The sequence below is a fragment of the Streptomyces gobitricini genome, assembly GCF_039532985.1.
In the GTDB taxonomy this organism is placed as follows: Bacteria; Actinomycetota; Actinomycetes; order Streptomycetales; family Streptomycetaceae; genus Streptomyces; species Streptomyces gobitricini.
Genome location: NZ_BAAASR010000013.1, coordinates 105,396 through 162,379 on the forward strand (window position 1 = coordinate 105,396; position 56,984 = coordinate 162,379).

At 74.2% G+C, this 56,984-nt stretch carries 47 protein-coding genes and 1 pseudogene (1 of these 48 only partly in view); 16 read left to right on the forward strand and 32 right to left on the reverse strand.

The annotated features are described in order from the left end of the window. Window positions 1-1,991 (forward strand): iron ABC transporter permease (locus ABD347_RS10190; protein ID WP_344359279.1); only part of this gene is annotated, 1,991 nt, incomplete at its 5' end. A gap of 10 nt (window positions 1,992-2,001) precedes the next feature. Here the strand turns inward: ABD347_RS10190 and ABD347_RS10195 are convergent. Next, complete coding sequence (locus ABD347_RS10195) at window positions 2,002-3,531, reverse strand: MFS transporter (protein WP_344359281.1); 1,530 nt, start codon at window positions 3,529-3,531, stop codon at window positions 2,002-2,004. Between the two features lie 190 nt (window positions 3,532-3,721). Between ABD347_RS10195 and ABD347_RS10200 the strand changes: the two genes are divergently transcribed. From ABD347_RS10200 to ABD347_RS10225, 6 genes are all read left to right on the forward strand, one after another. Further along, a complete protein-coding gene (locus ABD347_RS10200) occupies window positions 3,722-5,533 on the forward strand; it encodes an IucA/IucC family protein (RefSeq protein ID WP_344359283.1) in 1,812 nt (603 codons plus the stop codon). An 11-nt stretch (window positions 5,534-5,544) separates the two neighbouring features. After that, window positions 5,545-7,083, forward strand: a complete 1,539-nt coding sequence (locus ABD347_RS10205) for a pyridoxal phosphate-dependent decarboxylase family protein (RefSeq protein WP_344359284.1) — start codon at window positions 5,545-5,547, stop codon at window positions 7,081-7,083. After that, the gene (locus ABD347_RS10210; protein WP_344359287.1) at window positions 7,080-8,867 is read left to right on the forward strand and encodes an IucA/IucC family protein; all 1,788 of its coding nucleotides are present in this window, start codon (window positions 7,080-7,082) and stop codon (window positions 8,865-8,867) included. Before ABD347_RS10205 ends, ABD347_RS10210 begins: the two co-directional genes overlap by 4 nt. Beyond that, window positions 8,864-9,448 carry a GNAT family N-acetyltransferase gene (locus tag ABD347_RS10215; RefSeq protein WP_344359289.1) on the forward strand — a complete coding sequence of 195 codons (585 nt, stop codon included), beginning with the start codon at window positions 8,864-8,866 and terminating at the stop codon, window positions 9,446-9,448. Before ABD347_RS10210 ends, ABD347_RS10215 begins: the two co-directional genes overlap by 4 nt. Further along, a complete protein-coding gene (locus tag ABD347_RS10220) occupies window positions 9,445-10,770 on the forward strand; it encodes a lysine N(6)-hydroxylase/L-ornithine N(5)-oxygenase family protein (RefSeq protein WP_344359292.1) in 1,326 nt (441 codons plus the stop codon). The genes ABD347_RS10215 and ABD347_RS10220 overlap by 4 nt, the downstream gene beginning before the upstream one ends. A 509-nt stretch (window positions 10,771-11,279) precedes the next feature. Beyond that, a complete protein-coding gene (locus ABD347_RS10225; RefSeq protein WP_344359294.1) occupies window positions 11,280-11,930 on the forward strand; it encodes a phosphoribosyltransferase in 651 nt (216 codons plus the stop codon). Between the two features lie 6 nt (window positions 11,931-11,936). On the opposite strand, the gene ctaD is transcribed toward ABD347_RS10225, so the two are convergent. Beyond that, a complete protein-coding gene (gene ctaD, locus ABD347_RS10230; protein ID WP_344359296.1) occupies window positions 11,937-13,679 on the reverse strand; it encodes an aa3-type cytochrome oxidase subunit I in 1,743 nt (580 codons plus the stop codon). Between the two features lie 292 nt (window positions 13,680-13,971). After that, complete coding sequence (locus ABD347_RS10235) at window positions 13,972-15,162, reverse strand: 4-hydroxybenzoate 3-monooxygenase (RefSeq protein WP_344359299.1); 1,191 nt, start codon at window positions 15,160-15,162, stop codon at window positions 13,972-13,974. Window positions 15,163-15,276: 114 nt separating this feature from the next. Here ABD347_RS10235 and ABD347_RS10240 point away from each other — a divergent pair, with 114 nt between their 5' ends. Further along, window positions 15,277-16,929, forward strand: a complete 1,653-nt coding sequence (locus ABD347_RS10240; RefSeq protein ID WP_344359301.1) for an IclR family transcriptional regulator domain-containing protein — start codon at window positions 15,277-15,279, stop codon at window positions 16,927-16,929. 59 nt (window positions 16,930-16,988) lie between these two features. Here ABD347_RS10240 and ABD347_RS10245 read toward each other — a convergent pair whose 3' ends face one another. The 13 genes from ABD347_RS10245 to ABD347_RS10305 all read right to left on the reverse strand — a co-directional run bounded on the left by ABD347_RS10245 (window position 16,989) and on the right by ABD347_RS10305 (window position 31,784). Beyond that, window positions 16,989-17,924 (reverse strand): glutaminase, encoded by a 936-nt coding sequence (locus tag ABD347_RS10245; protein WP_344359304.1) that lies wholly within the window; start codon window positions 17,922-17,924, stop codon window positions 16,989-16,991. 18 nt (window positions 17,925-17,942) lie between these two features. After that, window positions 17,943-20,081, reverse strand: a complete 2,139-nt coding sequence (locus tag ABD347_RS10250) for a xanthine dehydrogenase family protein molybdopterin-binding subunit (RefSeq protein ID WP_344359306.1) — start codon at window positions 20,079-20,081, stop codon at window positions 17,943-17,945. A gap of 15 nt (window positions 20,082-20,096) precedes the next feature. Continuing rightward, window positions 20,097-21,089 carry an FAD binding domain-containing protein gene (locus tag ABD347_RS10255; protein ID WP_344359308.1) on the reverse strand — a complete coding sequence of 331 codons (993 nt, stop codon included), beginning with the start codon at window positions 21,087-21,089 and terminating at the stop codon, window positions 20,097-20,099. Then, window positions 21,086-21,676 carry a 2Fe-2S iron-sulfur cluster-binding protein gene (locus ABD347_RS10260; protein WP_344359311.1) on the reverse strand — a complete coding sequence of 197 codons (591 nt, stop codon included), beginning with the start codon at window positions 21,674-21,676 and terminating at the stop codon, window positions 21,086-21,088. Before ABD347_RS10260 ends, ABD347_RS10255 begins: the two co-directional genes overlap by 4 nt. Then, on the reverse strand, window positions 21,676-22,155 hold the full coding sequence (locus tag ABD347_RS10265) for a DUF5709 domain-containing protein (protein WP_344359313.1): 480 nt from the start codon (window positions 22,153-22,155) through the stop codon (window positions 21,676-21,678). The genes ABD347_RS10260 and ABD347_RS10265 overlap by 1 nt, the downstream gene beginning before the upstream one ends. A 117-nt stretch (window positions 22,156-22,272) precedes the next feature. After that, window positions 22,273-22,434 carry a hypothetical protein gene (locus tag ABD347_RS10270; protein WP_344359315.1) on the reverse strand — a complete coding sequence of 54 codons (162 nt, stop codon included), beginning with the start codon at window positions 22,432-22,434 and terminating at the stop codon, window positions 22,273-22,275. A 26-nt stretch (window positions 22,435-22,460) separates the two neighbouring features. Then, window positions 22,461-23,276, reverse strand: coding sequence for a phosphodiesterase (locus tag ABD347_RS10275; RefSeq protein WP_344359317.1), 816 nt, complete (start codon window positions 23,274-23,276; stop codon window positions 22,461-22,463). A 281-nt stretch (window positions 23,277-23,557) separates the two neighbouring features. Then, the gene (locus ABD347_RS10280) at window positions 23,558-24,655 is read right to left on the reverse strand and encodes a glutamate--cysteine ligase 2 (protein ID WP_344359318.1); all 1,098 of its coding nucleotides are present in this window, start codon (window positions 24,653-24,655) and stop codon (window positions 23,558-23,560) included. Between the two features lie 353 nt (window positions 24,656-25,008). Next, a complete protein-coding gene (locus ABD347_RS10285; RefSeq protein WP_344359320.1) occupies window positions 25,009-26,148 on the reverse strand; it encodes an XdhC family protein in 1,140 nt (379 codons plus the stop codon). A gap of 38 nt (window positions 26,149-26,186) precedes the next feature. Next, a complete protein-coding gene (locus tag ABD347_RS10290) occupies window positions 26,187-27,629 on the reverse strand; it encodes an NCS2 family permease (protein WP_344359322.1) in 1,443 nt (480 codons plus the stop codon). A 236-nt stretch (window positions 27,630-27,865) separates the two neighbouring features. Next, window positions 27,866-30,274 carry a xanthine dehydrogenase family protein molybdopterin-binding subunit gene (locus tag ABD347_RS10295; protein ID WP_344359324.1) on the reverse strand — a complete coding sequence of 803 codons (2,409 nt, stop codon included), beginning with the start codon at window positions 30,272-30,274 and terminating at the stop codon, window positions 27,866-27,868. Between the two features lie 2 nt (window positions 30,275-30,276). Beyond that, complete coding sequence (locus ABD347_RS10300; protein WP_344359327.1) at window positions 30,277-30,891, reverse strand: (2Fe-2S)-binding protein; 615 nt, start codon at window positions 30,889-30,891, stop codon at window positions 30,277-30,279. A gap of 2 nt (window positions 30,892-30,893) precedes the next feature. Continuing rightward, window positions 30,894-31,784, reverse strand: a complete 891-nt coding sequence (locus ABD347_RS10305; RefSeq protein ID WP_344359329.1) for an FAD binding domain-containing protein — start codon at window positions 31,782-31,784, stop codon at window positions 30,894-30,896. A 356-nt stretch (window positions 31,785-32,140) separates the two neighbouring features. On the opposite strand from ABD347_RS10305, the gene ABD347_RS10310 reads away from it, so the two are divergent. Further along, window positions 32,141-33,862, forward strand: a complete 1,722-nt coding sequence (locus ABD347_RS10310) for a PucR family transcriptional regulator (RefSeq protein WP_344359332.1) — start codon at window positions 32,141-32,143, stop codon at window positions 33,860-33,862. Between the two features lie 39 nt (window positions 33,863-33,901). Continuing rightward, a complete protein-coding gene (locus ABD347_RS10315; protein ID WP_344359335.1) occupies window positions 33,902-34,741 on the forward strand; it encodes a pentapeptide repeat-containing protein in 840 nt (279 codons plus the stop codon). Between the two features lie 295 nt (window positions 34,742-35,036). On the opposite strand, the gene ABD347_RS10320 is transcribed toward ABD347_RS10315, so the two are convergent. The 4 genes and pseudogenes from ABD347_RS10320 to ABD347_RS10335 all read right to left on the reverse strand — a co-directional run bounded on the left by ABD347_RS10320 (window position 35,037) and on the right by ABD347_RS10335 (window position 37,723). Then, window positions 35,037-35,480, reverse strand: coding sequence for a lasso peptide biosynthesis B2 protein (locus ABD347_RS10320; RefSeq protein ID WP_344359338.1), 444 nt, complete (start codon window positions 35,478-35,480; stop codon window positions 35,037-35,039). Next, window positions 35,477-35,731: a lasso peptide biosynthesis PqqD family chaperone gene (locus ABD347_RS10325; protein WP_344359341.1), complete on the reverse strand. Its 255-nt coding sequence runs from the start codon at window positions 35,729-35,731 to the stop codon at window positions 35,477-35,479. Before ABD347_RS10325 ends, ABD347_RS10320 begins: the two co-directional genes overlap by 4 nt. A 35-nt stretch (window positions 35,732-35,766) precedes the next feature. Beyond that, window positions 35,767-37,587: pseudogene (locus ABD347_RS10330) on the reverse strand (lasso peptide isopeptide bond-forming cyclase); the annotation flags it as partial. Between the two features lie 25 nt (window positions 37,588-37,612). After that, complete coding sequence (locus ABD347_RS10335) at window positions 37,613-37,723, reverse strand: keywimysin-related RiPP (protein ID WP_344359344.1); 111 nt, start codon at window positions 37,721-37,723, stop codon at window positions 37,613-37,615. A 594-nt stretch (window positions 37,724-38,317) separates the two neighbouring features. On the opposite strand from ABD347_RS10335, the gene ABD347_RS10340 reads away from it, so the two are divergent. Continuing rightward, a complete protein-coding gene (locus ABD347_RS10340) occupies window positions 38,318-39,094 on the forward strand; it encodes a hypothetical protein (RefSeq protein ID WP_344359347.1) in 777 nt (258 codons plus the stop codon). 228 nt (window positions 39,095-39,322) lie between these two features. On the opposite strand, the gene ABD347_RS10345 is transcribed toward ABD347_RS10340, so the two are convergent. Continuing rightward, window positions 39,323-40,474, reverse strand: a complete 1,152-nt coding sequence (locus ABD347_RS10345; RefSeq protein ID WP_344359349.1) for a WD40 repeat domain-containing protein — start codon at window positions 40,472-40,474, stop codon at window positions 39,323-39,325. A 2-nt stretch (window positions 40,475-40,476) separates the two neighbouring features. Continuing rightward, window positions 40,477-41,220 carry a GntR family transcriptional regulator gene (locus tag ABD347_RS10350; protein ID WP_344359352.1) on the reverse strand — a complete coding sequence of 248 codons (744 nt, stop codon included), beginning with the start codon at window positions 41,218-41,220 and terminating at the stop codon, window positions 40,477-40,479. Window positions 41,221-41,372: 152 nt separating this feature from the next. Here ABD347_RS10350 and ABD347_RS10355 point away from each other — a divergent pair, with 152 nt between their 5' ends. Together ABD347_RS10355 and ABD347_RS10360 are read left to right on the forward strand one after the other, a co-directional pair. Beyond that, the gene (locus ABD347_RS10355; RefSeq protein ID WP_344359355.1) at window positions 41,373-42,224 is read left to right on the forward strand and encodes a (2Fe-2S)-binding protein; all 852 of its coding nucleotides are present in this window, start codon (window positions 41,373-41,375) and stop codon (window positions 42,222-42,224) included. A gap of 208 nt (window positions 42,225-42,432) precedes the next feature. Then, on the forward strand, window positions 42,433-43,533 hold the full coding sequence (locus ABD347_RS10360; RefSeq protein WP_344359358.1) for a DUF2637 domain-containing protein: 1,101 nt from the start codon (window positions 42,433-42,435) through the stop codon (window positions 43,531-43,533). A 44-nt stretch (window positions 43,534-43,577) separates the two neighbouring features. Here ABD347_RS10360 and ABD347_RS10365 read toward each other — a convergent pair whose 3' ends face one another. The 3 genes from ABD347_RS10365 to ABD347_RS10375 form a co-directional block, all read right to left on the reverse strand. After that, window positions 43,578-44,048, reverse strand: coding sequence for an ATP-binding protein (locus tag ABD347_RS10365; RefSeq protein ID WP_425575617.1), 471 nt, complete (start codon window positions 44,046-44,048; stop codon window positions 43,578-43,580). A 670-nt stretch (window positions 44,049-44,718) separates the two neighbouring features. Beyond that, window positions 44,719-46,461, reverse strand: coding sequence for a pyruvate dehydrogenase (locus tag ABD347_RS10370; protein WP_344359360.1), 1,743 nt, complete (start codon window positions 46,459-46,461; stop codon window positions 44,719-44,721). 27 nt (window positions 46,462-46,488) lie between these two features. After that, a complete protein-coding gene (locus ABD347_RS10375; protein ID WP_344359363.1) occupies window positions 46,489-47,724 on the reverse strand; it encodes a protein phosphatase 2C domain-containing protein in 1,236 nt (411 codons plus the stop codon). Between the two features lie 298 nt (window positions 47,725-48,022). On the opposite strand from ABD347_RS10375, the gene ABD347_RS10380 reads away from it, so the two are divergent. Beyond that, window positions 48,023-48,985: a helix-turn-helix domain-containing protein gene (locus ABD347_RS10380; RefSeq protein WP_344359365.1), complete on the forward strand. Its 963-nt coding sequence runs from the start codon at window positions 48,023-48,025 to the stop codon at window positions 48,983-48,985. 36 nt (window positions 48,986-49,021) lie between these two features. After that, a complete protein-coding gene (locus ABD347_RS10385) occupies window positions 49,022-49,504 on the forward strand; it encodes a DUF456 domain-containing protein (protein ID WP_344359368.1) in 483 nt (160 codons plus the stop codon). A 747-nt stretch (window positions 49,505-50,251) separates the two neighbouring features. On the opposite strand, the gene rsgA is transcribed toward ABD347_RS10385, so the two are convergent. The 6 genes from rsgA to ABD347_RS10415 form a co-directional block, all read right to left on the reverse strand. Continuing rightward, window positions 50,252-51,370: a ribosome small subunit-dependent GTPase A gene (rsgA, locus tag ABD347_RS10390; protein WP_344359370.1), complete on the reverse strand. Its 1,119-nt coding sequence runs from the start codon at window positions 51,368-51,370 to the stop codon at window positions 50,252-50,254. A 232-nt stretch (window positions 51,371-51,602) separates the two neighbouring features. Next, window positions 51,603-52,838, reverse strand: a complete 1,236-nt coding sequence (locus ABD347_RS10395; protein WP_344359372.1) for a cation:proton antiporter — start codon at window positions 52,836-52,838, stop codon at window positions 51,603-51,605. Between the two features lies 1 nt (window position 52,839). After that, window positions 52,840-53,310 carry a cation:proton antiporter regulatory subunit gene (locus ABD347_RS10400; protein ID WP_344359375.1) on the reverse strand — a complete coding sequence of 157 codons (471 nt, stop codon included), beginning with the start codon at window positions 53,308-53,310 and terminating at the stop codon, window positions 52,840-52,842. A gap of 65 nt (window positions 53,311-53,375) precedes the next feature. Beyond that, complete coding sequence (locus ABD347_RS10405; protein WP_344359378.1) at window positions 53,376-53,942, reverse strand: DM13 domain-containing protein; 567 nt, start codon at window positions 53,940-53,942, stop codon at window positions 53,376-53,378. An 86-nt stretch (window positions 53,943-54,028) separates the two neighbouring features. Further along, window positions 54,029-55,144: a sensor histidine kinase gene (locus ABD347_RS10410; RefSeq protein ID WP_344359380.1), complete on the reverse strand. Its 1,116-nt coding sequence runs from the start codon at window positions 55,142-55,144 to the stop codon at window positions 54,029-54,031. Beyond that, window positions 55,137-55,841, reverse strand: a complete 705-nt coding sequence (locus tag ABD347_RS10415) for a response regulator (RefSeq protein WP_344359382.1) — start codon at window positions 55,839-55,841, stop codon at window positions 55,137-55,139. The genes ABD347_RS10410 and ABD347_RS10415 overlap by 8 nt, the downstream gene beginning before the upstream one ends. Before the next feature lie 108 nt (window positions 55,842-55,949). On the opposite strand from ABD347_RS10415, the gene ABD347_RS10420 reads away from it, so the two are divergent. Further along, the gene (locus ABD347_RS10420) at window positions 55,950-56,357 is read left to right on the forward strand and encodes a VOC family protein (protein WP_344359383.1); all 408 of its coding nucleotides are present in this window, start codon (window positions 55,950-55,952) and stop codon (window positions 56,355-56,357) included. Here ABD347_RS10420 and ABD347_RS10425 read toward each other — a convergent pair. Then, window positions 56,288-56,984: the 3' portion of a helix-turn-helix domain-containing protein gene (locus ABD347_RS10425; RefSeq protein WP_344359384.1), read on the reverse strand. It continues 38 nt past the right edge of the window; 697 of the gene's 735 nt are visible here — the last part of the coding sequence; its start codon lies beyond the right edge, outside the window — the gene reads right to left on this strand; it ends in the stop codon at window positions 56,288-56,290. The genes ABD347_RS10420 and ABD347_RS10425 overlap by 70 nt on opposite strands.

The window sequence follows — 56,984 nt, forward strand, 5'->3', positions numbered from 1 at the left end:
TGTCCCTCGCCCTGTGCCTGGTCGGCGTGGTCCACCTCGGTCTCGGCGTGTCCGGGGTGGGCGTCGGTGACATCCTGGACCTGCTCCTCGGCCACGGCGACGCCCGCACCGAGGACGTGCTGCTCGGCAGCCGTCTGCCGCGCACACTGACCGGACTGGTCGTCGGCGTCGCGCTCGGCGTCTCGGGCGTGCTCGTCCAGGGCGCCACCCGCAACCCCCTCGCGGCGCCCGACACACTGGGGGTGAACGCCGGGGCCTACTTCGCCGTGGTGCTCGTGGCCTTCACCGGGGTCAGCCTCGGCCCGGTCCCGGCCGGAGGCGCGGCGTTCCTCGGCGGCCTCGTCGCGGTCTCCGTGGTGTACCTGCTCAGCCGCAGCGGTGTGATGACGCCCGGGCGGGTGCTGCTCGCCGGTGCGACCGTGGCCCTGGCGGGCACGTCGGCGGCCGAGTTCCTCCAGATGCTCGACGTGCAGGCGACCCGGGGACTGTTCTTCTGGGGCAACGGCACCCTGATGCAGACCTCGCTGGAACGGCCCCTGATCCTCGGCGCGGTCGTCGCCGCCGGCGCGCTGCTCGCTCCGTTCCTGGCCCGCCCGCTGGACCTGCTGGCGCTCGGGGACGAGACGGCCGAGGCCATGGGCGTACGGGTGGAACGCGTCCGCCCCGCGGCCTTCCTCGTCGCCGTGCTGCTGTCCGCCGCGGCCGTCTCGCTCGCCGGGCCGATCGGCTTCGTGGGGCTGATCGCGCCGGTCATCGCACGGCAGTTGGGGATCCGCAAGCACGCGCTGCTGATCCCGACGGCGGCGGTGCTGGCGTCCGCGCTGGTCCTCGGCGCCGACGCGGCCGCCCAGCTGATCGTGACGCCGTCCGCCACGCAGCCCGCGGAGATCCCGGTCGGTGTGGTGACGGCGCTGATCGGCGGCCCGGTGTTCATGGCGCTGGCCCGCCGGGTGAGCACCGGTGACGCCGACACGGGCGCCGCGGTGGTGGTGTCCGACCAGCGGCGTGCCCCCGCCTACGCGGTCGCGCTCGGTGGCGGGCTGGTGGCGCTGGCCGTCGCGGTCGCCGTCTCGCTGCGCGTGGGGGACGTGGAGATCTCCTGGAGCCAGCTCGGCGCGGCGCTGTTCGGTTCCGCGGAGCAGATCACCGAAGCGGTGGTGGACTACCGGCTGCCCCGCGTCCTGGTGGCAGCGCTGGCCGGGGCGTGCCTGGCGGTGGCCGGGGCGGCGGTCCAGTCGGTCGTCCGCAACCCGCTGGCCGAACCGGGGCTCGTGGGGGTGACCGGTGGGGCGTCGCTCGGCGCGATCGCGGTCATCGTCGCGGCCCCGTCGGCGCCGATGGTGGCCCTGCCGGCCGCGGCGGGGGCCGGCGGTGTCCTGATGCTCGCCCTCGTGGTGCTGGTCGCGCGGGGGAGCGGGAAGGACGGGCGGAGCGGGCTGGATCCGACGCGGGTGGTGCTGGTGGGCCTGGGGGCCGCGGCCACGTCGATGGCCCTGGTCAACATCATGGTGGTCAGCGTGCAGATGAACATCTCGTCGGCCCTGGGCTGGCTGGCGGGCAGCACGTACGCCCGGGACTTCTCGGCCCTGGGCTGGCTCGCCCTGCCCGCGCTGGTCGCGGTGGTCCTGGTGATCGCGGCACGGCCGGTGAACCTGCTCTCGCTCGGCGACGAACTGCCGCGCGCCCTCGGGCTGGAGCTCGGCCGCGCCCGGCTGCTGGTCCTCGGCGCCGGCGCGGTGCTGGCGGCGGGTACGGCGGCGGCGGTGGGCGCGGTCGGCTTCGTCGGTCTGGTCGCTCCGCACCTGGCCCGGCGGATCGTCGGCAACAACACGGCCCGGATGGTGCCGATGGCCGCCGTCCTGGGGGCGGTACTGGTGGTGTCCTCGGACGCGCTGGGCCGGTGGCTGCTGGCCCCGACCGAGATCCCGGTCGGCATCGTCACGGCTCTGGTCGGGGCCCCGTACCTGGTGTGGCTGCTGCGGCGGCTGTGACCGGCGGGCCTCAGGAGGCCTGGGCGATACGGGACCGGGGGCGCTTCGCCGTGCCCCCGGTGGCCTCCGCCTCGGGCCGGAGCGTCCGCGCGGCCAGCACGCCGAGCAGGCAGACGAGCGCGGAGGCCAGGCACACGGCGGTGAAGGCGCCGGAGAACGCCGTGCGGGCGAGTGGCTGGAGCGCGGGGTCGAGCAGTTCGAGCCGGCCGGTCTCGACGGCCTCGCGCACCGGGCCGGTGACGCCGGGGCCCGTGCCGAGCCCGTCGCTCAGCCGGGCGGAGAAGATGGCGCCGAAGACGGCGACGCCGGTCGCCGTGCCGAGCGGGTAGCAGGCGTTGGTCAGTCCGGAGGCCATCCCCGCCCGGTCGGCGGGCGCTGCGCCGACCGCGATGCCCATGAGCGGCGGGAAGATGACGGCCCCTCCGATGCCGAGGAGTACCAGCGCGACGACGGTGACGGCCCGGCCGCCCTCGCCGGGGCCGGTGCCGGCCCCGGCGAGGCCCAGCCCGGCCAGCCCCAGGGCCTGGGCCGCGAACCCGCCGGCGACCAGCAGGTCGGGCGGGAACACCCGTTGCAGCCGGGCGACGAAGAGCCCGGCCAGCAGCAGGCTGCCGGTGAGCGGCAGGAGGTGCAGCCCGACTTCGAGCGGGGAGTACGCGTGGGTGCTCTGGAGCCACAGCGTGACGAAGGCGAGCACGCCGAGGCTGGTCAGCCGGGCCAGGAAGCCCAGCACCGCGGCACCGGAGAAGGCCCGGATCCGCAGCAGGGTCATGTCGAGCAGGCCACCGCCGCGGCGCTGGCTGGCCACGAGCGCGGTGGCGAGGAGGACGCCGACGGCCGCCGAGACCAGTACCCGCGGTGCCGCCCAGCCGGACTCGGGGCCCGCGACCAGGGGGTAGTGCAGCGCCAGGAGCGCTCCGACGCCGAGCGCGGCGCCCGTCAGGTCCATCCGGCGCCGGGCGTCCCGTGGCGCCATCGACTCGGGCATGCGGGTGAGCGCGCCGGCCACGACCAGGATGCCGATGGGTACGTTGACCAGGAAGATCCAGCGCCAGCCGAGGACCTGGACGAACAGGCCCCCGATGATGGGGCCGAGCGCGCCGGCCGCGGAGGCGATGGCGGCGAAGGCTGCTATCGCGGCCTGGCGGCGCGCGCCTTCGTACACGGCGGCCATGAGCGCCAGGGTCGGGGCGAACACCATGGCGCCGCCCAGTCCCTGGGCGGCGCGGGCGGCGATGAGGGTGCCGGCGTCGGGTGCCAGACCGCAGGCGGCCGACGCGAGGGTGAACAGCGCCATGCCGGCGGTGAACACGGCGCGGCGTCCGACGCGGTCGGAGAGGGCGCCGGCCGTGAGGAGTAACGCGCCGAACGCCAGCGAGTAGGCCGACACGGTCCACTGCACCCTGGTGAGCCCCGCATCGACATCCCGGGCGATGTCGGACAGGGCGACGTTCACCACGGTCACGTCCAGGGTCATCATCACGCCACCGGCGCTGACCAGGGCGAAGGTCCAGCGCGGGGTACGACGGCGGGAAGGCACCGCTGTTCACCTCCATGAGATGGGGGCTTCGGCCAATCCCGGACGTGGAGCTGATGGTGCGTCGGATGCCAACTGTGGCTCCATGGCCGAAAGTTGACCTTGCCCATTAGGTAAGCCTAACCTAATCTAACTCCGCTTGGACGTCCAGGCGTTCGAGCGCAATGATCCGGACAGACATCGGAGCCGCCTGATGCCCACCCCCGCCGACCATCCCGTGCCCGCGCTGCCCGACGTCGCCCCCGCGGCATGGCGGGAGGCCAATCGACGGCTTCTCGCCAAGGCGATGGGCGAGTGGTGTTTCGAGGACATGCTCAAGGCGGTCGAAACCGGCGACGGCGGTTACCGCATCGACCTCGACAGCGGCACCACGTACGCGTTCACGGCCGCACCCGGCGCGTTCGGCTGGCTGCGGGTCGACCCCGCGTCGATCACCCGCACCGCCACCAGCATGCTCGGCAACTCCATCGCGCAACCGGCCTGGGACGCGCAGGAGTTCCTGATCGAGGCCGCGTCGACGATCGGCAGCGACCCGTCGACCATCGCCACCTACCTCACCGAACTGTCCGCCACCCTGGCCGTCGACGCCGCCCGCATCACCCACGGCGGCGAGTCCGTGGCCGACATGCGCGCCCTGGACCACACCGAGCTCGAGTGCCGCATGACCGGCCACAACCTCCTCGTCGCCAACAAGGGACGCATCGGTTTCTCCGCCACCGACGTACGCCGGTACGCTCCCGAGTCCGCGCAGCCACTGAAGCTCCGCTGGGTGGCCGTCCACCGCGGGCTCGCCGAGTTCCGCGGCACCTCGGAGCTGTCCGAGAACGACATCGTCGACCGGGAGCTGGACGGCGAGACGCGGGCCCGGTTCACCACCGTCCTCCAGGACGCCGGTGTCGACCCGCGGGGCTACGTGTGGATGCCCGTGCACCCCTGGCAGTGGGACCACGCCGTGCAGATCCTGCACGCCGCCGACGTGGCGCAGCGCCGTGTCATCCCGCTGGGCGAGAGCCCGGACGCGTACCTGCCCGGACAGTCCATCCGGACCATGGCCAACGTCACCACGCCCGAGCGGTACGACGTCAAACTCCCCCTCAAGATCCTCAACACCCTGGTCTGGCGCGGCATCCCGCCGCACTGCACCATGGGCGCGCCCGTCGTCACCCAGTGGCTGCGCGGCCTGGTGGAGCGCGACGCGTTCCTCACCGAGGAGTGCCGCACCGTGTTCCTCGGCGAGGTCGCCTCGGTGACCGTCCGGCACCCCTATCTCACCAGACTCGACGACGCCCCCTACCAGCACCTGGAGACACTCGGCTGCATCTGGCGCGAATCCGTGTCGGCGCGCAAGGACCCCGCCGAGCGGGTGCGCACCTTCGCCTCTCTGCTGCACGTCGACAACGCGGGCGACGCGTTCGTCGCCGAACTCGTCCGCGCCTCGGGCCTCGACCCGCAGGAGTGGCTGCGGCGCCTCTTCGACACCCTCCTCGTGCCGATCATGCACGTGCTGTACCGGTACGGCGTCACCTTCAACCCGCACGGGCAGAACACACTGATCGGCTACGACGAGAACGACATACCGAACCGCCTGTACCTGAAGGACTTCGTGGACGACGTGTGCGTGTCGTTCACCGACGTGCCCGAGCGCGGCCCCGAGCCGGACGGGCACGACCACGTGCTGCCCCGCAAACACCCGTCGATCATCAAGCAGCACGTCGTCGACCAGGTCTTCGTCGGCCACTTCCGCTATCTGGCACCGCTCTGCGCCGAACAACTCGGCGTACCGGAGCGGACGTTCTGGCGCCTGGTCCGGCAGACGATCCTCGACTTCCAGCGCCGGTTCCCCGAACTGTCCGAACGGTTCGCCGAGTACGACCTGCTCACCCCGGAGATCCCCCGCTACGGCCTCAACCGCGACCGGATCGTGGTCACCCGGTACACCGACCGCGCGCTGCGCCACGCGCTGTACCCGAACGGCACGCACCCCAACCCGCTGGCCGAGCACTGAGGAGACCGGGCGTGACACCGCTGACCGGGACACGACCCCCGCTGTCCCCCTTCCCGCCGGCCCTGCTCGCCGGGTCCCACGACGGGCTCGCCGAAGTCCTCGCCACCCTCTCCGAGGCGGTCGACACCGCGTCCGCCGCGCGCCGGCCGGACGGCCCCCTCCCGGCGGGCACCCCCGCCGATGTCCTCGCCGCCGCCTCCCGGGCACTGGGCCCCGCCGAGCTGTCCACCGAGGGGCTCGGCCCCAAGGCCGCGCTCCAGCTGCTGACGACCCTCCTGATCGAGGGCGGCATCGACCTGTCGCACCCTCGGGCGGCCGCCCACCTCCAGCCGCCCTCGCTGGCCGTCGCCGTCGCCGCCGACGCCCTGGCGAGCACCCAGAACGCCTCCCTGGACACCTACGACTCCGGGGCCTCCGCCCTCGCCGTGGAGCGCTGGCTCATCGGCGTGCTGATCCACCTGGCCGGTCTCGGGGAGCGGGCCGACGGCGTCCTGACGCCCGGAGGGTCCCTGTCCAACCTGATGGGCCTGCTGCTGGCCCGGGACGCCGCCGCGCTGCGGCGGGGCGTCGACGCCCGCGAGCACGGGGTGGCGGCGCTGCCCGGCCCGGTGGTGTTCTGCTCCGAGCTGGCCCACTTCTCCACCCACCGCGCCTGCGCCGCCCTCGGACTGGGCGAGGCCGCCGTGCACCCGGTACCGGTCGACGAGCGCCGCCGCATGCGGCCCGACGCCCTGGCCGCCGCCCTGGCCGCGCTCGGCCCCGACCGGATGCCCGTCGCGGTGGTCGCCACCGCCGGGACCACGGACTTCGGCTCCGTCGACCCGCTGCCGGAGATCGCCGAGATCGCCGCCGGGCACGGCATGTGGATGCATGTCGACGCCGCGTACGGGTTCGGCGCGCTGTTCTCGCGGCGGCTGGCCGGCCGCCTGGCGGGTCTCGAACTGGCCGACTCGATCACCCTCGACCTGCACAAGATCGGCTGGCAGCCCGCCGCCACCAGCGTGCTGCTGGTCTCCGACACGACCGCGTTCACCTCACTGGACCGCCAGGTCGCCTACCTCAACCCGGTGGACGACTCCGAGGCCGGGTACGACGGACTCCTCGGCCGCAGCCTCCAGACCACCCGCCGCCCCGACGCGGTGAAGGCGGCCGCCACGCTCCTGGCGTACGGCCGCGGCGGCATGGGCCGGATGGTCGACGCGTGCCACGACCTCGCCCGCCACGCCGAGCGGCGGGTCCTCGCCGAACCCGAGTTGGAACTGGTCGCACCGGCCGAGCTGACCACGGTGCTGTTCCGCTACCGCACCGACGACCCGGCGGCCTCCGACGAACTCAACGGCGCGCTGCGCCGCCGGCTGCTGGAGTCCGGCACCGCCCTCATCGGGCGCACCGAGACCGCGACGGGCGGACCCGGCTCCCCCAAGCGGGTGTGCCTGAAGTTCACCCTGCTCAACCCCACCGCCACCACCGACGACATCGACGGTCTCGTGGACTGCGTCCTCGACGCCGGCCGCACCTGTGAACGACTCATCGAGGAGGGCGCCGCATGAGCATCACCACCACGGCGGCAACCACCACCCGGACCGACCCGCTGCACGCGCTCGACCCCCGGGGCGCCGCCGAACACGCCCACATCGAGGCCCTGCTCCGGTGCTGGCTGCGCGAGACCGGTACGCCCGTCACGCCCGGCCCGCTCCGGGTGGAGCTGCCCACCGCCGGGCTGGCCCTCGTCACCGAGGTGACGCACCGCTCCCCCACCGGCTGGCACCGGTTCGCGCCCGCCCGGCTGGAGGGCGCCGGCGGGCCGCTCGGCCCGGTCGCCGACCCGGTCACGGCGGTCGCGCTGCTGTCCACCGAGGCGGCGGTGCGCGGCGGCGGCCGCCCCGGCGGGGTACCGGCCGGTGAGGTCGCCGATCTGGTGGAGCGCACCGCCGAGTCCGTACGCCGGGTCGCCACGTTCATCGCCGAGCGGCGGGCCCGTCCAAAGCCGCCGCCCGGCGTGGACGGCTTCCTGGACGCGGAGCAGGCGCTGCTGCTGGGCCACTTGAACCACCCGGCGCCCAAGAGCCGCGACGGTATCTCGGACCATGACGCCGCCGCCTTCTCGCCCGAGCTGCGCGGCTCGTTCCGGCTGCACTGGTTCGCCGCCGACGAGTCGGTCGTCTCCCACGACGCCGTGGCGGGAGCACCCTCGCTGGCGGGCCGCGACACCGTGGCCCTCCTCGCCGACCTGGCCGGCCGGCGCCCGGACGACGGGCGGGTGCTGGTGCCCGCCCACCCCTGGCAGGCCCGGGACCTGCTGCACCGCCCCCGGATCAAGGCGCTCGTCGCCTCGGGCGCACTGAAGCCGCTCGGCGAGCTGGGCCCCGAGTGGTGGCCCACCTCCAGTGTGCGGACCCTGTACCGGCCGGACGCCGACGTGATGCTGAAGCTCTCCCTCGGACTGCGGCTGACCAACTCCCGCCGTGAGTCGACCCGTACGGAGCTGCGCCGCGGACTGGAGATCAACCGGCTCCTCGACGCCGGGTACGCGCGGAGCACCTTCCTGGCGCACCCCGGCTTCGCCATCACCCGCGACCCCGCCTGGCTCGCGGTGGACGAGCCGGACCGCCCCGAGGGGCCGGACGTGACCGGCCTGGACGTCGCCGTGCGCGAGGTCCCGGACGGCATCGCCGACCTGCGCTGCCTGGTGGGCCTGGTCGCCCCGCGCCCCGGCCTCGGCCGCAGCGCGCTGGGCGACCAGGTCGCGGCGCTCGGCCCCGGGGCGGCCGAGCGGTGGACGGCCGACTACACCGACAAGGTGCTGGTGCCGATGCTGCACCTGTACGCCGCGACCGGCATCGGGCTGGAGGCTCACCAGCAGAACACCCTGGTCCGGCTGGACGCGTCGGGCCGGGTCACCGGCGCCACGTTCCGCGACAACCAGGGCTACTACCTGGCGGCCTCGTACCTGCCCGGACTGCTGAGGCGGCTCGGCGCGGACTCCTCGACGCTCGCCGTGGTCGACGACGCCCTCGTCGACGACCGGCTCTCCTACTACCTGCTGCGCAACCAGGCGCTGTCGGTCGTCGGCTGCCTCGCCGTCGACGGCCTGGCGGACGAGCGGGACCTGCTCGCCGTGCTCGCCGGCCGGCTGCGGGCCGCGCTGCCCGCGCTCGCCGAGGCGGGGCCGGACGGTGACCGGCTGGCACGCCGCTGGCTGGAGGCCCCCACCCTGCCGTGCAAGGGCAATCTGCTGACCCGTCTGCACGGCATCGACGAAGTGCTCGCCCCGCTCGACGCCCAGTCCGTCTACCTCGACGCCCCCAACCCCCTCCGGGAGGCCTCCGCATGACCTCGGCACAGTCGGCCGCGCTCACCGTCCCCGGCCCGCCGCTGCCCTTACTGCCCGCCCCCTGGTCCGCCCGGGTGGCGCGGGCCGAGGGCGCCGACCTGGACCTGGTGCACGGCTGGATGCGGTCGCCGCACATCGACGCCTTCTGGCACCAGGCGTGGCCGCGCGAGCGCTGGTACGAGGAGATCGCCGGGCACCTCGCGGGTGACGCGATCCTGCCGGTCCTGGTCGACCTGGACGGCCGGCCGCTCGCGTACATCGAGGTGTACCGGGTGGTCCGCGACCGGCTCGCCGGTCACTACGCCGAGCTGCCGCACGACCTGGGCGTCCACATCGCCATCGGCGAGGAGGGCCGGACCGGCAAGGGCCTGGGCCGGGCCCTGCTGCGGGCCCTGGCGGAGGGCCTGCTCGCCGCCGACCCGCGGTGCGCCCGGGTGGTCGCCGAACCCGATGCGACCAACGCGCCCTCGCTGAGGGCGTTCGAGGCGGCGGGCTTCCGCCCCGCCGGAGAGATCACCTTCCCCGACAAGACCGCCGCCCTGATGGTCCGTCCGCGCCACGACAAGGACATGCCCCGATGACCGAGACCATTCCCACCACCGACCACGACGTGGTGGCCATCGGCTGCGGCCCCTTCAACCTGGGCCTCGCCGCGCTGGCCTCGACCGTGGACGGCGTCGGCCTGGTCGTCCTGGAGGAGCAGCCCGAACTCACCTGGCACCGGGGGATGATGTTCGGCGACGCGTCGATGCAGGTGAACTTCCTCGCCGACCTCGTCACCCTCGTCGCCCCCTGGCACCCGATGTCGTTCCTCGCCTACCTGCACGACATGGACCGGCTGTACACGTTCACCGTCCGGGAGAACTTCTTCCCGTCGCGCCGTGAGTACGAGGACTACCTGCGCTGGGCGGCGGCGAGGCTGCCGTCGGTCCGCTTCTCGCACCGGGCGGAGGAGGTGCGGTGGGACGCGGAGGAGCAGCGGTTCACCGTGGACGTGGTACGGGGTGACGGTACGCGGCTGCGGATGCGTGCCCGCGACCTCGTGCTGGGCATCGGTACCGCTCCGTACGTCCCCGACGCCCTGGCGGGCCTGCCCGACTCGATGCTGCTGCACACGTCCGAGTACCTGTACCGGGCCTCCGACGTGGCCGCCGCCGGGAAGGTGACCGTCGTCGGCTCGGGCCAGTCGGGCGCCGAGGTGGTGGTGGACCTGCTCGGGCGGAACGTCGAGGGCGGGCCGGCGGTGAGCTGGCTGACCCGCACGTCCTCGTTCGCCCCGCTCGACTACACCAAGATGAACCTGGAGCTGACGACCCCGGCGTACATGCGGTACTTCCACTCCCTGCCGCAGGACGTGCGCGACCGGCTGGTGAAGGAGCAGTGGCAGTTCTACAAGGGCGTCTCCACCGACACCCTGGAGGAGATCCACGAACTGCTCTACCGGCGCCAGCTGGAGCACGGGGCGGCCGAGGTGGAGCTGCGTTTCGGCATCACGGTCGAGTCGGCGGCCGTCGACGGGAACTCGGGGCGCGCGGTGCTGACGTGCCGTCACCGCGACACGGGTGAGACCTTCCCGCACACCACCGACCTGGTGGTGGCCGCCACCGGCTACCGCAACCGCACGCCCGCGTTCCTCGCGCCGGTGGACGGCCTGCTGGCGCGGGACGACCGGGGCCGCCCCCGCGTCCGGGAGGACCACTCGGTCGAGCTCGCCGACGGGGTCACCGGGCGCGTCTTCGTGGCCAACGCCGAGATCCACAGCCACGGCGTCTCCGCGCCCAACCTGGACATCGGCGCGGTGCGCAACGCCACGATCCTCAACGCGATCACCGGGCGGGAGACCTACCGGCTGCCGAAGCGGAGTGCCTTCACCAGTTTCGACGTGCCGAGGCAGGTGTCGTGAGGCGGCCCCGCCGGGCCCCGGCGGTCCGGCGGGGTCCGGCGCGAGATCGGCGTCCCACCGCCGCGGGCGAGGGAACACGGCGCGTACGGCCCGCCCGGCGCTTCCCCGGCGCGCCCGGTGCCGGGTCGGCGCGCGGCGGGGGCCGGCGGCGGTGAGCGTCCCGCGCGCCGATGACCGTCCGGCGGGCACGCCGCCTGCCGCGCCGACCCGGCACCGACGCGGGCGCGTGCGGACGCGGCCGCGAGGGCGCGAGGGCGGGCCGGCGCCAGGTCCCATCGCCCTCGGCCGCCCCACCGTCCTCGGTGGCCCCGGCCACCGGCTGAGTGCCCGGGCCAGGGGCGCGGTGTGCGTCGGCCACGCGCGGTGGCCGGGCGGTCGCGGCCCGGGGTGTACGCGGCTCGGCGGCTCGCGGGGGTCCGGCCGGAACCGGTCGCGGTGGCGGGTGTCGCCGGGCGCGGCGGCGGTACCCGTTCACCCGGGTGTACGCGAGACGGAGGCGAGGCAGCACGATGCGTTTCCAGGACCGCAGGGAGGCCGGTCGCGAACTGGCCGCCCCGCTTGCCGAGCGGCAGCGGCGGGGACTGCTGGAGGACCCGATGGTGCTGGCACTGCCGCGTGGCGGCGTGCCCGTGGCCGGCGAGATCGCCCGGGTGCTGGAGGCACCGCTGGACGTGCTCGTCGTCCGCAAGATCGGAGCGCCGTTCAACCGGGAGGTCGGCATCGGCGCTCTCGTCGGGGAGCAGCCGCCCGTCTTCGACGAGCGGGCGCTCGCGGTGCTCGGCCTGACCCCCGGGCAGCTGAGCGCCCGGGTGGACGCCGAGCGGCGGGAGGCACGCCGCCGTGAGGAGCTGTACCGCGGTGGCCGGCCGGCGCCCGTGCTCGGCGGGCGGACCGTCGTGGTGGTCGACGACGGGCTGGCCACCGGGGTCACCGCGCGGGCCGCGCTGCGGGCCGTCCGGGCCGCCTCCCCGGCCCGTCTGCTGCTGGCGGTACCGGTGTGTTCGAGCCAGGCCACGGCGGCGCTGCGTGGCGAGGCGGACGAGATCGTGTACGTGTACCAGCCGCCGGACTTCGAGGCCGTGGGGCAGTGGTACGACGACTTCGCCCAGCTCACCGATGACGAGGTGGTGCGGGCCCTGAGGGCCGCGCACGGCGGCTGACGCCGTTCAGACGTGTCCCTCGCCGCGTCCGTCGGGTCCGCCGGGCGGGGAGGCGACGCCCCGGCCGGGTTCGAGGACGTCGCGGCGGCCGCCGGTCTGCGCCTTCTCCACCTCGGCGATCTCCGGGTGGTGCAGGTCGAAGGCGGGTGACTCGGAGCGGACGCGGGGCAGCGTCGTGAAGTTGTGGCGGGGTGGCGGGCAGGAGGTCGCCCACTCCAGGGACCGTCCGTGGCCCCAGGGATCGTCGACGTCGACACGCTCGCCGTACTTGGCCGTCTTCCAGACGTTGTAGAGGAACGGCAGGGTGGACAGGCCGAGCAGGAACGAGCCGATCGACGACAGGGTGTTGAGCGCGGTGAACCCGTCGGCGGCGAGGTAGTCGGCGTACCGGCGGGGCATGCCTTCGGCGCCGAGCCAGTGCTGGACGAGGAACGTCAGGTGGAATCCGGCGAACAGGGTCCAGAAGTGGATCTTCCCGAGGCGCTCGTCGAGCATCGTGCCGGTCATCTTGGGCCACCAGAAGTGGAATCCGGCGAACATCGCGAAGACGATCGTCCCGAAGAGCACGTAGTGGAAGTGGGCGACGACGAAGTACGAGTCGGTGACGTGGAAGTCCATCGGCGGGGAGGCGAGGACGACGCCGGTCAGTCCGCCGAAGAGGAAGGTGACGAGGAACCCGATGGCCCACAGCATCGGGGTCTCGAAGGTGAGGGAGCCTTTCCACAGCGTTCCGGCCCAGTTGAAGAACTTCACACCGGTGGGGACGGCGATGAGGAAGCTCATGAAGGAGAAGAACGGCAGGAGCACGGCGCCGGTGGCGAACATGTGGTGCGCCCACACCACGACGGAGAGGCCGGTGATGGCGATGGTGGCGCCGACCAGCCCGATGTAGCCGAAGAGCGGCTTGCGGGAGAAGACGGGGAGGATCTCGGTCACCACGCCGAAGAACGGCAGCGCCAGGATGTACACCTCGGGATGGCCGAAGAACCAGAAGAGGTGCTGCCACAGCAGTGCTCCGCCGTTGGCCGGGTCGAAGATGTGGGAGCCGAAGCGCCGGTCGGACTCCAGGCACAGCAGCGCGGCGGCCAGCACCGGGAAGGCCAGCAGCACCAGGACGGAGGTGAGCAGGACGTTCCAGGTGAAGATGGGCATGCGGAACATGGTCATCCCGGGTGCGCGCATGCCGATGACGGTGGTGATGAAGTTGACCGCGCCGAGGATCGTGCCGAACCCGGAGAGCGCGAGCCCCATGATCCACATGTCGGCGCCGACACTCGGGGAGCGTTCCTCCCGACTGAGCGGCGTGTAGGCCGTCCAGCCGAAGTCGGCGCTCCCGTCGGGCATCAGCAGGCTTCCGACGACGATGAGGCCGCCGAAGAGGAAGAGCCAGTACGAGAACATGTTGAGCCGCGGGAACGCGACGTCCGGTGAGCCGATCTGCAACGGCATGATGGCGTTGGCGAATCCCGCGAAAGTGGGCGTCGCGAAGAGCAGCAGCATCACGGTGCCGTGCAGTGTGAACGCCTGGTTGTACTGCTCCATGGAAAGCAACTGCATGCCGGGGCGGGCGAGTTCGGCCCGCATCACCATCGCGAGCGCGCCGGCGAGCAGGAAGAACGCGAACGACGTGACCAGGTAGAGGTGCCCGATCTTCTTGTGGTCCGTCGTGGTCAGCCACTGCACCACGACACGGCCGCGACCGCGTCCCGCCACCGGTACCGGGGCGACCGGCTCCGTCGTTGTCACCATACGAATCCTCGTCGTCGCACACGCACGGGCAGGACGCGCGGCAAAGTACCCCCTTACCGCCCTCCGTAACGCTACGAGCCGCACGCCGCCACCGCCCGCTTTGCACCCGTACAGCGCTGGACACGTCACCCGTATTGGCCAGCGCCGCCCGCCCGGTCCTCGCGCCGGGCAAGCCGTCGTGCCCGCACCGCGGCCCTCGTCCGGGCCGGCGCCGCGCGCCTGCGCCGCGCGCCTGCGCCGAGTGCCTGCGCCCTTCGGGGCCGGGGGTTCGTCACGCGCCGGGGACGGGGCGTCAGCCGGTGGCCGTGAGGGGCGGGCCGGTGTAGTTCGCGGCCAGTTCGGCGGCGGCGTGCGGCGAGGAGGCGATCCGGTCGAGCTGGGCGAGCTGGAGGCGGGTGTCGAAGGGGGACCGGTCGGGATCGGTGTGCAGGGTCGTGGTCATGAACCAGGAGAAGTGCTCGGCGCGCCAGACCCGGCGCAGACAGGTGTCGGAGTACGCCTCCAGCAGCGCTTCCGAGCCGGTGGTGTGCCACAGCTCCAGGGCGCGGGCCAGCACCACCACGTCGGAGACGGCGAGGTTGAGCCCCTTGGCGCCGGCCGGGGGGACGATGTGCGCCGCGTCGCCGGCGAGGAACAGCCGCCCGTGGCGCATCGGCTCGGTGACCCAGCTGCGCATCGGCAGCACCGACTTCTGGGTGACCGGTCCGCGCCTCAGCCGCCAGTCGGGTTGGGCTTCGAGCGCGAGCCGGGCGTCCAGTTCGTCCCAGATCCGCTCGTCGGGCCAGTCGGCGGGGTCGGTGCCGTTGGGGACCTGGAGGTAGAGACGGCTGACGGCCGGGGTGCGCATGCTGGCGAGGGCGAACCCCCGAGCGGAGTGGGCGTAGATCAGCTCGTCGTGGACGGGCGGTGCCTCGGCGAGGATGCCCAGCCAGGAGTACGGATAGGTCCGCTCGTACGCCGTCCGCGCCGCCTCGGGCACGGCCGCGCGGGCGATGCCGTGGAAGCCGTCGCAGCCGACGGCGTAATCGCAGGTGAGGGTCTGCTCCTGGCCCTCGCGGGTGTAGCGGATCACGGGCCGTGTGCCCTCGGCACCCTCCACGGAGTGGACCTCCGCGCCGAAGAACAGCGGCCCGCCGTCGGTGAGCTGGAGGGCGATCAGGTCCTTGACGACCTCCGTCTGGGCGTACACCGTCACCCTGCGGCCCCCGGTGAGGGACGGAAGGTCGAGGCGGTGGGCGCGTCCGGCGAAGCGCAGCTCGATGCCGTCGTGGACCAGTCCCTCGCGGTCGAGCCGGTCTCCGGCGCCCGCGGCGCGCAGGACGTCGGTGGTGGCCTGCTCCAGGATGCCCGCGCGCTGGCGCCGCTCGACGTAGGAGCGGTCACGGCTCTCCAGGACGACGCTGTCGACGCCCGCCCGGTACAGGAGCCGGGCGAGCAGCAGTCCGGCCGGGCCGCCGCCGATGATCGCGACGGTGGTGTGCATGCGCTCTCCTGTTCGTCCAGTGAAGTAAACTTCACGAATCGGGGTGGGCAGAGTGTGCGCCCGGTACCCCACCCTGTCAACGCCGCGTTCCCCGGCCCGAGCGACGGAGATCCGATGCCCGCCACCAGCCCCGCGCAGCCGCCCCCGGAGGCCGTCGCCCCCCTGATGCGCGGCATCACCGTCCTGCGCGCGCTCACCCACGCCGCCGGGACGCTCAGCCTCAGCGAACTGGAGCGCGCCACCGGTCTCGCCCGCGCCACCGTCGACCGGGTCACGGCCACCCTGGCGCGGATGGGTTACGTCCGCCTCGACGGCCGCGACGCCACCCTCGCCCCGCGCCTGATGGAGCTCGGCAACGCCTACCTGGCCGCGATCCGCCTCCCCGGCCTGCTCGGCGCCCGCGCCGACGCCCTCGCCGACGAACTGGACGAGTCGGTGTCCCTCGCGGTCACCGACCGGGACGGCATCCGCTTCGTCCACCAGGCGACCCGGCGCCGCGCCATGTCCCTCAGCTTCCGCATCGGCGACCTGCTGCCCGCCGAACGCACCGCCCCCGGCGCGCTGTTCGCCGCCGACTGGACGCCGGCGGAGTGGACGCGGTGGCGCGAACACCGCACCTCCGACCCCGACGGCCGGGACTTCCCCGCCGTACCGCCGCCGGCCGTGCCGTACGGCGAGGGGTTCGAGCAGCGGGCCGCCGAGGCGCGGGAGCGCGGCTGGGCGCTGGACGACCAGCGCATCGAGCCCGGTCTGGTCGCCCTCGCCGTACCGGTGCACGGGCCCGACGGGCGGGTGGCGTGCGCGGTGAGCGTGGTGAGCCACACCAGCCGGCACAGCGCCGCCTCACTGCGGGACGCCGCCCTGCCCCGGCTGCGCGCGGCCGTCCACGGCATGGAGCGGGAGCTGCGCGAGGCCCGGCCGCCGGCCCCGGCGCCCGCGCCGTACGGCCTCGCGGCGTGGACGGGGGCGTCCAAACAGGAGCTGGGGCGGGACTTCATCGAGTCGCTGGCCCGCGGGCTGACCGTGCTGACCGCGTTCGACGAGGGGCGGGACGCCCTGACGCTCAGCGCGGTCGCCGAGGCGACCGGCCTGGCCCGCGCCACCGCGCGCCGCGCGCTGATCACCCTGGAGCACCTCGGGTACGTCACGGCCCACGAGCGGACCTTCCGCCCGGCCCCGCGCGTCCTGGAGCTCGGCTACCCCCCGCTCTCCCGCACCACCCTGTCCGCCATCGCCGCGCCCCACCTGGCGGCGCTCGCCACCCGGGTGCACGACTCGGCGTCGCTCGCCGTGCTCGCGGGTGACGACATCCAGTACACGGCCCGGGTCGCCACCAGCCGCATCATGAGCGTCAACATCACCGTCGGAACGCGCTTCCCGGCGTACGCGACCTCGATGGGCCGGGTCCTGCTGGCCGGACTCGCCCCGGCACAGCGGGCGGAGCGGCTGGCCCGCACCGAACTGCTCCCGCTCACCCCGCACACCGTCACCGACCCCGCGGGACTCGCCGCCGTCCTGGACTCCGTCGCCCGCCACGGGTACGCCCTCGTCGACGAGGAGCTGGAGGAGGGGCTGCGCTCCCTCGCCGTACCGGTCCGCGACCGCGCCGGGGTGGCCGTCGCGGCGGTCAACGTCGCCATGCACAGCGTCCGCCGGACCGCCGGGCAGTGCGTGCAGGAGCTGCTGCCGGAGCTGCGGGCGACGGCGGACCGCATCGAGGCGGACCTGCGGGTCGCGGGCCGCTTCGCCCGGATCGCGACGGCCTGATCACCCCGTCCCGGACAGAGTGCGCGAAGTGGGCGGAGGGGGCCGAGGGGGCGCGGTGGTCAGAAGACGGACAGCCCCGTCAGGGTCGTGAAGCGGTCCAGCGCCGCCACGCCCGCCACCGAGTTGCCGCGCCGGTCCAGGCCGGGGCTCCAGACGCACAGGGTGCAGCGGCCGGGGACGACGGCGATGATGCCGCCGCCGACGCCGCTCTTGCCGGGCAGGCCGACCCGGTAGGCGAACTCACCGGCCGCGTCGTACGTCCCGCACGTCAGCATCACCGCGTTGATCTGCTTGGCCTGGCTGCGGGTGAGGAGCGTCGAGCCGTCGGCCCGGATGCCGTGGCGGGCCAGGAAACCGGCGGCCAGTGCCAGGTCGGCGCAGGACGCCTCCACCGAGCACTGGCGGAAGTACTGGTCGAGGAGGTCGGGCACCGGGTTGGCGATGTTGCCGTACGACGCCATGAAGTGGGCCAGGGCGGCGTTGCGGTCGCCGTGCGCGGTCTCGGAGGCGGCCACCCGCTCGTCGAAGTCCAGCGCCGCGTTGCCGCTCTCGGCGCGGAGGAAGTCCAGCAGGCTCCCGGAGGCGTCGCCGGTCAGGGTCTGTAGCCGGTCGGTGACGACGAGCGCGCCCGCGTTGATGAACGGGTTGCGCGGGATGCCGTTCTCGTACTCCAGCTGCACCAGCGAGTTGAACGCGTTGCCGGACGGTTCGCGCCCCACGCCCTCCCAGAGCGCCCCGCCGTCCATGGAGAGGACGAGGGCGAGGGTGAACACCTTGGTGATGGACTGCGCCGAGAAGGGCTGCCGCCAGTCCCCGACCCCGTACACCGTGCCGTCCAGCTCCGCGACGGCCATGCCGAAGCGGCCGGGATCGGCCTCGGCGAGCAGCGGGATGTAGTCGGCGGGCCGGCCCCGGGCCGGGGCGGCCGCGATGTCGGCGGCGATGCGGTCGAGCACCGGACGGAAGTCGGTGACGGGCTGGAAGGAGGGCGGCACGGTGACCCACCCTAAGGGCTACGAGAGGGCCGGCAGCACCCGGTCGGGGGTGAGCGGAAGCTCACGGAAGCGGACGCCGGTGGCGTGGTGCAGGGCGTTGCCGATGGCGGCCGGGGTGCCGACGATGCCGATCTCCCCGATGCCTTTGCTGCCCATGGGGTTGAGGTGGGGGTCGTCCTCCTCGACCCAGTGCGCGTCGATCTCCGGGACGTCGGCGTGGCTCGGTACGTGGTAGGAGGCGAGGTCCCGTTCGGCGAAGCCCCCGAAGGCCGGGTCCATGGTGCTGTGCTCCGTCAGGGCCATTCCCAGCCCCATGATCATCCCGCCGATGAACTGCGAGCGGGCCGTACGGGGGTTGAGGATCCGCCCGGCGGCGTAGACGCCCGTCAGCCGCCGCACCCGTACCTCCCCCGTGCCGGTGTCGACCTGGACCTCCGCGAAGTGGGCGCCGAAGGCGTGCCGGGCGAACGGTGGGGTGCGCTCGGTCTCCGCGGTGGTGTCGGCGGAGGCGGTGACGCCCTCGGCCGGCAGGGGTCCGGTGTGCCGGGCCAGCCGCTCGGCCAGGCGCGTGCACGCCCGGTGCACGGCCCAGCCCCAGGAGGCGGTGCCGGATGACCCGCCGGCGAGTGGGGCGCGCGGCAGGCGGGTGCTGCCGATGCCGATCGACACCGAGTCGACGGCGACGCCCAGCACGTCGGCGGCGACCTGGGCGAGCACGGTCCGGGCACCGGTGCCGATGTCGGTGGCGTTGACGCGGATGTCGTAGCCGCCGTCGTGGAGGGCGGTGGCGGTGGCGGTGGACGGTGAGACCAGTACGGGGTAGGTGGCGGCGGCGACCCCGGTGCCGGTGAGCCACCTGCCCTCGCGGCGGGCCGCGGGGCGCGGGTCGCGGTCGGCCCAGCCGAACCGGCGGGCCCCTTCGCGCAGGCACGCGACGAGGTTGCGGCTGCTGAAGGGCAGGCCGCTGTCCGGTTCGGTGGCGGGCTCGTTGCGGACGCGCAGCTCGACGGGGTCGAGGCCGACGGCGTCGGCGAGCTCGTCCATGGCCGACTCCAGCGCGTACATGCCGGGTGCCTCGCCCGGGGCGCGCATCCAGGAGGGGGTCGGGACGTCGAGGGGCGCGACGTGGTGGTCGGTGAGGCTGTGCGGCGACGCGTACATCACGCGGGCGGGGACGCCGGCTTGCTCGACGAACTCCTTGACGCGGGAGGTGTGGGTGGTGACCTCGTGGCTGAGGCTGAGGAGGGTGCCGTCGCTGCCGGCGCCCAGCCGGACCCGCTGGATCGTCGGCGCGCGGTGGCCGACGACGGCCGCGAGGTGGTTCCGGGGCAGGGCGAGTTTCACGGGCCGGCCGGTGTGGCGGGCGGCCATCGCGGCCAGCACCACGTGCGGGCGCGGGGTGCCCTTGGAGCCGAACCCGCCGCCCACGTGCTCGGAGACCACCGTGACCCGGTCCTCGGGCAGGCGGAAGAGGGCGGCGAGGGTCTTGCGGACCGGGTTGGCGCCCTGGCTGGAGTCGTACACCGTCAGGCGGACCCCGTCGCCCTCGCCGTCCCAGCGGGCGAACGCGGCGTGCGGCTCCATCGGGTGGTTGTGCAGCGGCGGGACGCGGTACGTGACGTCCACGCGGACGGGCGCGGCGGCGAAGGCGCCCTCGGCGTCGCCGCGCTCACGGACCGCCGCCTGGCCCCCGTTGGCCAGGTCGGGACGGTAGGCGTCCGGGTGGTCCTCGGTGAGCGTGACGTCGTGCGGTTCGGCGGCATAGGTGACGCCGACGGCCGCCGCCGCGGCCCGGGCGTCCTCGAGCGTCTCGGCCACGGCGAGGGCGACGTACCAGCCGCGGTGCGGCACCGCGTCGTCCTGGAGGACGGCGAGCGTCGGGTCGTCGGCCTCGCCGAGGCGGGGGGCTGTCCCGGGGGTGAGGACGGCGAGGGTGCCGGGCAGCGCGAGGGCGGCGGCCGTGTCCACGGAGGTCACCCGGCCACAGGCCACGGTGGCGGGTACGGGCCAGGCGTAGGCGCAGTCGGGCGGCGTGTGGGCGTGTTCGCCGGCGTACCGGGCGGTGCCGGTGACCTTGTCGCGTCCTTCTACGCGCTCGGTGGCGACGCCGAGGGCGGGGGCGGGCGCGGCGGGCACCCGGGCGCGGGTGGAGTGCATCGCTGGTCTTTCCGTTCAGGGGCGGTCGGCCGCCAGTTCGGACAGGACACGGCAGGCCAGATTGTGGGCGAGCGGCACCTTGAAGGCGTTGTCCCGCAACGGCTGGGCCAGCCCGAGCTCGGCCTCCACCGCACGGGCGATGGTCCGATCGGTGGGCGTGGTGCCGAGGAGCGCGGTCTCGGCGAGCCGGGCCCGCCACGGCCGGTGGGCGAGGCCGCCGAAGGCCAGTCCGACCCGGCGTACGGTCCCGTCCCCGGCCACGTCGAGGACCGCGGCGACGGAGGCGAGCGCGAAGGCGTACGAGGCACGGTCACGGGCCTTGCGGTACGCGGACGGCAGCCCGGCCGTACCGGGCGGCAGGACGACCGCGGTGATCAGCTCGCCGGGCCGGATGACGGTGTCCCGCTCGGGGTGGTCGCCGGGCAGCCGGTGGAACTCGGTCACCGGCACGGTCCGCTCACCGTCCGGGCCGTGCAGTTCGACGGTGGCGTCGAGGGCGGCGAGGGCCACGGCCATGTCGGAGGGGTGCGTCGCGACGCAGTGCGGCGAGTGGCCGAGGACGGCGTGGTCGCGGTGGACGCCCTCGCGGGCGCCGCAGCCGCTACCGGGCTCGCGCTTGTTGCAGGGCATGGCGGTGTCCTGGAAGTAGGGGCACCGGGTGCGCTGGAGCAGGTTCCCGCCGGTGGTCGCGGTGTTGCGCAGCTGGCCCGACGCCCCGGCGAGCAGCGCCTGCGACAGGACGGGATACCGGTCGCGTACGAGCGGGTGGGCGGCCAGGTCGCTGTTGCGCACGGTCGCGCCGGCGCGCAGCCCTCCGTCGGGCAGCTCCTCGACGGTGTCGAGCGGCAGCCGGCCGACGTCGACGAGCGTGCCGGGAACCTCGACGCCGTGCTTCATCAGGTCGACGAGGTTGGTGCCGCCCGCGAGGTAGCGGGCGCCGGGGCGGGCCGCGTGGGCGGCGGTGGCCTCCTCGACGCTTCTGGCGCGTACGTATCCGAAGGGCTTCACCGGGTCACGTCCTCGACGGCGGCGACGATGTTGGGGTAGGCACCGCAGCGGCACAGGTTGCCGCTCAGCCGCTCGCGGATCTCCGCGGGCGTCAGTTCCACCGGCCCCTGGCCGGACGGCCGGGCGGGGTCGGTGACGTGGGAGGGGTGCCCGGCGGCGGCCTCGGCGAACACGCCGACGGCCGAGCAGAGCTGCCCGGGTGTGCAGTACCCGCACTGGAAGGCGTCCCGGTCGAGGAACGCCTGCTGCACCGGGTGCAGCTCTCCGCCCGCGGCCAGGCCCTCGACGGTGATGACGTCGACGCCGTCCTGGGCGACCGCGAGAAGCAGGCAGCTGTTGGCGCGCCGTCCGTCGACGAGGACGGTGCACGCCCCGCACTGCCCGTGGTCGCAGCCCTTCTTGGCCCCGGTCAGCCCGAGGTCCTCGCGCAGCACGTCGAGCAGCGTGGCCCGGTGGTCGACGGTGAGGTCCCGGGGTTCGCCGTTCACCCGGAGGGTGACGCGGGACCGGGTCGGCACTCCGTCGGGGTGGTCCCCGGGGGCGGCGGGGCCGCCGGAGGGGTCGTGGGGCGGGTGCGCGACGCTCATCAGAGGGTCTCGTCGGCCTCGTCGGGGACGGTGTGCATGGCGGCCTCCTCGGCGGAGGCGGCGGCGCCCGCGATACCCACGTCCCGGGCGACGACGTCCTTCTCGTCGTCCTCCCGCACGCCCTCGTCCGGTGCGACGAGACGGCCGGAGCGCTCGCGGCCGACCTGGTCGCCGAGGGGCTCGCCGTCACCACCCGGGAGGTCGCCGATGCCGTTGGAGGTGTCGGGCTCCTCCAGCGCCGGGTCGGGCACCTCCTCGGCGAGCCGCTGGTCGAGGGTCTCGCCCTCGCGCTGCTCGCGGGCGGTGGTGCCGACGTGGTTGACGGCCAGGGGCCGCTCCGGCGGGGACCAGCCCTCGTCGTAGGGATCGGCCTCCCGGTCCGACAGGGTGTCCTCGGGGTCGAGGATGCCGTCGTCCTCCCGGCCGTCGGAGTCGTCCGGCTGGTAGACGTTGTCGCCCATCGTGCTCTCGGTGTCCATGGCATCGCTCCCGTGGGTGCTGCTCCTGATCTCGTATGCCTGATCGCGTATCCAGACTGGATCAGGTCACACATCCCGGCATTCCGGGCGGTGCGGAACAGGAGGGTCGTCCGGTGGCTATTCCGGGTCGTCCGCCTCCAGGGCGGACATGTCCCAGCTGAGGAGCCGCTCGGCCTCCCGGTGGGTGCGTTCGGCGAGCCTTCTCGCCTCATGAAGCACATCTCCGTGCTCATCGACCAGCTGGTCGTATATGGGCGACGCGGTGGATATGGGGCTCACGGTGGTCTCTCCTCGGGCGCACGCGGCTACGGGGTGCCGGGGCGGCCCCGGCGCCCGGTCGTCTGCCCGGGACGCGGCGGATCATGCGGATCCTTGAGCACCGCGCCGCGCCCGTGGCGCGACCCGCTGTAGGCGGCCGCCCGCAGATCGTGCAGCCGGTGGGTGGGGCGCAGCCCGGGAAGGCCGTGGAGATACGGGTCGTAGGCGTGCGCCGCACCCTCCCCGTGCGGCCTCGGGGTCCGCACGGTCAGTGTCGCGAAGGCCCGCCAGGGCTCGTCCGGCGCGGCCGCGCACAGCTCGAAGCGGACGGGGCCGCGGTCCAGCGCCGCGCGCAGCGCGTCCGGGTCACCGGGCACACGGCGGTGGCCCGCGCCGGGGCCGGCGCCCGCCCCCGGAGTGACGCCCGGCCGGAGGGCCCCGGCGGGATCCGCCATGATCACCCGCTCCCGGCCGCCCACCCGGTACGCCAGCAGGGTGGAGTACGGCCCGGCCAGGGCGTCGCGCCTCGGGAGGGGCACGTGGCGGCCCAGGCGGCCGGTGCCGCTGGAGGTCAGCAACAGGTCCAGCGGGGTGCCCGGCCCGCCGGCGTCCTCGACGCGCAGCGCCAGGCCCAGGCCGTCCGGCCACCCCGCCGGCAGCCCGGCGGCCCGCGACCACCGCACGCTCACCCGGTACTCCCCCGCCCGGTCGAGGAACGGTACGCCCCACGGCACGCCGCCGTCACCGGTCCCGGGCACGTCCAGCGTCCCTTCGCACACCAGGCCCCGGGGGTGGAGGGCCGGTGCGGAGCGCTTCCGCGCCAGGCGGCGCGCGACGTCGAAGGCCTGCTTCTCGATCGCCACGGCGACTCCTTCCGTGTCGTGTCGTGTCGTGTCGGAGAGCACCGGGTACCCCGTCGGCACGGAGCCAAGGCGCGGGCGGCACCGGGACGGGCTCCGCAGGACGCCACGCGGAGCCAGGGCGCGGGCGGACACCACGCGGGCGGGACGCCCCGGGCGCTGACGGCTCCCGCCCGCTCGGCCCGCGGCGGAGCCGGGTGGTCGGGAGGTACGGCGCGGTGGGCGGTACGGCACCCGGGCCGGTCGCCGTCCGGGTGCCGGCCGGGAGGTGGTCGCGGCGCTGCCTACCGGTCGCCCTGCGTACGGCGTACGCAGGCGGCGACGACCTCACGGAGGCTGCCGGTGCGGCACAGCAGTTGCCGCTGGACGTGCGCGCCGTTGCCGCCGGCGAGCAGTTCGGCGAGTCCTTGGCGGGCCTGGGAGAGGTCTCCGTTCTCGTCGAGGGCCTTCTCGACGTGGCCGAGCAGGGCGTGCACGACCCGGTCGGCGGGGGCGGGGCGCATGGTGACCGGGTGGATCAGGTGGCCGTCCAGGCCGGAGCGGGCGGCCTGCCAGGCCGCGGCCCGCAGCAGGCCCACGCCGTGTCGGGCGGGGGGCTCACCCTCCCGCCACGCGCGGGCGGCGGTGTCCACCAGGCCGCGGGTCAGGGTGGCGAGCAGCACGGTGGTGGAGGCGTCGAGGCAGACGTCGGCGGCGCGGACCTCGACGGTGGGATAGGTGCGGGAGAGCCGGGCGTCGAAGTAGATCATTCCCTCGTCGTGGAGGACTCCGGTGTCGAGCAGGTCGCTCACCTGCTGGTGGTAGCGGCGGGCCGAGCCGAAGACCTCCACGGGGCCCGCCGAGGGCCAGCGCCCCCACACGCGGTTGCGGTAGCTGTGGTATCCGCTGTCGTAGCCCTGCCAGAAGGGGGAGTTGGCGCTCAGCGCGAGCAGGACGGACAGCCATGGCCGTATCCGGTCCAGGACCCCGACGCCCTCCTCGTCCGACTCGACCGAGACGTGGACGTGGCAGCCGCAGGTGAGCTGCTCCAGCGCGGTGAGGCCGAACTGCTCCTGTATCCAGCGGTAGCGTCTGCCCTCGGTGACGGCCGGGCCGGCGGGGAGCGGCGAGGTGGCGAGGGCCACCACCGCGGCCCCGGCACCGGCGGCGTGCCGTGCGGCCTCGGCGCGCCAGCGTTCGATCTCGGCGCCGAGCTCCTTCATACCGCTCTGCGGGTGCGTGGCGAACTCCAGTTGCTGGCCCTGGAGTTCCTTGGTGAAGGCGTGGGCCCTGCCCCGGCTCTCCTTGACGGCGGCGGCCAGCACGGCGGTGGACAGGGCTCGCGGCTCACCGCTCCGCGGGTCCACCAGCAGGAGTTCCTCTTCCACTCCGACAGTGCGCAACGGAAACCACCTTTCCGATCGCATCCAGCGGGGACTGCGCGGGACGCACCATCATCCCGGCTGGGCGGCGTCCGCGCACCGGTCCGCCGGGACTGTGCCGGGGATGTGGCGGGTTCCCGACGCCTTCGGCTTGAACCGTCCCGCGTTCCCGCGCGGCGGATCCTTCCGCGGGGGGTCAAAGGCTCGTCACCGGTGCTGGCCGGCGGTTCCGTGCCGCGGGGCGGTGTCCGGCCGGCCGGACACCGCCCTTCGGTGTGCTCCGGTCACGAGGCCCACGTCGCACACGGGGCACCGCACACCCCGTGCCTCCCGCGCGGCGGGCCGGGGCCCGGACCTCCGGGTGGGGCGCCCGGTCAGGCGACGGAGTCGATGCGTCCGGCCGGGGTGGCGTCCGGGCCGTCGTGGTGGATGGGGGTGTGGGCACCCGTGAGGGAGACACCGCTGCCGCCGCGCCGGCCGGCGACGATCTCCGCGCCGATCGACAGGGCGGTCTCCTCCGGCGTACGGGCGCCGAGGTCGAGCCCGATCGGGGAGCGCAGCCTGGCCAGTTCCAGTTCGGTGACGCCGACCTCGCGCAGGCGCTTGTTGCGGTCCTCGTGGGTGCGGCGGGAGCCCATCGCGCCGATGTACGCGACGGGAAGCTTGAGGGCCAGTTCGAGCAGCGGCACGTCGAACTTGGCGTCGTGGGTGAGGACGCACAGCACGGTGCGGCCGTCCACCTCGGTGCGCGCGAGGTACTCGTGCGGCCACTCCACGACCACCTCGTCCGCGTCGGGGAAGCGGGCGGGGGTCGCGAAGACGGGGCGGGCGTCGCAGACGGTGACGTGGTAGCCGAGGAACTTCCCCACTCGTACCAGCGCCGCGGCGAAGTCGATCGCCCCGAAGACGATCATGCGGGGGGCGGGCACGCTGCACTCGACCAGCAGGGTGATCGGCTGTCCGCAGCGCGAGCCGTTCTCGCCGACGGTCACCGTACCGGTGCGGCCGGCGTCCAGCATGGCGCGGGCCTCGCCCGCCGCCGTGCGGTCCAGCTCCGGGTGGCCGCCCAGGCGGCCCTCGTACGAGCCGTCGGGGCGGACCAGGAGGGCGCGGCCCATCAGGTCGGCCGGGCCGTCGGTGATCCGGGCCAGAGCCGCCGCCTCCCCTCCGGCGGCGGCTCCGAGTGCGGCGGGGAAGACCTCGCTGCGGACCGGGGTGACGAGGATGTCGATGACGCCGCCGCAGGTCAGGCCGACCGCGAAGGCATCCTCGTCGCTGTAGCCGAAGCGCTCCAGGACGGTCTCGCCGTCCTCCAGCGCCTGTCGGCACAGGTCGTACACGGCCCCCTCGACACACCCGCCGGAGACCGACCCGATCGCCGTGCCCTCGCTGTCGACGGCGAGGGCGGCGCCCGGTTGCCGGGGCGCGCTGCCGCCGACCGCCACCACGGTGGCGACGGCGAAGTCGCGTCCCTGCTCGACCCACCGGTGGAGCTCCTCGGCGATGTCCAGCATGTCGGCCTCCTTGCAGACGGATGTGTGAGGGGGTCCCGTCAGTGCGCGGTACCCGTGGCGAAGTAGAAGATGAACACCGCGGAGAGCACCCACATCAGGACGCTCGGCTCACGCCACTTGCCCTGTGCGGCCTTGATGGCGCAGTAGGCGATGACACCCGCGCCGACACCGGTGGTGATGGTGTAGGTGAACGGCATGAGTACGACCGTCAGGAAGACCGGGACGGCGACGGACCAGTCGGTCCAGTCCACGTGCCGGGCGTTCTGCAGCATCATCGCGCCGATGACCACCAGCGCGGCCGAGGCCACCTGACCCGGGACGAGCTGGGTGAGCGGGGTGAAGAACAGGCAGGCGGCGAAGAACAGGCCGGTGACCGAGGCCGACAGACCCGTACGCGCGCCCTCGCCGACGCCCGTGGCGGACTCGATGAAGACGGTCTGGCCGGAGGATCCGGAGACACCGCCGATCGCACCGCCGGCGCCGTCGATGAACAGCGCCTTGCTCAGGCCCGGCATGCGGCCCTGGGCGTCGGCGAGCTTGGCCTCCTGGCCGACGGCGATGATCGTCGCCATGGCGTCGAAGAAGCCGGCCAGCACCAGGGTGAAGACGATCATCGAGACGGTGGTGTAGCCGAGGTCGCCCCACCCGCCGAACTCGACCATGCCGAAGAGCGAGAAGTCCGGCATGGAGACCGGGCTGCCGTGCAGGATGGGCGCGGTGCCGCCCCACGCGGATTCCTTGATCAGGCCGGCCGCGGTGGCGGTGACCGAGATGAGGGTGCCGACGACGATGCCGATCAGGATGGCGCCGGGTACCTTGCGGGCCTGCAGCATGAAGATCAGCAGCAGGGTGAAGCAGAACAGTGCCACCGGCCAGCCGGAGAGCGAACCGCCGACACCGAGGGTGACGGGACCGCCGACCTCGCTGGGTCCGACGAAACCGGCCTTGACGAAGCCGATGATCGCGATGAAGAGGCCGATGCCCATCGTGATGCCGTGCTTCAGAGCCAGGGGTATGGCGTTCATGATGACTTCACGGACACCGGTGACCACCAGGAGGCAGATCACGGCGCCGTAGATGACACACATGCCCATGGCCTGCGGCCAGGTCATGTTCGGGGCCACCTGCGTGGAGATGACGCCCGCGACACTCAGGCCCGCCGCGAGGGCGAGCGGGACCTTGCCGATGAAACCCATCGCCAGAGTGGTGACCGCTGCGGCGAGAGCGGTGGCGGTGATGAGGGCGGGCTGGCTGAGCTTGTCTCCGGCCGCGTCCGGTCCGCCGAGCAGCAGCGGGTTGAGCAGGAGGATGTACGCCATGGCCATGAAGGTCGTGACGCCGCCGCGCACTTCCTGCGCGACCGTGGATCCTCTGTGGGTTATGTGAAAGTACCGGTCGAGCCAAGACCGTCCGGCGGGGACGCGGGAACCGGGTCCCGCGTCTTCGGCGACGGTCTTCGGCTCCACTGACGACTGGGTCATGGTGCCTACTCCCAAGGTTCAAAGGGGCACCCGCATGGCCGGGGGCAAAGCTGCGGGATTTGGGATGGTGCGTGGGCTGCACGACCCGGGGGACGGCCCGAGACGAACGGGGTGATGCGTGTTGAGCGGTCCTGCGGTGGGGGGGTGGGGGGGTTGGGACGAGTGGGGGGAGGCTCCGGGCGGTGCGGGCGGGTGGAAGTGTGACGTTCCCGGGAGGCACGCACCGCCCGGAGGGCTTACAGGGTGCCGGTGAGGTGTTCGGGGCGCACCGGCGTCTTGTTGAGCTCCAGGCCCGTCGCGTTCCGGATCGCCGCGAGGACGGCCGGGGTGGACGACAGGGTCGGGGCCTCACCGATGCCGCGCAGGCCGTAGGGCGCGTGGTCGTCGGCGAGTTCGAGCACGTCGACCGGGATGGTCGGGGTGTCGAGGATCGTGGGGATCAGGTAGTCCGTGAAGGAGGGGTTGCGCACCTTCGCGGTCTTGGGGTCGACGATGATCTCCTCCATGACCGCCACGCCGAGGCCCTGGGTGGTGCCACCCTGGATCTGGCCGACGACGGACAGCGGGTTGAGGGCCTTGCCGACGTCCTGGGCGCAGGCGAGCTCGATGACCTTGACCAGGCCCAGCTCGGTGTCCACCTCGACGACCGCGCGGTGCGCGGCGAACGAGTACTGGACGTGGCCGTTGCCCTGGCCGGTGCGCAGGTCGAAGGCCTCGGTGGGGCGGTGGCGCCACTCGGCCTCGATCTCGACGACCTCGTCCTCCAGGACGTCCACCAGGTCGGCGAGGACCTCGCCGCCGTCGGTGACGACCTTGCCGCCTTCGAGCAGCAGTTCGGCGGTGGCCCACGCGGGGTGGTACGTGCCGAGCTTGCGGCGGCCGATCTCCAGGACCTTCTCGCGGACGAGTTCGCACGAGTTCTTGACCGCGCCGCCGGTGACGTACGTCTGGCGGGAGGCGGAGGTCGAGCCGGCCGAGCCGACCTGGGTGTCGGCCGGGTTGATGGTCACCTGGGTGACGCCCAGCTCGGTACGGGCGATCTGCGCGTGGACGGTGATGCCGCCCTGGCCGACCTCGGCCATCGCGGTGTGGACGGTCGCGACCGCCTCACCGTTGATGACCTCCATGCGCACCTTGGCGGTGGAGTAGTCGTCGAAGCCCTCGGAGAAGCCGACGTTCTTGATGCCGACCGCGTAGCCGACGCCGCGGACGACGCCTTCGCCGTGCGTGGTGTTGGACAGTCCGCCGGGCAGCGCGCGGACGTCGGCGCCCTCGGTGGACTCCCACTGGCGCTCCGGCGGCAGCGGGCGGGCCTTGATGCGGCGCAGCAGCTCGGCGACCGGGGCGGGCGAGTCGACCGGCTGGCCGGTCGGCATCAGGGTGCCCTGCTCCATGGCGTTGAGCCGGCGGAACTCCACCGGGTCCATGTCCAGCTTCTTCGCGAGCTTGTCCATCTGGGCCTCGTACGCGAAGCACGCCTGGACCGCGCCGAAGCCGCGCATGGCGCCGCAGGGCGGGTTGTTGGTGTAGAGCGCGATGGCCTCGATGTCGACGTCGTCGATGACGTACGGGCCGACGGCGAGCGAGGAGGCGTTGCCGACCACGGCCGGGGAGGCCGAGGCGTAGGCGCCGCCGTCCAGCACGATCCGGCACTTCATGTGCGTGATCTTGCCGTCCTTGGTGGCGCCGTGCTCGTACCAGAGCTTCGCCGGGTGACGGTGGACATGGCCGAAGAAGGACTCGAACCGGTTGTAGACGATCTTGACCGGCTTGCCGGTGCGGAGCGCCAGCAGGCAGGCGTGGATCTGCATCGACAGGTCCTCGCGGCCGCCGAAGGCACCGCCGACGCCGGAGAGCGTCATGCGGACCTTCTCCTCGGGCAGGCCGAGGACGGGGGCGATCTGGCGCAGGTCGGAGTGGAGCCACTGGGTGGCGACGTACAGGTCGACGCCGCCGTCCTCGGCGGGCACGGCCAGGCCGGACTCGGGGCCGAGGAACGCCTGGTCCTGCATGCCGAAGACGTACTCGCCGGAGACGATGACGTCGGCCTTCTTGGCGGCCTCGTCGGCGTTGCCGCGGACGATCGGCTGGCGGTGCACGATGTTCGGGTGCGGTACGTGACCGGCGTGGTGGTCGTCCCGGCCCGGGTGCAGCAGCGGCGCGTCGGGGGCGGTCGCGGAGGCCTCGTCGGTGACGACGGGCAGCTCCCGGTACTCGACCTTGATCTTCGCGGCGGCGCGGCGGGCGGTCTCCGGGTGGTCGGCGGCGACCAGGGCGACCGGCTCACCGTGGTGGCGTACGACGCCGTTGGCGAGGACCGGGGTGTCCTGGATCTCCAGGCCGTAGTTCTTCACCTCGGTGGGCAGGTCCTCGTAGGTCAGGACGGCGTGGACGCCGGCCTGGGCGAGGGCCTCGGAGGTGTCGATGGAGACGATCTCGGCGTGCGCGACCGTGGAGCGGAGGAGCTGGCCCCACAGCATGTCCTCGTGCCACATGTCCGAGGAGTAGGCGAACTCGCCGGTGACCTTGAGGGTGCCGTCGGGGCGGAGCGTGGACTCGCCGATGCCGCCCTTGGTCTGGGAGGCCTGGGTGACCTTGGTGGGAGTGCCGGCCGGGGCGGCGGCGGCTCGGGTGTTCTGCGACATGGTCAGACCGCGCCTTCCTGGAGCCCTTGACGTTCCTGACGGGCGGCCGCGAGGCGGACGGCGTCGAGGATCTTCTCGTAACCGGTGCAGCGGCAGAGGTTGCCGGAGAGCGCCTCGCGGATGTCCTCGTCGGACGGCGAGGGGTTGCGCTCCAGCATCTCGTCGGCCGCGACGAGCAGGCCCGGGGTGCAGAAGCCGCACTGGACGGCGCCGGCGTCGATGAAGGCCTGCTGGATCGGGGAGAGCTCGGTGCCCTCGCCCGTCTGGGAGTCGGTGCCCTGGGCGGACCAGCCCTGTGCTTCCTGGACGGACGTGCCGGAGGAGCCGCACGCGCCGGTGCCGCACGCGCCGCTGTGCTCGGCACGCTGCTTGGCGTAGTCGGCGAGGCCCTCGACGGTGACGACCTCGCGGCCCTCGACCTGGCCGGCGGCCACGAGGCAGGAACAGACCGGGACGCCGTCCAGGCGGACCGTGCAGGAGCCGCACTCGCCCTGCTCGCAGGCGTTCTTCGAACCGGGCAAGCCCAGGCGCTCACGCAGGACGTACAGGAGGGACTCGCCCTCCCAGACGTCGTCGGCTTCCTGCGGACGTCCGTTGACCGTGAAATTCACGCGCATCGTTATGCAGCTCCTTCAAGGGTGCGGCCGGTACCGCGGTACTGCTCCCAGGTCCAGCCGAGCGTGCGGCGGGCCATGATGCCGACGGCGTGCCGGCGGTACTTGGCCGTGCCCCGTACGTCGTCGATCGGGTTGCAGGCCCCGGAGGCGAGCTCCGCGAACTGCTTGGCGACCGAGGGAGTGATGATCTTGCCGCTCTCCCAGAACCCGCCCTCTTCGAGCGCGGCGTTCAGGAATTCCTCGGCCTCCTTCGCCCGTACGGGCGTGGGGGCGGCCGAGCCGATACCGGTCCGGACGGTCCGGGTCTCGGGGTGCAGCGCCAGACCGAACGCGCACACCGCGATCACCATCGCGTTGCGGGTACCCACCTTGGAGTACTGCTGCGGCCCGTCGGCCTTCTTGATGTGGACGGTCTTGATGAGCTCGTCGGGCTGGAGCGCGTTGCGCTTCACGCCGGTGTAGAACTCGTCGATCGGGATGAAGCGGGAGCCGCGTACGGACTCCACCTCCACCTCGGCACCGGCCGCCAGCAGGGCGGGGTGCGCGTCACCGGCCGGGGACGCCGTGCCCAGGTTGCCACCGACACCACCGCGGTTGCGGATCTGCGGCGAGGCCACGGTGTGGGAGGCGAGCGCCAGGCCGGGCAGCTCGGCCCGCAGGTGCTCCATGATCTGGGTGTACGGGACGGAGGCGCCCAGCCGGACGTTCTCCTCGCCGACCTCCCACTCCCGGAGCAGCTCGATGCGGTTCAGGTCCAGCAGGTACTCGGGCCGCCGGTGGTCGAAGTTGATCTCGACCATGACATCGGTGCCACCCGCGATGGGCACAGCCGTGGGGTGCTCGGCCTTCGCGGCGAGCGCCTCCTCCCAGCTAGCGGGGCGAAGGAAGTCCATGAGTGGCTCTCTTCTACGTGATCCGGTGATCACTGGTCCGGCGACGGGAGATCGTGGAGATCGACTTGTTCCGGGTTCCGCGTGATCAGTTGGTTCGCTGGGGCTCGGGGGACGGCCGGCCCGCGTCTTCGTCTTCATGTTCATGTGCTGTTAACGCGTCGTGGCCCAAGTACACCCAGCGGTGCTCCGCTCGGTGCAGTCACCGAAACCATGAAGGAGTTGGCCGGTCGCCCGCCGAGTCTTGTAGATTCGAACGAAAGGCGAGGAGCAGTAACCTCGCTGTTTCCCCCCGGAAACGGTGGCCACAGCTCACCGGCAACAACGAGACACCCACGAGACAGATCGGCGGCGATCACATGCGGCTGCGCGCACTGCTGGAAACCGATGCGCTGGGGCTGCGGCTGCTCGGCGGCGAGGACGAGCTCGACCGCACGGTCCGCGGCGTGATGACGACGGACCTGCGCGACCCCAGCAGGTACCTCTCCGGCGGCGAGCTGGTCCTCACCGGCCTCGCCTGGCGGCGGGACTCGGCGGACTCCGAGCCCTTCGTCCGCATCCTGGCGAGCGCCGGGGTGGCGGGCCTGGCGGCCGGTGAGGCGGAACTGGGGGCGATCCCGGACGATCTGGTTCAGGCGTGTTTGCGCCACCGCCTGCCACTGTTCGCAGTGAACGAATCCGTTGCGTTCGCAACGATCACTGAGTATGTCGTTCGCCAGGTGTCGGGCGAGCGGGCCGGAGACCTCGCGGCTGTCGTGGATCGCCACAGAAGGCTGATGACCTCCGGCCCGGCGGGCGGCGGACCGGAGGTGGTCCTCGACCTGCTCGGCTCCGACCTGGACCTTCGCGCCTGGGTGCTGTCACCGACGGGACGTCAGATCGCCGGGGCGGGCACGCCGCTGCCCCGCGAGACCGGCGCCGCCCTGGCCGGCGAGCACCTGTCCGCCACACGCGGCGGGCGGCGCGGTCCGCACCGGGCCGTCACCCGGGGCGTGACGTACTCGCTCTTCCCGATCCGGAACACCGGGCGCGGGACGGCTCCCGCCTCCCGGGACGTGCGGGAGACCGTGCTGTCCGACTGGCTGCTGGCCGTCGAGGCGGACGCCGGCGACTGGCCGGCCGCCCGGCTGGACCTGCTCCAAGGCGTCACCCAGCTGATCGCGGTGGAGCGGGACCGGCGGGACGCGGCGCGGACGGTACGACGGCGACTGGCCCAGGAGGTCCTGGAGCTGGTGCAGACGGGCGCCGCCCCCGCCGAGATCGCCGCGCGTCTGCGGGTGGCCGCCCCCGTGCTGCTGCCGGGGCTCGGCACGGCGCCGCACTGGCAGGTCGTGGTGGCGCGGGTCGAGTGGGGCGAGAGCGGTACGGGCGCGCCGGGCATCGAGGCCGGACCCGTCGCCCAGTCGCTGCTGGAGGAGATCCTGGTCGACCCCACGACGGCCGGCCCCGACTCGGCCGACCGCATCGCGGTGGCCCACACCGGCGACGAGGCCATCGCCCTGGTGCCGCTGCCGGCCGTACCGGGCGCGGACGGCGACGCTCCGGCGGAGGAGGGCGAGGCGGGCCCCGCGGTGGACGGCGCCGCCGGGCTGCACGCGGACGCCCTGCTCTCCGCCGTGCGCGGCCCGCTGTCGGCGGGCCTGGCGGACGACGGGCGTCTCACCCTGGGTGTGAGCGCCGCCGTGCACTCGGCCGAAGGGCTGCGCGGCGCCCTGGAGGAGGCGCGGCACGCCCGGCGCGTGGCGGCGGCGCGGCCGGGAAGGGTGTGCGCGGCGGGGCACCACGAGCTGGCGTCGCACGTGCTGCTGCTGCCGTTCGTGCCGGACGACGTGCGGCGGGCGTTCACGGCCCGGCTGCTGGACCCGCTGCGCGACTACGACCGGCGGCACCGGGCAGAGCTGATCCCGACGCTGGAGGCCTTCCTCGACTGCGACGGCTCCTGGACGCGCTGCGCCGGCCGACTGCACCTGCATGTCAACACGCTGCGGTACCGGGTGGGCCGGATCGAGCAGTTGACGGGACGGGACCTGTCGCGGCTGGAGGACAAGCTGGACTTCTTCCTGGCCCTGCGCATGTCCTGACGTAACAGCAACACTCGACAGAGAGCGGAACACCACGTGATGTCCGGACCAACGGACTCCTCGGCGGACCCCCTCCGGGGCGACTGCGCCAACTGCTTCGGTCTGTGCTGCGTCGCGCTGCCCTTCGCCGCCTCCGCGGACTTCGCCGCCGACAAGCCCGCCGGCACCCCGTGCGCCAACCTGGCCGTCGACTTCCGCTGCGGCATCCACGAGCGGCTGCGCGACCGGGGCTTCTCCGGCTGCACGGTGTACGACTGCTTCGGCGCCGGCCAGAAGGTGTCCCAGGTGACCTTCGGCGGCCGGGACTGGCGGCGGGACCCGGAGACGGCACGGCGGATGTTCGCCGCGTTCCCGGTCGTACGGCACCTGCACGAACTGCTCGCGTACCTCACCGAGGTACTGACGCTGGAGCCCGCGCGCCGGCTGCACGGCGAGGCCCGGCGCGCCCTCGCCGAGACCGAGCGGCTCACGCTCCTGTCGCCGGAGGAGCTCTCCGCGCTGGACCTGGACGCCCACCGCCGGGTCGTCGGCGACCTGCTGTCGCGGGCGGGCGAGCTGGTCCGGGCGGGTGTGCCCGGCGCGAAGGGCAGGAAGAAGAACCGCCGCGGCGCCGACCTCATGGGCGCCCGCCTCACGGGCGCGGACCTCCGGGGCGCGAGCCTGCGCGGTGCCTGCCTCATCGCGGCCGACCTCACCGGCGCGGACCTGCGCGAGGCGGACCTGCTCGGCGCCGACCTCCGCGACGCGCGACTCGCCGGCGCCGACCTCACCGGCGCGCTGTTCCTCACCCAGCCGCAGCTCAACGCGGCGCGCGGCGACGCCCGCACGGTGGTGTCCGCGCGGCTCACCCGCCCCCGGCACTGGGCCCCCACGCCGTAGGCCCACCGCCCGCGCCCACCGGCGCCGGGGGCCCGCGGCGAGACCGGGCGGGGCGCGCCCGGCACGGCGCACCGCCCGCCGGGGCCGGGGCGCCGCCCAACCCGCGCACCGCCCAACCCGCCGTGCGGGTCCCGCGCCTTGCGGGTCCCGCGCCGCCCGCGCACCGCCCCACCGCGCCGCGCCACGCGCGCACCGCCCAGGTACCGCACCGCCCACGTACCGCGTCACCCGCGTACCGCGCCGCCGCGCCACGGCACCCGGGGGCCGCGTACCCGCGCCGGCGCGCACCCGCCCGTCAGCGGCGCGGGGTGCCCGCCGGGGTCACCGGGCCCACCGCGAGCAGGCGCGTGAAGTAGGTGTCCGGCAGCGGTTCGCCGACCGGGCGGCCGTCCGCCTCGACCCAGGCGTGCGCGTTGAACGGGGGCACCACGCTCACCCCCGTGCACCACGTGGGCCAGGTGCCGGTGAGCCGGCACAGCAGCGCGGCGCCCAGCGAGCGGGGCAGGCATCCGCGCGGGCCGGCGCACCGCAGGCTCACCGCGCACACGGCGTCCCGGGCGGCCAGCGCCCGGCCGGCGGTGGCGGGGCGGGCCCCGCGCCGGACGACCTCCAGCACCGCGCGGATGCGGCGCGGCGGGAGCAAGGACAGCAGCACGGCGGGGACCAGCACCAGACGGGCGGCGAGCCGGCGGGTGAGGGGCACGCCCACCGGGATCTCCAGGGCGCTCGGCGTGGTCATGCGGCCAGCCCCGACGTGCGCAGTTCGGCCACGAGCGCGGCGACGTCCGCCTCGGCCCCCGCCCGGTCGATGTCGTACGCGTCGACGAGCGCGTCGGCGGCGGCCGTCTCGTCGCCGCCCTCCATCAGCACGCGGACGATCAGGGTCGCGGTCGGGTTCAGCTCCCAGTACTGCCCGTTGCGTTGGTCCAGGAGGACGGTGCCGTACCCGGTTTCCGCGGTGGAGACGTCGGCTCCGAAGCACAGTGCCATGGTGACTTCCCTTCCGTCTGGGCTGCCGTCCGGAGCGCGAGGTCACGCAGCCAGACTTCGCAGGCGATCGTGGAGTAGAGGATGGCGTCGCGGAGCCCCGGCGCGGACGGCCGCCGGGCGAGCCGGCGCAGCGCCTCGCCGTCCACCAGGCCGAGCCGTGCGAGGTGCGAGTCCTCCCAGAGCGCGAGCAGGTCGGCGCGGTGCTGCCGCAACCCGTCGGCGGCGTCCATGGAGGCGGCGGCCTTGTTGGCGCGCCGCAGGCAGACGTCCGGCACGATGCCGCGCATGGCGGCGGTGAGGAGGGGCTTGTACGCCCAGGGGGTGACACGCTCCTCGGGGCGGACCGCGAGGCAGGCTTCGATCACCCGGTCGTCGAGGAACGGCGAGGCCATCGGCACCCCGGCCCGGGCCGCCATCCGGTCCCACTGCCGGATGACGCGCGTGCAGGAGCGGATCTGTTCCAGGTCGGCGTGCAGGCCCCGGTCCCGGTGCAGCGGCGTCGCGCTCTCCGCGGCCTCCCGCAGTGCCCGGCGCGCCATCCGCGCCGCGTCGGGGGTCACCCAGTCGAAGAGCCGTGGGGGTACGCCCCAGCCGAGGCCGGTGGTCACCGAGTCGGGCAGTGGGTCGTACAGGTGACGGCCCGCGTCGGCGAGCCAGGCGCGGTACGGACGGGAGTCGGCCAGGGCCCGGACGGTTCCGCCGAGCGGCCACTGCCACAGCGCCCGGAACCCGCGCAACTGCCGGAGGGCGAACAGCGGCCGGGTGCGGGCCAGTCGGTGGTAGTACGCCTCGGAGCACCAGGCGACGTGGTCGCCGCCGATGCCGGTCAGGTGCAGGCGGCTGCCCCGTTCGGCCATGGCGGGCAGGTGGTGCAGGACCCGCGAGCGGTCCATGACGCCGATCGTGGGCTCGTCCAGCAGGTCGTCGATGGAGAGCAGGCCGGTGTAGACCAGCGGTGAGGCGTGGGCGTCCCAGATGACGTGTTCGGTCTCCGGCAGGAACCGGGCGGCCTGTTCGGCCCACTGGAGGTCGGTGTCGGCGGGGTCGCGCCCGGGCCAGGTGCTGGCCACCACGCGGGCGGGTGAGCGGTCGGCGAGGAAGCAGATGGTGGTGGAGTCGAGCCCGCCGGACAGGTCGCAACTGACCACGCCGCCCTCGCGGGTACGGGCGTCGACGGCTTCGGCCAGGGCTTCGCGGACCCGCGGCGCCCCGTCGGCGAGCGTCCGGACCGGCTCCGGGGGCGTCCACCACCGCGAGTGCCGCACGGTACGCCCGTCCGCGCCGACGACGAGTGCGTCACCCGGCGGTACGGCGGTGACGCCACGCCACATCGACGCCTCCCCCAGCGGGTGGGGCACGGGCCACAGGAGCCGTGCGGCGAGCTGTTCCTCGTCCGGGGCGAGGCCCAGTGCGGCGGCGAGCACGTCGGCGCGGGTGGCGGCCACCGGCACGCCCTCGATCCGGGCGTGGAAGACCAGCCGGAGCCCGGAGGCGGTGCCCTGCGCCCGGAGCCGGCCGTCGAGCGTGGCCAGGAGGTGGAAGCTTCCGGGGAGCGTACGGGCCGTCGCGTCGAGCTGGGCGATGTCCCGCAGCCGCTCGGCGTGGCGGCGCAGTTCGTCCGGGCCCGGGGTGTGGCAGCCGATGAGGGCGAGGGCGGCGGAGCCGGCGCGGGCGGTCACCAACTCCTCGTCCCGCCAGTGCCCGACCAGCCAGGGGCGGCCGGAGGGGTGCGGAAGTGTGCGCGTACCGGGGCGGGCGAAGAACCGGGCCACGGCGGCCGCGGCGTCGAGGTCTGGGAAGACCGCGACGTGCGCGTCACCGGGGCCCGGGCCCGCACTTTCGTGCGCTTCAGTCATGAGGCCGGTTGTTCGCCGTCGGCCGTCAGTTCTTGCTCAGGATGAGACGGTCGTTCCCGGACGACCTCAGGAGCCCGGTCTTCTGTCGGAACGATCCCAGCCGGACGAGCGTCGGCGCCTCGTAGGCCTTCTTCATGACGTCTCCTTCTGCTCGGTTCACCTCTCGCCTCTCAGTGGCGAGCGGCCGTGCCTCGGAAGGTAGACGTGGTTGAGGGGGATACCGCAACAGCTCATCCGCTGCTCATACTGTATGACTTTGCAATGCCGACCGGCTGACACCGGAACCAGCGACTCCGCGCCGCTGAGCGGCAGTTGTGCCGGTCCAGCCCGCCGCAGCGGAAGGCGAAACGTTTCCATCTGCACCTTCCCCGGTGCACGGGCAGCCCGTCCGGAAGCGCCGCGCCCTCTCCGGGCGCGTCGCCGCCCGGCGCGGGGACCGCCGACCGCGCGCCCTCGCCATGCCTCACCCTCGCACGGAAAGCGCCCGCGCGAATCCCCCGCACCGCGGGCGGTTCCGTCGCCGCGCGCGGACCGCCCGGCCGCCGCGGCGGCCTTCACTCGTTCGTGTGGAACGACGGCGGCGGCCGGAGGCCGTGCCGGGCCCGGCACGCCGGGCCCGCCCTCGCCCGGCGATTGTGAATGAATTCACCTGACCCTCTTGGCCGGGCGTCCGTTCCATGCTGAGATTCATCGGACTCAACAGCTCGATGGCGCGCTCGGGGAGGGCAATGTGGCGCATACCGCCATGTCTGGTTCCGGAACGACCGCAAGCGACGATCCCCTCCAGACCGCGGTATGGCGGCTGCGTTCGCGCGGCTGCTGGAGTGACGCGGCGTCCCTCCTCGCGCCCGGCGCGGCCGACCCGGCCGTCGCCCTCCAGCGCGCGTCGCTGCTGATCGAGCGGTGCCTCTACACAGAGCAGGGCTGGGCCGAGGCGGAGGACGCCCTGCGCGCGGCCGAGGCGATCGCCCAGGGGGACGACGAGCGCGGCGCGGCCGCCTGCGAGCGGGGCCATCTCGCCTACGCGTCGACCCTGCTCGGCGTACGGGACCGGGCCGACGAGGCGCGCGCGGCGCTCGGCCGCGCGGCGGCGCTCATCGCCCCCTCCGCGCCCGGCCGCCCGCTGCTGGACTACCGGCGCGGGCTGGTCGCGCAGAACCTCGGCGACTCCCCGCAGGCCGCCCGCGCCGCGTACCGCCGCGCCCACGCGGGCGCCACCGCCCTGGGCGACGCCCTGCTGCTCTCCGCCACGTGGCGGCACCTGGCCGGACTGGCCCTGCACGACGGCGACGTGGCGGAGGCCCGGCACGGCTTCGCCGAGTCGCTGCGGCTGCGCGAGGAGCTCGGCTACCTGGTCGGTACGGCCCCGGCGCTGGTGGCCCTGGCCGACGCCGAACCCGAACCGGAGGCGACGCGGCTGCGCGCGGAGGCACGGCGGCTGTTCCAGCTGCTCGGCGGCGTACCCACGTGGCTGGCCGGCCGGTTGGCGCCACCGGCCGCGGCATGAAGGCCGGCGCCGCTCACAACGGCCCGTGAGCGGCGCCGGCCCGTGTGCTCCCCGGGCCGGGCGGGGGCGTTCCTCACCGTGCCGGCCGAGGCGCCCCGCCCGGAGGTGCTCCGGCCGCGTCCCTCCCTGCCGCCCGTGCGTGGCCGGCGGCCGCTGGACGTTCCGGCCGCCCCGGTACGGGAGCGGGAGGCGTCCGGCGGCGGGCCCGCACCGGCCGGTCGGCGCCGGTCACTCGCACAGGCACAGCACCGCGTCGTCCAGCCCGACAGCCAGGGAGCCGTCGGCCGTCACGGCCACCGCGCGGATGCGGGGGCCGGGCCGGAAGGGGACGGCCCGGCCCGGGCCGAGGTGGTGGAGCTCGGCGAGGCCGTCCGCCCAGGCGACCGCGAGGAGCCCGCCCCTGGCGTGCAGGGCGACGACCGGGTACGGACGGTCCGCCACCGGCTCCCGGCCGGGTGCCCGGCCCGGGCACCAGGCGCGTACCGTGCCGTCCGCTCCGCCGCTGTAGACCATGAACGGGGCGGGCGGCGGCGACGCCACGGGGCCCGCCGCCATCGCCGGGCACGCCGTCGCCACCGGGCCCACGGGCGCCGTCGCCGTCAGCGCGGTGACGCGACCCGAGTGCAGCGCCGCCTGCTCCAGACCGTCCAGGCCGAACGCGTGGACGGTGCCCATCCGGTCGCCCGTCAGCACCGTGCCACCCGCGGCGGCGAGGGCGGTGGCGGGGTGGCTCGCCAGGGTCGCCGCCACCGCGTCCGTCAACCGGGTCGCCGGGCCGCCCCGGGTACGCAGGCGGCCGCGCTCGTCCAGCGCCGTCCGCGTACCGTCCGGGAGGCACGCGACCGCCAGGACGCGGTCCTCCCACACCACCAGCCGCCCGTCCGGCGTGGTCGTCAGGGCCGTGCAGGGCCTCCGGGACGACCACGCGAGGCCCCACGGCGCTCCGGCGGCCTGCCGCGTGAGAGCCCGGGCCAGTCTCGGGTCGGCCGCGTCGTCCAGGGCGGCGAGCAGCACGAGGGCGCGGTCGGCGGGGTCCTGGTCACGGAGGAGCGACTGGCCCGCGCGCAGCCAGGCGGAGCGCAGGCCGCCGCGGGGGGCGGGGTCGGCCTCGTACGCCCGGGTGACGCCGACGGGGTCGGCCGCGCAGATCGCGGCCGGGTCGTCGAGGTCGGAGGGCGCCGCGGGGGGTGGCTCCCGGGGCTCGTCGACGACCAGGTCCACATGGCCGAGGGGGCGGAGGGTCCGTACCAGCGCGTGGTCCGGGGGCAGGGCCACCCGGACGGTGCGGCGCGGACCGGCCAGCAGCGCGGAGAACAGTTCGGCGGGTGTCCCGGCGACGACACCGAGCCGGTTCGCCACCTCCCACACGGCGCCGCGCATCCTCACTTACCGCCGGTGAAGTGCTCGCGCACCAGCGACTGGACGACCGCGAGATCCTGGGCGATCAGCGCGTCCAGCAGCGCCGAGTGTTCCGCCGCGTCCGCGACCAGGTCGGCCCGCCGGATCGCCGGGCCGGCCACGAGGGGCCACTGGGACCGGCGGTGCAGGTCCTCCGCGAGGGCGACCAGCTGCTGGTTGCCGGCCAGGGCGAGGACGGAGCGGTGGAAGACGCGGTCGGACTCCGCGTAGTGGGCGCGGTCGCCGCGGGCCGCCGCGGCGGAGGTGGCCTCGGCCAGGGGCCGCAGCTCGCTCCAGCGGTCGGCCGGGACGGTGCGGGCCAGGCGCAGCATGACGGGAACCTCGAGCAGGGCGCGGACCTCGGCGAGTTCGGCCAGTTCGCGCGGGGTGCGTGCGGTGACCCGGAAGCCCCGGTTCGGTACGACCTCGACGGCGCCCTCGGTCGCGAGCTGCTGCATGGCCTCGCGCACGGGGGTGGCGGAGACGCCGAAGCGGGCGCCCAGGGCGGGCGCGGAGTAGACCTCGCCGGGGACCAGCTCGCCACCGACGAGGGCCTCGCGCAGGGCGTCGAGGATCTGGCCGCGCACGGAGTGGCGCCGGACGAGGCGAGGGGCGGGGGGCTCGCCGTGGGTGTGTTCGCCGCGGGTCTGCCCGGGTACCCGGTCGAGGCCGTGCGGCTCGGGCGCCGGGTCCGACGGCGCGGCGTCGCGCGTTCTGCCCTGCTCCACTCGGGTCCTCCTGGCGATGGGTGCCGAGGGCCCGGCTCGCGGTGGACGGGGCCCCTGTGCACGATAGGCGCACAGGAGCGCCGTCCACACATCGATCAAATCGGGTAAGGTAAGGCTTACCTGCTAACGATCGCGATTCGGTGGTCCCCCGCATGCCCGTTTCCGCCCTCCTTCCCGCCCTGGCCTCGCCCGTCACGGACGCCTACGCACGCCTCACGGAGGTCTTCCCCGGGCTGCGCGTGCGTCAGCTGGCCGACGACGAACAGGCACCGCGCGGTGCCGGCTGGGTGGGGGCGGACGAGCTGGCGGCGGGCGGCGCCGCCCTGGACGCCTTCCTCGCCTGGGACAACGCGCAGGTGCTGCGGGACTACGGGCAGCAGGCGCGTCCCGACGTCGTCGCCAGCTTCGGTCTGCACCGGTACGCGTGGCCGGCCTGTCTCCTGATCACCGTGCCGTGGTTCCTGCACCGCCGGGTGCCGCGCCTGCCGGTCGGTGACGTGGCCTTCCAGCGGGCGCTCGGCCGGATGACGGTACGGGTGCGGGAATTCGCCTGCCTCCCCGGCGACCCCGCCGCGGCGCTGCCCGGAGCGCTGGTCGTCCCGGACGAGGAGGCGCTGCGCGGGGAGGTGCGGGCGGCCGTCGCCGAGCATCTGGGGCCGGTGCTGGAGGGCTTCGGGCCGCGGATGCGGCGCGGGAAGCGGGCCCTGTGGGGGATGGCGACCGACGAGATCGTCGAGGGCCTGTGGTACGTCGGGCACCTGCTGGGCGAGGAGCCCCGCGCCATGGCGGAGCTGGGACGGCTGCTGCCGGGGGCGGGTGGGGCGAAGCCGTACGTCGGCACGGCCGGGTTCCGTGAGCTGACAGGTCCGGACGGCACACCGCTGCCGACCCGCGACCGGGCGAGCTGCTGCCTCTTCTACACCCTGCGCCCCGAGGACACCTGTGTCACCTGTCCGCGTACGTGCGACGCCGACCGTGTCGCCAGGTTGAGCGCATCCGCGTGACCTCCGGCTGAGCTCCACGCCACCCTCCCGAGTGGCGTGAATCGAACACAACTCCCTTCCCGCAGACGGCCGTTCGAGCGGATCGCACCTATTCGTATGCCCTGCGGCCCCAATGGCGTTCTCTTGCCCCGAAACCGCGTGGGGCTCGGCGGCGTTCGGCCACTATGGCGCCCGAACGCCCTACCGCGAGCGATGCAAGGGACACCGCATGAGACTGACCGACATATCGCTGGACTGGCTGCTTCCGGGCGGCGTGATGCTGGTGGGAGTCCTGGCGGCGGTGGCGGTGGTGACGCGCGGCAGGCGCGTCGGCGACAAGGCCGCGGCCGAGGACTCCTGGGAGCGCAGCGAGGAGCGCCGCCGCCGCAAGGAAGCGGTCTACGGCACCGCCTCCTATCTGCTCCTCTTCTGCTGCGCGGCGGTCGCCGCCGCCCTCTCCTTCCACGGACTGGTCGGCTTCGGCCGGCAGAACCTGAGCCTCACGGGAGGCTGGGAGTACCTGGTTCCCTTCGGCCTCGACGGTGCCGCCATGTTCTGCTCTGTCCTCGCGGTGCGCGAGGCCAGCCACGGGGACGCGGCGCTCGGCTCGCGCCTGCTGGTGTGGACGTTCGCCGGCGCGGCCGCCTGGTTCAACTGGGTGCACGCGCCGCGCGGTATCGGTCACGCGGGTGCCCCGCACTTCTTCGCGGGCATGTCGCTGTCGGCGGCCGTGCTGTTCGACCGGGCACTGAAGCAGACCCGCCGCTCGGCGCTGCGGGAGCAGGGCCTGGTGCCCCGCCCGCTGCCGCAGATCCGGATCGTACGGTGGCTGAGGGCGCCCCGCGAGACGTTCGGCGCCTGGTCGCTGATGCTCCTGGAAGGCGTACGCACCCTGGACGAGGCGGTCGACGAGGTCCGCGAGGACCGGCGCCGGAAGGAGCAGGACCGGCAGCGGCAGCGCGAGCACCGGAAGATGGAGCGGGCGCGCCTGAAGGCCTTCAACCGCCAGCACCGGGCCTGGGGCCTGGGGCGGGGCGGCCGTCAGGTCGACGTCCCGGCGATGAGCGCCGCCCAGGTCGACGTCCAGGCCGTGGGCTCCGCGAACTCCATGGGGAGCTCCGCCCCGGCCGCCGTCGGGGCGTCCGTCGCGGAGCCCGCCATATCCGAGCGGGGACACCTGCCGCCTCGGTCCCGGCCCTCCCTCCAGGCCGTGAAGGGCGCTGACCCGCCCCGCACGGTCGACCTCACCGCCGAAGACGACACACAGACACTGCCCCGGCTCGACTCGCTGGAGCGGAAACTCAAGGACCTGGAGCAGCAGTTCGGCTGACCGGTCCCGAAGGGCGGGCCCGCCGGTCGGGCGGGCCTCTCCCCTTACACGCCGACGGGTCCGGCGGGGCGGCTGGTCAGCTCGAACCAGACGACCTTCCCCACCCCGTGAGTGAGCACCCCCCACGCGTCGGCGAGCGCCTGCACCAGGACGAGGCCTCTGCCGTGCGTACCGTCGTCGATCGCGGGGGCGTACGGGGTCGGCAGGGCGGTGGCGAAGTCCCGTACCTCCACCCGGAGCGTCCTGGGGGTCATGGTGGCCGTGACCACCGCGCCGTGCTCGGTGTGTATCAGCGCGTTGGTGACCAGCTCGCTGGTCAGCAGCTCCGCGACGTCCGGGACCCCCGGTTCGCCCCAGTGCCGCAGCAGCTCGCGGAGCGCGCATCGCACCCCCGGCACCGCCGACAGATCCGCGCCCGCCACATGGCGGCGCCACTGCACCGACCGGCCGTGCCGCTCCGCCCCGGGTACCAGCCCGTCGGTGACGGATCCAGCCCCTCCCTGACGTCCCATCATCTCCCCCACCCGCACGTCGTCGGCCCTTCCCCTCGAACACGTTCACGGGATGCATGCCCTCGCCTACACCCCGTCACGCCTGGCATCCGCCGGTCCCGGGGGCGCCAGGGGGGCGCATCGGGGTAAGCCTCCGGCTGGCCGGGCGGAGTGGAGACCGCGCGGTGCCCGAGAGGAGGAGGAGCCGTGGTACGGGACGACCGCCACCTGCTGGAGGCACCTGGAAGCGGCCATGCGCCAGTACGTGCGCCCCGCGCGGGAGCCCCGCCCGCGTCCCGACGGGCACACCCCCAGCTGTCCGGCACCCCCGGCCGGCAGGCCACGCCCCTCCGGCGAGGCGCTGGAGGCCCGTACGAGACGTTCGCGCCCGGCACGGCGCCGCGCCCGCCCCGGTCCACCGACTGGTCCCGGCCACCGGGGCGCGGTGCCCGGGGCGCGGTGCCCGGGGCGCGGTGCCCGGGGCGCGGTGCCCGGGCGCCGGGACGGACGCCGGACGGAGGCGGCCACCGGAGCGCGGTACCCGGGCCTGTCCCCGGCCACCGGCGCGCGTGCCCGGGGCGCGGTGCCCGGAGCGCGGTCCCGGGCGCCGGGACGCCGGAGCGGCCGCCGCCCGAGGCTCCGCAGCGCCTGGTGCCGGGGCCGCGGCCGGTGCGGCCCGTCGCCCCGCGGCTGGTCAGGGCCTGGGGACGTTGCGCAGGTTGGAGCGGGCCATCTGGAGCATCCGGCCCACTCCTCCGTCCAGCACGATCTTGCTGGCGGACAGGGCGAAGCCGGTCACCATCTCCGCCTTGATCTTCGGGGGGATGGAGAGCGCGTTGGGGTCGGTGACGACGTCGACGAGCGCCGGGCCCTTGTGCCTGAAGGCGGCCTTCAGCGCGCCGGCGAGCTCCTTGGGCTTCTCCACCCGCGCGCCGTACGCCCCGGCGGCGCGGGCGATCGCGGCGAAGTCGGGGTTGTGGTTGGCGGTGCCGTGCGGGGGCAGGCCGGCCACCAGCATCTCCAACTCGACCATGCCCAGCGAGGAGTTGTCGAACAGCACGACCTTCACCGGCAGGTCGTGCTGGACGAGAGTGAGGAAGTCGCCCATCAGCATGGAGAACCCGCCGTCGCCGGACATGGAGACGACCTGGCGCCTGCGGTCGGTGAACTGCGCGCCGATCGCCTGCGGCAGGGCGTTGGCCATCGAGCCGTGGCTGAACGAACCGATGATCCGGCGGCGCCCGTTGGGAGTGAGGTAGCGGGCCGCCCACACGTTGCACATGCCGGTGTCGACGGTGAAGACCGCGTCGTCGTCGGCGATCTCGTCGAGGACGGCCGCCACGTACTCGGGGTGGATCGGGGTGTGCTTCTCCACCTTGCGGGTGTACGCCTTGACGACCCCCTCCAGCGCGTCGGCGTGCTTCTCGAGCATCTTGTCGAGGAACCCGCGGTCCGTCTTGGCCCGTACGCGGGGGGTGAGGCAGCGCAGGGTCTCGCGCACGTCGCCCCAGACGGCGAGGTCGAGCTTGGAGCGGCGGCCGAGGTGCTCGGGCCGCACGTCCACCTGGACGATCTTCACGTCGTCGGGCAGGAAGGCGTTGTACGGGAAGTCGGTGCCCAGCAGGATCAGCAGGTCGCACTCGTGCGTGGCCTCGTAGGCGGCGCCGTAGCCGAGGAGTCCGCTCATACCCACGTCGTAGGGGTTGTCGTACTGGATCCATTCCTTGCCGCGCAGGGCGTGCCCGACGGGTGCCTTGATCCGCTCGGCGAACTGCATCACCTCCGCGTGCGCGCCCTTCGTGCCGCTGCCGCAGAACAGCGTGACCCTGTCGGCGTCGTCGATGAGCCGGACCAGGGCGTCGATCTCCGCGTCGCCGGGGCGGACGGTCGGGCGCGAGGTGACGAGCGCGTGCTCGACCGCCTTCTCCGGGGCCTGCTCGGCGGCGATGTCACCGGGCAGGGAGACCACGCTGACGCCACCGCGGCCGACGGCGTGCTGGATGGCCGTCTGGAGCAGCCGGGGCATCTGCTTGGGGCTGGAGATCAGTTCGCTGTAGTGGCTGCACTCCTGGAACAGCCGGTCGGGGTGCGTCTCCTGGAAGTAGCCGAGCCCGATCTCGCTGGAGGGGATGTGGGAGGCGAGGGCCAGCACGGGGGCCATCGAGCGGTGCGCGTCGTAGAGACCGTTGATGAGATGGAGGTTCCCGGGCCCGCAGGAGCCGGCGCAGGCGGCGAGACCGCCGGTGATCTGGGCCTCGGCGCCGGCCGCGAACGCGGCGGTCTCCTCGTGCCGGACCTGGATCCAGTCGATGGCGCGGGTACGGCGGATGGCGTCGACAACGGGGTTCAGGCTGTCCCCGACGACCCCGTACAGCCGCCGCACGCCGGCGCGGACCAGGATGTCGACGAACTGTTCTGCCACATTCTGTTTGGCCATGCGTCCATCAAGTCACGGCGTACGCGGTCACGCCTCCCAGATGGCCACACCCGTACGGTCATCGGCGTAGCCCTTCACCCTCAGCTGGGTGTCCGCGAGGAACTGCGCCAGGCCGGGCGGTTCGCCCGTCGCCCAGCGCCCGGCGAGTTCCTCGGCGAGGGCGGGCTCGCCCCGCAGGGGCTCGGCCAGCCCGGGGCCGGCGAGCAGCAGCGTGTCGCCCGGCCGGGCGACGGCGGCCCGGAAGCGGAACGGTTCGGCGGGTGGCTGGACGGGGTCCTCCACGTACGGGGCCGGGGGCGTCGTGATGCCGAGGTCCATGGTCGCCCGGCCGCCCTGCTCGGTCTCGGCCGGCGGCGAGCCGTAACCGATGACGGGCTCCCCGGTGAGCGCGGCCGGTTCGGGGACGGACGGTTCGATGTCCTGCCAGACGCCGTCGCGGAGCCGGAAGAGCCCGCCCTCGCCGACGCCGAAGAAGACCCGGGTGCGGCAGCCCGGGTCGGCTGTCAGCAGCAGGCAGCGCAGCCCGGCGGTGTACTCCCCCGGTGCCAGGCCGAGGCCGGCGGCGCGGGCGCGGAGCCTGCCGTGGGAGCGGTCGGTCAACCGGTGCAGGCCGGACTTGAGGTCGCGGCGGCGGCCGGCGCGGATGTCCTCGGAGAGCCGCTCGTGGCTGCGCCCGACGGCTTCGCCGATCCAGCGGCAGGCGTCGGCGGCGGCGAGGTGGGCGCCCGCGGCTCCCCGGGGCCCGGTGGCGACGGCGACCAGTACGAGCGCGGCCTCGCCGGAGCCGAAGCGGGCGGTGAGCAGCGCGTCGCGGCGGGGTTCGCCCCGGTGGCGCGCGGAGTCGCCCCGTACGGACGCGGCCCGCAGCGTGTACGTCCCGTAGCGGGCGCCGTCCAGCACGGTGTCGGCGACGAGCTCGTCCAGCGCGTCGGCCCGGGCCGGGGGCAGGGCGGTCGGTTCGGGTTCATAGGTGGGCGGGCCCTCACCGAGATGCTCCACACGCGGCCGCGGCAGGCGGGGCGGGCGCGGGCCGCCGGGGAACGTGCGCGGGGTGCTCGGTGGTCCGTCCGCCGGGTCCTTCGGTTCCCAGGGGGCGCGGCTCCGGCCCGGTGGGCCCGCGGCGACGGCACCGGACGCCGAATCGAAACGGTCGTCGAGCCTGTCGCCCGGCCCGGCGGGGGCCGGGTCCTCCGCGGTGGCGTCGTACAGCTTGTCCCACCAGTCGTCCTCGCCGGTGGTGGGCCTCTCCCCCTGTGGGCTCATGCCCCTCATTCTCGACCGCCGGGGGCGTACGAAAACGGGCATCGGGAAAAGTGGTCCGCCGGGCGGCCCCACCCCCCACGGGAAGGACGCCCGGCGGACCGGCGTGATCGACGCACGTCATACGCGCGGACCACGGTCCGGTGGTGACGCAGGCCTTGAGAGTAACCGCTTTCGTCAAATCGTGAACAGAATGTCCACGTACTGAGAGCGGTCCCGGAGGAACCCGCGAACGTGTCGTGGACGAGCCGGGGACGCGCGGGGATGATGAGCGCCGGCGGGCGACGAGGGGATACCAGGGGTGCTGGCGGCGATAGGGCTGGACGAGTGGCAGGAGGCGGCCTACCGGGCGCTGGTCGCGCTCGGTGCGGCGGACGTGGCGGACCTCGCGCACCGGCTCGGCCTCCCGGAGCCGGAGACCCTGCGGGCGCTGCGGTGGCTGGAGTCGCGCGGGCTGGCGGCCAGGTCGTCCGCGTGTGCCGGACGGTGGGTGGCGGCGCCGCCGGGGGTGGCGCTGGGCGCGCTGCTGACGCGGCAGCGGCACGAGCTGGAGCGGGCGGAGGCGGCGGCGACCCGGCTGGTGGAGGAGTACCGGGCGGAGGCGGCGGAGCCCGCCGTGCCCGACCTGGTGGAGGTGGTGACCGGCGCGGCCGCGGTGGAGCACCGGCTGGACCAGCTCCGGCTGGGCGCGGCGGAAGAGGTGTGCGCCCTCGGCACGTGGAGCCCGCTCGCGGTGCCGGTGTCGGCGCGGGGTGTGGCGTACCGGGTGGTGGTGGAGCGGGAGGTGCTGTCGCTGCCGGGCGGCGCCGCCGCGCTGTCGGCGGCGCTCGGCGGTGAAGAGTCCGTGCGGGTGCGGGTGGCGGACCGGGTGCCGGCGCGGTTGGTGGTGGCCGACCGGTCGACGGGCATGGTGCCGCTGACGGCCCGGGGCACGGAGCCGGTGGCGCTGGTGGCGCGCGCGAGCGGGCTGCTGGAGTCGCTGACGGCCCTGTTCGAAGCGGTGTGGCGGGAGGCGCTGCCGCTGCGCCTGGGCATGGCGGGCGAGGTCGCCGAGGAGGCCGCCGCGGGACCGGACGCCACGGACCTGGAGATCCTGTCGCTGCTGCTGGCGGGCCTGACGGACGCGAGCGTCGCCAAGCAGCTGGACCTGGGCCTGCGAACGGTACAGCGCCGGGTGAAGGGGCTGATGGAGCTGGCGGGCGTCACGACGCGCCTCCAGTTGGGCTGGCACGCCCACGAGCGCGGGTGGGTGACCCGCGCCTGATCTGCGGGACCGGGGGCGGTCCGGCACGCTGGCGGTATGGGTGCGTGGCAGCTGCTCCTGGCCGGGCTGGTGATGCTGCTCGGACTGTTCGGCGCGCTCGTTCCGGGCGTGCCGGGCGCGTGGCTGGTGTGGGCCGCGGTGATGTGGTGGTCGCTGCACGTGCGGACCGGTGTGGCCTGGTGGCTGCTCGTCGGCTCCACCGCGCTGCTGCTGGTGACGCAGGTCGTCGTCTGGCAGCTCCCGGCGCGCCGGCTGCGCGGCGTCGGCGTGACGCGGCGGATGGTGGCGTACGCCGGTGTCGGCGCGCTGCTCGGGTTCGTCCTGCTGCCGGTCGTGGGGGCCGTGCCCGGGTACGTCGGCGGGATCTACCTGTGCGAGCGGTTCCGGCTCGGCGGGCACGGCCAGGCCGTGACGTCCACCCGGACCGTGATGCGGGCGATCGGGACGAGCGTGCTGGTGGAGCTGTTCGCGTGCCTGCTGGTCGTCGGCGCCTGGGTGGGCGCCGTGTTCGCCGGCTGAGCGGCCGTCAGCCGGGGAGGCGCGCGGGTACGGGCGCCAAGGCGCCGTTCCTCCCGGTCCGCTTCGGCGTCGGGCGCCACGTCCGGGCCGCCGGGCGCCCGCGTCCGGACGAGCGCCGTGGTCCGGGCGCTGGCCTCCGGCACGGCGCGGGGCGCCCGCTCGGCCGGGGCCCGGGCGTCCCAGGTATCACGGACCTCCCGGATCTCCCGGACCTCCCGGGTGTCCCGGGTGTCCCGGGCGTCCCGGGATCAAGCCCTACCTCGCCGGTGGCGAGCGCCGTGGCGAGGGCCACGCCACCGGGTGGTGCCGCAGCGCGCCGGGTTCGCGGAACACGTGATGGGAGCCTGCCGCCGGGCGCGTCCAGCGGCGGGCGTGCTCCTCGGCCGGCCGCTCGGCCTCCGTCCGGTCCACGCGTGCCCGCACCCGCGTACTCCTCGGGCTCCGCCGGGCCGGGCCACCGCCGCCCGGGGTCGGCGGAGTCGATGACGAGCCGCTCGGCCACCGCGTACCGGTCGGCATCCGGGTCGGACAGGCGCCGCGGCCGCCGGGCGACGGTCGGGAGGAAGAAACCCGCCGTCGCACCGGGCGTCCCGGCCGCTGCCCGCCTGGTACCTGGCCTCCTCGTCCCTCACGGGGCCCGGTCCGGGCCCCCGCACCGCGCCTCCGGCGGCTTGCGGATACCGCGTCCCGCAGGCGGCCGGCCGGCCGGGCGGGGCGCAGGCGGGCGGCCGCCGGGTGGGCGGACCGTCAGCGGTTGCGGCCGCCGCGTTTGGCCTCCATGGCCGCGCGGCCCGCGGCGGACCTGCGCTTCCAGTCCTTGAGGATCTCGGACCGCAGACGGGCGTCGGTCTTGGCGACGATCCGCTGGTTCTCGCGCAGCAACTTGCGGTAGCTGGCGAGCCGCCGCTCCGGCAGCGAGCCGGCCTCGACGGCCGCGAGGACCGCGCAGCCCGGTTCCGTGAGGTGGGCGCAGTCGTGGAAGCGGCACTCCTCCGCCAGTTCCTCGATCTCGGCGAAGACCTGACCGACACCGGCCTCGGCGTCCCACAGGCCGACGCCCCGCAGCCCCGGCGTGTCGATCAGGACGCCACCGCCCGGCAGGGCGAGGAGGTTGCGGGTGGTGGTGGTGTGCCGGCCCTTCCCGTCGACGTCGCGCGTGGCCTGGACGGCCATGACGTCCTCGCCGAGCAGGGCGTTGGCGAGGGTCGACTTGCCGGCGCCGGAGGTGCCGAGCAGCACGCTCGTGCCGCCCGAGACCACGGCGGCGAGCACGTCGACGCCTTCGCCGCCGGTCGAGCTCACCGGCAGCACCTGCACACCTGGGGCGGTCGTCTCGACGTCCTGCACGAGGTAGGACAGGCCGACCGGGTCGGGCACCAGGTCCGCCTTGGTGAGGACGACGAGCGGTTGGGCCCCCGACTCCCACGCGAGGGCGAGGAACCGTTCGATCCGTCCGAGGTCCAGCTCGACGGAGAGCGGGACGGTGATGATCGCGTGGTCGACGTTGGCGGCGAGGACCTGGCCCTCGGACCGGGAGGAGGAGGTGGACCGTACGAAGGCGGTCCGGCGTGGCAGGTACGCCCGCACGTAACAGGGGGTGCCGGCGGTCTCGACGGCGGCCCAGTCGCCGGTGCAGATGACCCGGAGGGGGTCGTGCGGGGCCACGAACGCGGTGTCGGCACGGACGGTGCCGTCCGCGGTGACGACGTCGCACTGGCCGCGGTCGACCCGTACGACCCGCCCGGGGACGAGCCCCTGGTCGGCGTAGGGGGCGAACGCCGCCTCCCACCGGCCGTCCCAGCCGTACGAGGACAGGACGTGCGAGGAGGAGGACGAGGAGGACGACGGAGTGGAGACGAGAGACAAGGGGAGACCCTTCCGAGGGTGGCCCCGGACGGCGCCCGCTGCGGGCGATGTGTCAGCCGGTGGCCACGGAGGTGGAGTGAAGGAACGTCTGGTCGCGGGCAGCGCCCGTCGCGATGACAGCCATCGGTCACACCTCCCTGTTCAGCACTCGTGGTTCGACGTCTCACCGTTCCGCGGATCCGTGGAACGGCCCCACCTTAGTCAGGCGCCCGGCGCACGCGCCAAGGGTTTTTCAGTGCGCCGCGGGTGCCTCGGACGCCTCGGCGATCTCCTCGTGGCCCGGCGGCGGATCGGCGCGCGGCCCGGGGCTGCGGCGGAGCACCCCGCGCAGGCGCCGGACGGCGGGTTCGGTCCAGCGGGCGGTGACCGGGCCGAGGATGACCAGGATCAGTACGTAGGCGGTGGCGATGGGTCCGATGCGGGGTTCCGTGCCGACGGCGAGGCCGGCGATGACGATGGAGAACTCCCCGCGGGCGACCAGCGCCCCGCCCGCCCGCAGCCGGCCGCGCGGGCCGATGCCGGCGCGCCGGGCCGCGTACCAGCCGGTGAAGATCTTGGTCAGGGCGGTGGCCACGGCGAGCAGCAGCGCGGGCAGCAGGACCGGCGGGATGGCGGCCGGGTCGGTGGACAGGCCGAAGAAGACGAAGAACACGGCGGCGAACAGGTCGCGCAGCGGGGTGAGCAGCTTGCGCGCGCCCTCCGCGACCTCACCGGAGAGGGCGATGCCGACGAGGAACGCGCCGACCGCCGCGGAGACCTGGAGCCGCTGGGCGATGCCGGCGACGAGCACGGTCAGGCCGAGCACGACGAGCAGCAGCATCTCGGGGTTGTCGGAGGAGACGGCGCGGCTGATGAGGCGGCCGTGTCTCAGCGCGACGTACAGCACGAGGCCGACGGTGCCGAGGGCGATGACCAGGGTGATGCTGCCGCCGGCGAGCCCGACGCCCGCCAGGAGGGCGGTGAGCAGCGGGAGGTAGACGGCCATCGAGAGGTCCTCGATGACGAGCACGCCGAGGATGACGGGGGTCTCGCGGTTGCCGAGCCGGCCGAGGTCGGTGAGGACCTTGGCGATGACGCCGGAGGAGGAGATCCAGGTGATTCCGGCGAGGGCGACGGCGGCGACCGGCCCCCAGCCGAGGAGGAGCGCGGCGGCGGCGCCGGGGGTGGCGTTGAGGACGAAGTCGACGGCGCCCGACGGGTACTGCGTCTTGAGGCTGGTGACGAGCTCGCTGGCGCTGTATTCGAGGCCGAGGAGCAGCAGGAGCAGGATGACGCCGATCTCGGCGCCGACGGCGACGAAGTCCTCGCTGGCGGTGAGCGGGAGCAGTCCGCCGTGTCCGAAGGCCAGTCCGGCGAGGAGGTACAGGGGGATCGGGGAGAGCCCGATGCGTCCGGCGAACCGGCCTATCAGGCCGAGGCCGAGGATGAGCGCCCCGAGCTCGATGAGGAGTGCGGTGGTGTTGTGCATGTCAGTCCCCCGCGACGATGTCGGCGAGGGTGTCCACGCCTTCCCGGGTGCCGACGGCGACGAGGGTGTCCCCGATGGCGAGCCGGAAATCCGGTCCCGGGGACGGGTGAGCGCTGGTGCGGCGCAGCACGGCGACGATGGAGGCGCCCGTGCGGGTACGGGCCCTGGTGTCGCCGAGCAGCCGTCCGCCGTAGGGCGAGCGGCTGCCGACGGGTATGTGCTCGGTGACCAGGTCCAGCCCGTCGGTGCGGATGGCCTCCATCGGCGTGGGGTCGATCAGGTGGGCCAGGCTGGTGGCCTCCTCGGGGGTGAGGGGCACCGACGCCTGGCAGGTGTCGGGGTCGTCGGCCCGGTAGAAGCCGAGGAACCGGCGTCCGTCGTGGTGGACGACGACGGAGATGTGCTGTCCGGCCTCGGTGCTGACCTCGTACTGCGTTCCGACGCCCGGCAGTGGGGTTCGACGCGTTCCCATGACGCCTCTCCACAGCTGGTGCCGACGGTGCCGGCAGGCAAGAAAGGATCTTCTTTACCTTACCATTACACTGTGGTAAGGGCCGCGGCGCCGAAGGAGACGTCGAAGCGGTCGCACCAGATGCTGACGCTGGTGTACGTGCCGGGGTCGAAGTCGTCGGGCAGCTCGTAGTTCTGGTCGCCCTTGTTGCCCTTCAGGTCGCCGAGGCTGAGGTGGGCGCCGTCGTCGAAGACGTGCCAGCCGGCCTTGCCCTCGCGTACGGGCGCGTCGGTGACCCAGACCTTCAGGTCGGGGCCGTTGCTGGTGTCGAGGTTCTCGATCCGCAGGATCCGGGAGCCGTCGGCCAGCTTCACCACCCGGACGGTGCCGGTGGTGCTGTGCTCGTGGCTGATCAGTGTGCCGGTGGCGACCGTCTGCGGCCCGGCGGGCCGCGAGGGGCCGGCCGAGGGGGCCGCCGAGGGGCCGGCGGGCGCGGTGGAGGGGACGGACGGCGGCACCGCCTCGCTCACCGTCCGGTCCGCCCACAGCTTCCACGGCTGGAACCAGTAGAGCCCGAAGCCCGCCACCACCAGCCCGAGCACCAGCGTGCCGATCACCACCCTGCGGGTCGTCAGACGTCGTCCGCGTATCACCACTGCCTCCTCGCATCCCGTGTGTCCTGTGCCCATTCAACGCGCGGAACGCCTGGTCGGGGGCCCGTGATCCGATGACGAAAGTCTTACGGGCCGGGGGCCGCCGGCAGTGTCACCTCGAAGCGGCAGCCGCCCTGGACGTTGTGCACGCCCGTGTGGCCCTGGTGCGCCTCGACGATGCCGCGCACGATGGCGAGGCCGAGACCCGCGCCGCCGGGCGGGGTACGGGCGGCGGTGCCGCGCCAGCCCGTGTCGAACACCCGGGGCAGGTCGTCCTCCGGGATGCCGCCGCAGCCGTCGGTGACGGAGACGACGACCTCCTCGGCACGCCGCTCGGCGGCGACGGCGACCGTTCCGTCGGGCGTGGTCCGGCGGATGGCGTTGACCAGGAGGTTGGCCAGCACCCGGGTCATCTCCCGGCCGTCCACCTCGACCGGTACGGCGTCGACCCGCTCGCCGACCAGCCGGACGCCGAGCTCCCGGGCGAGCGGGTCCGCACCCGCCAGGGCCTCACCGACCAGGTCGTACACGGACATCCGGGACGGAGTGAGCGCCAGCGTGCCGGCATGGACGCGGGACAGGTCGAAGAGGTCCCCGATCATGGCGTTGAGCCGGTCGACCTCGGTGCGGATCTGCCGGAAGTAGCGCTGCGGGTCCGGCGCGACACCGTCCTCCAGCGCTTCCGCCATGGCACGCACTCCGGCGAGCGGTGTGCGCAGGTCGTGCGAGATCCAGGCGACGAGGTCGCGCCGGGAGGCTTCGAGGGCCTGCTCCCGTTCGCGCGACGCGGTCAGCCGGGCGCTGGTGGCGGCCAGTTCGCGGCTGAGCTCGGCCAGTTCCGCGGTGGCCGCGCCGCCGGGTGCGGCGAAGCTCCCGCCCTCGCCGAACGAACGCGCGGCGAGTGCCAGGTCCCGGCTGCGGGCGACCACCCAGCGGCCCAGCACCAGCGCGGTGACCAGCGAGACGACCGCGGCCATGGCGACGACCGTGGTGACGACGGAGAAGTCGTGCGGCTCGAGGAACATCGCCTCGCAGACGGTGAGGGTGCCCGCCAGCATCGCGGTCACCGTGACGGCGGCGACGACCGTCAGCGAGACCACGACCGACTTGTGGCGCAGGGCCCGCAGCACCAGGGCGCCGACGAGCCCCGCGGCGGACGCGCCGGCGAGGGCGTACCCCGCGATGAGCAGCAGGTCACGCATGACCGCCTCCCCCGTCCGGGCCCGCCGCCTCGAAGCGGTACCCCACGCCCCACACCGTCCGGATCAGCCGGGGGTCCGCCGGGTCGTCCTCGACCTTCCCGCGCAGCCGCCGCACGTGGACCGTGACGGTGGACAGGTCACCGAACTCCCAGCCCCACACCTCGCGCATCAGGGACTCCCTGCTGTGCGCCCGGCCCGGGTGGCGCACCAGATGGCCGAGCAGGTCGAACTCGCGCAGCGTCAGGGCCAGTTCCCGGCCGTCCTTGGTGGCCCTGCGCGCGACCGGGTCCAGGGTGATGCCCCCGGCGCTCACCGGTGTCCCCTCGGTCGGGGCGGCAGCGCCGCGGCGCAGCACGGACTCCACGCGCAGCACCAGCTCGCGCGGGCTGAACGGCTTGGTCACATAGTCGTCGGCGCCGACCTCCAGACCCAGGACGCGGTCCTCCTCGTCACCTCGCGCCGTGAGCATGATGACCGGCACCGGTCCCCGGCCGCGCAGGGTGCGGCACACCTCCAGGCCGTCCATACCGGGCAGCATCAGGTCGAGGACGACGAGGTCGGGCCGGCGCTCGGCGGCGAGCCGCAGCGCCGCGGGGCCGTCGGCCGCCCGTGCCACCGTGAACCCGGCGCGTTCCAGGTATCCCGTGACGACCTCGGAGACGGTGGGGTCGTCGTCCACGACGAGGATGTTCCGCATCCCGTCAGTGTCGCGCACGGCACCGACAGCGCCCATGGCGATCCGGTGACGTCCGCCGGCGTCCGATTCGTACAAGACCCGTCCCGCGCGCCCGTCTACCGTCGCGGCATGACTACCGCACCCCGGCTCGACGCGATCGGCCTCGTCGTCTCCGACATGGCCGCCTCCCTCGCCTTCTACCGCCGTCTCGGCCTGGACGTCCCGGCGGCCGCAGACTCCGCTCCGCACGTGGAGGCCACCCTGCCCGGTGGCACGCGGGTCCTGTGGGACACCGAGGAGGCGATCCGCTCCTTCGACCCGCACTGGACCCGCCCGCGGGGCGGCGACCGGGTCGGGCTCGCGTTCCGCTGCGGGAGCCCCGCCGAGGTGGACACCGTGTACGAGGGCCTGGTGGCCGCCGGTCACCGGGGCCACCTGAAGCCCTGGGACGCGGTGTGGGGCCAGCGCTACGCGGTGGTGCTGGACCCCGACGGCTGCGGGGTCTCCCTCTTCGCCGACGCCACGGACGCCGCGTAGGCGCCCGGCGTGGTGCCGGCCAGGGCGCGCGTCTCGCGGGCGAGGTGCGCCTGGTCGGTGCAGCCCGCCTCGATGGCCGCCCGCGCGTAGGGCACTCCTGCCCGTACGAGCGCGAGGGCGCGCTGCAGGCGCAGGACCCGGGCGAGCGTCTTGGGCCCGTAGCCGAAGGCGTCCAGCGACCGCCGGTGCAGCTGCCGGGCACCCAGCCCGACGGCCCGGGCGGTGTCGGCGACCGTCCACCCGGCGTTCAGCCCGTCGGCGACCGCCCGCAGCAGGGGGTCGGGGCGCGGGACGTCCGCGGCGCGCCGCAGCGCCAGGTCCTCCAGCGCGGCGGCCTGGTCGGCGGCCTCCCCGACCCGCTCGGCCAGCCGCCGGACCCGGTCGCCCGGCCACAGCGCGGCCAGGTCCACACGCCGGTCGCGCAGCTCATGGGCGGGTACGCCGAGGAGGGCGGGGGCGTCCCCGGGGGCGAAGCGGACGCCGGCGTACCGGGCTCCGGGGCGGTCGGGGACGTACGCCCGCGTGTCGGGCCCGGCGACGAACAGCCGGCCCTCGCTCCAGAGCAGGTCCATGCAGCCGTCGGGCAGCACGGAGAACGTCGCCGGCCCGCCGGTACGGGTCCAGACG

What these genes read in the sequence shown, in the direction of transcription:
- ABD347_RS10200 (WP_344359283.1), top strand. Translation starts at nt 3,722, where the DNA reads ATGCCCACCCCCGCCGACCATCCCGTGCCCGCGCTGCCCGACGTCGCC.
- ABD347_RS10210 (WP_344359287.1), top strand. Translation starts at nt 7,080, where the DNA reads ATGAGCATCACCACCACGGCGGCAACCACCACCCGGACCGACCCGCTG.
- ABD347_RS10215 (WP_344359289.1), top strand. Translation starts at nt 8,864, where the DNA reads ATGACCTCGGCACAGTCGGCCGCGCTCACCGTCCCCGGCCCGCCGCTG.
- ABD347_RS10220 (WP_344359292.1), top strand. Translation starts at nt 9,445, where the DNA reads ATGACCGAGACCATTCCCACCACCGACCACGACGTGGTGGCCATCGGC.
- ABD347_RS10225 (WP_344359294.1), top strand. Translation starts at nt 11,280, where the DNA reads ATGCGTTTCCAGGACCGCAGGGAGGCCGGTCGCGAACTGGCCGCCCCG.
- ctaD (WP_344359296.1), bottom strand. Translation starts at nt 13,679, where the DNA reads ATGGTGACAACGACGGAGCCGGTCGCCCCGGTACCGGTGGCGGGACGC.
- ABD347_RS10235 (WP_344359299.1), bottom strand. Translation starts at nt 15,162, where the DNA reads ATGCACACCACCGTCGCGATCATCGGCGGCGGCCCGGCCGGACTGCTG.
- ABD347_RS10240 (WP_344359301.1), top strand. Translation starts at nt 15,277, where the DNA reads ATGCCCGCCACCAGCCCCGCGCAGCCGCCCCCGGAGGCCGTCGCCCCC.
- ABD347_RS10250 (WP_344359306.1), bottom strand. Translation starts at nt 20,081, where the DNA reads ATGCACTCCACCCGCGCCCGGGTGCCCGCCGCGCCCGCCCCCGCCCTC.
- ABD347_RS10260 (WP_344359311.1), bottom strand. Translation starts at nt 21,676, where the DNA reads ATGAGCGTCGCGCACCCGCCCCACGACCCCTCCGGCGGCCCCGCCGCC.
- ABD347_RS10265 (WP_344359313.1), bottom strand. Translation starts at nt 22,155, where the DNA reads ATGGACACCGAGAGCACGATGGGCGACAACGTCTACCAGCCGGACGAC.
- ABD347_RS10285 (WP_344359320.1), bottom strand. Translation starts at nt 26,148, where the DNA reads ATGCTGGACATCGCCGAGGAGCTCCACCGGTGGGTCGAGCAGGGACGC.
- ABD347_RS10290 (WP_344359322.1), bottom strand. Translation starts at nt 27,629, where the DNA reads ATGACCCAGTCGTCAGTGGAGCCGAAGACCGTCGCCGAAGACGCGGGA.
- ABD347_RS10295 (WP_344359324.1), bottom strand. Translation starts at nt 30,274, where the DNA reads ATGTCGCAGAACACCCGAGCCGCCGCCGCCCCGGCCGGCACTCCCACC.
- ABD347_RS10300 (WP_344359327.1), bottom strand. Translation starts at nt 30,891, where the DNA reads ATGCGCGTGAATTTCACGGTCAACGGACGTCCGCAGGAAGCCGACGAC.
- ABD347_RS10305 (WP_344359329.1), bottom strand. Translation starts at nt 31,784, where the DNA reads ATGGACTTCCTTCGCCCCGCTAGCTGGGAGGAGGCGCTCGCCGCGAAG.
- ABD347_RS10310 (WP_344359332.1), top strand. Translation starts at nt 32,141, where the DNA reads ATGCGGCTGCGCGCACTGCTGGAAACCGATGCGCTGGGGCTGCGGCTG.
- ABD347_RS10315 (WP_344359335.1), top strand. Translation starts at nt 33,902, where the DNA reads ATGTCCGGACCAACGGACTCCTCGGCGGACCCCCTCCGGGGCGACTGC.
- ABD347_RS10320 (WP_344359338.1), bottom strand. Translation starts at nt 35,480, where the DNA reads ATGACCACGCCGAGCGCCCTGGAGATCCCGGTGGGCGTGCCCCTCACC.
- ABD347_RS10325 (WP_344359341.1), bottom strand. Translation starts at nt 35,731, where the DNA reads ATGGCACTGTGCTTCGGAGCCGACGTCTCCACCGCGGAAACCGGGTAC.
- ABD347_RS10335 (WP_344359344.1), bottom strand. Translation starts at nt 37,723, where the DNA reads ATGAAGAAGGCCTACGAGGCGCCGACGCTCGTCCGGCTGGGATCGTTC.
- ABD347_RS10345 (WP_344359349.1), bottom strand. Translation starts at nt 40,474, where the DNA reads ATGCGCGGCGCCGTGTGGGAGGTGGCGAACCGGCTCGGTGTCGTCGCC.
- ABD347_RS10355 (WP_344359355.1), top strand. Translation starts at nt 41,373, where the DNA reads ATGCCCGTTTCCGCCCTCCTTCCCGCCCTGGCCTCGCCCGTCACGGAC.
- ABD347_RS10360 (WP_344359358.1), top strand. Translation starts at nt 42,433, where the DNA reads ATGAGACTGACCGACATATCGCTGGACTGGCTGCTTCCGGGCGGCGTG.
- ABD347_RS10365 (WP_425575617.1), bottom strand. Translation starts at nt 44,048, where the DNA reads ATGATGGGACGTCAGGGAGGGGCTGGATCCGTCACCGACGGGCTGGTA.
- ABD347_RS10370 (WP_344359360.1), bottom strand. Translation starts at nt 46,461, where the DNA reads ATGGCCAAACAGAATGTGGCAGAACAGTTCGTCGACATCCTGGTCCGC.
- ABD347_RS10375 (WP_344359363.1), bottom strand. Translation starts at nt 47,724, where the DNA reads ATGAGCCCACAGGGGGAGAGGCCCACCACCGGCGAGGACGACTGGTGG.
- ABD347_RS10385 (WP_344359368.1), top strand. Translation starts at nt 49,022, where the DNA reads ATGGGTGCGTGGCAGCTGCTCCTGGCCGGGCTGGTGATGCTGCTCGGA.
- ABD347_RS10395 (WP_344359372.1), bottom strand. Translation starts at nt 52,838, where the DNA reads ATGCACAACACCACCGCACTCCTCATCGAGCTCGGGGCGCTCATCCTC.
- ABD347_RS10400 (WP_344359375.1), bottom strand. Translation starts at nt 53,310, where the DNA reads ATGGGAACGCGTCGAACCCCACTGCCGGGCGTCGGAACGCAGTACGAG.
- ABD347_RS10410 (WP_344359380.1), bottom strand. Translation starts at nt 55,144, where the DNA reads ATGCGTGACCTGCTGCTCATCGCGGGGTACGCCCTCGCCGGCGCGTCC.
- ABD347_RS10415 (WP_344359382.1), bottom strand. Translation starts at nt 55,841, where the DNA reads ATGCGGAACATCCTCGTCGTGGACGACGACCCCACCGTCTCCGAGGTC.
- ABD347_RS10420 (WP_344359383.1), top strand. Translation starts at nt 55,950, where the DNA reads ATGACTACCGCACCCCGGCTCGACGCGATCGGCCTCGTCGTCTCCGAC.